Origin of the sequence: Streptosporangium heterodermiicola, assembly GCF_051390675.1 — a bacterium.
Lineage (GTDB): Bacteria > Actinomycetota > Actinomycetes > Streptosporangiales > Streptosporangiaceae > Streptosporangium.
In genome coordinates this window covers 57,082-114,752 of sequence record NZ_JBPJSR010000001.1, presented here as the reverse complement: position 1 = coordinate 114,752, position 57,671 = coordinate 57,082, and the positions used below count along the sequence as shown (strand labels likewise).

Genomic DNA, 57,671 nt, shown 5'->3' with positions numbered 1-57,671 from the left:
GTCGGTGGTGGTGTCCGGTGATGAGGACGCGGTCACGGAGGTGGCGGAGCATTTCAGTGGTCTGGGGAGGAAGAGCCGTCGGCTTCGGGTGAGTCACGCGTTCCATTCGCCGCGGATGGAGGCGATGCTGGCGGACTTCCGGGCGGTGGCCGAGAGGGTGTCCTACGCTCCGGCGCGGGTCGCGGTGGTGTCCAACGTGACGGGTGCGTTGGCGGGGGAGGAGTTGGGGACGGCGGAGTATTGGGTGCGGCATGTGCGTCAGGCGGTGCGGTTCGCCGATGGGATCGCGGTGCTGGAGGCGGCGGGGGTGGGGACGTTCGTGGAGGCGGGTCCGGACGCGGTGTTGTCGGCGATGGGCCAGGAATGCCTCACCGGCGAGGCAGGGGCGGTGTTCGTGCCGATGTTGCGGCGTGACCGCAGTGAGGTGTCGGAGCTGGTCGCGGCGCTGGGCGCCCTGCACGCCCGAGGTGTGGCCGTCGATTGGGAGGCCTTCTTCACCGACGCGGCGGGCGCGGCGGGTGTGGAGGTGCCGCGCAGGGTGGAGCTGCCCACGTACGCCTTCCAGCACCACCACTACTGGCTGCACGTCCCCCGGTCCGGCGACCCGGAGTCCGTCGGCCTCGGCACCCCCGGCCACCCTCTCCTGGGCGCCGCCGTCGAGCTGCCCGACTCCGGCGGTCACCTGTTCACCGCCCGGCTCTCGGCCCGTACGCACCCGTGGCTCGCCGACCACGCGGTGGGCGAGACGGTGCTGTTCCCCGGCACCGGGCTCGTGGAGCTGGCCGTCCGCGCCGGGGACCAGGCGGGCTGCGCCAGGGTCGAGGAGCTCACCCTGGAGGCCCCGCTGGTCCTGACCGGCCAGGGCGGTGTCCAGGTGCAGGTCGTGGTCGGCGCCCCGGACGACTCGGGGGCCCGCGCGGTCAGCGTCTACGGGCGCGCCGAGGACCTCCCGGCCGACGAGCCGTGGACCCGGCACGCCACCGGTCTACTCGCCCTCTCAGAACTCGCGGCGGACTTCGACCTCGCCGAGTGGCCGCCGGCCGGCGCCGAGCCGGTGGAGACGGACGGCCTCTACGACCGGCTCGCCGGCCTCGGCCTCAACTACGGCCCGGCCTTCCGCGGCCTCACGGCGGCCTGGACGCGCGGCGACGAGGTGTTCGCCGAGATCGCGCTGCCCGAGGCCGTCGCCGCCGACGCCTTCCTGTTCGGCATCCACCCGGCGCTGCTGGACGCCGCGCTGCACGCCCTCGCCCTGAGCGACGCCTCGGCGGAGCACGCGGCGCTGCCGTTCACGTGGTCGGAGGTGGAGCTGCACGCCGCCGGGGCGTCCGGCCTGCGGGTGCGGGTGGTCCCGACGAGCGGCGACTCGCTGCGTCTGGAGGCGGCCGACCAGGCCGGGCGTCCGGTGGTGTCGATCGGCTCGCTCGTGCTGCGCCCGATCGGCTCCGGCGACCTCGCCGGTGCCCGCCCGGACGCCGAGCGCTCGCTGCACCGGGTGGAGTGGGTCCCGGCCGAGACCGGGACCGTACCGGCCGGGGAGTGGGCGCTGCTCGGCGGCGACGCCTCCGGCGCCGGGGCGGCGCTGCGCGCGGCCGGGATCTCCCCGGCGTCCTACGCGGGGATCGAGGAGCTGGTCGCGGCCCTCGACTCCGGTACGGCCGTCCCCGACGTCGTCCTCGTGACCCCTGAGACCGGCACCGATGTCGACGGCGACGCCGAGGTCGTGGCCGGGGCCGTACGCTCGGCCGTTCGGCGGGCGCTGGACCTGGCGCGGGCGTGGCTGGCGGACGACCGCCTCGACGGCTCCCGTCTGGTCTTCGTGACCAGGGGAGCGGTCTCCGCCGGGTCCGGCGAGACCGCCCGCGACGTCGCCGGGGCCGCCGTGTGGGGCCTGGTCCGTTCGGCCCAGGCGGAGAACCCCGGCCGGTTCGTCCTCGCCGACCTGGACGGTCACGCCGCGTCGGCCGGACGGCTCCCCGCCGCGCTCGCCACCGGCGAGCCGCAGGTGGCGCTGCGGGAGGGAGGGGCCGTGCTGGCCGCCAGGCTCGTCCGCGCGACCGGAGCCGCGCTGTCGCCGCCCGAGGGCGCCGCCTCCTGGCGGATGGACAGCAGGGACAAGGGCACCCTGGAGAACCTGACGTTCCTGGACGCGCCCGAGGCCGTCGCCCCGCTGGCGCCCGGACAGGTCAGGGTCGCGCTCCGTGCCGCCGGGGTGAACTTCCGGGACGTGCTCAACGCGCTCGGGATGTATCCGGGTGAGGCGGGAGCTATGGGCCTTGAGGGAGCCGGCCGGGTCGTGGAGGTCGGTTCCGGTGTCACCGCGTTCGCCGTGGGCGACCGGGTGATGGGCATGTTCGACGGCGGCGCGTTCGGCCCGCTGGCCGTCACCGACCACCGCCAGCTGGTCGCCGTACCCGGCGGCTGGACCTTCGCCCAGGCCGCGTCGACGCCGGTCGCCTTCCTCACCGCGTACTACGCGCTGGTGGACCTGGCGGGGCTGAAGGCGGGCGAGAAGGTGCTGATCCACGCCGCCGCGGGCGGGGTGGGCATGGCCGCCGCGCAGCTCGCCCGGCACTTCGGCGCCGAGGTCTACGGCACCGCGGGAACCGGCAAGTGGGACGTCCTGCGCTCCCTGGGCCTGGACGAGGCGCACATCTCCTCCTCGCGCACCCTGGACTTCGAGGGCGCCTTCCTCGCCTCGACCGGCGGGGGAGGGGTCGACGTGGTGCTCAACTCGCTGGCGGGCGACTTCGTCGACGCCTCGCTGCGGACGCTGCCGCGCGGCGGCCGGTTCGTGGAGATGGGCAAGACCGACCTCCGCACGCCCGAGGCCGTGGCCGCCGCGCACCCCGGTGTCCGCTACCGCGACTTCGACCTCGTCGAGGCCGGGTACGACCGGATCGGGGAGATGCTGCGCGCCCTCCTCGACCTGTTCGAGCGGGGGGAGATCCGGCCGCTGCCGGTGGCCGCCTGGGACATCCGCCGCGCCCCCGAGGCGTTCCGCTTCCTGTCGCAGGCCAGGCACGTCGGCAAGATCGCGCTGACCCTGCCCGTCCCGCTCGACCCGGACGGCACGGTCCTGGTGACCGGCGGCACCGGCGGCCTCGGCGGGCTCGTCGCCCGCCACCTCGTCACCGCCCACGGCGTCCGCAACCTCCTGCTCGCCGGACGCAGCGGTCCCGCCGCCGAGGGCGCGGAGCGGCTGCGGGCCGAGCTGACGGCCCTGGGCGCCGACGTGGAGATCGCCGCCTGCGACGTGGCCGACCGGACCGCCCTGGCGAAGCTGCTGGCCGGGGTGCCCGCCGAGCGCCCGCTCACCGCGGTGATCCACGCCGCGGGCGTCCTGGACGACGGGACGATCGCCTCCCTCACCCCCGACCGGGTGGACAGGGTGCTGCGCCCCAAGGCGGACGCCGCGTTGAACCTGGACGAGCTGACCCGCGACCTCGACCTGTCGTCCTTCGTGCTGTTCTCGTCGGTGGCCGGCACGCTCGGCAGCACCGGGCAGGGCAACTACGCCGCGGCGAACGCGTTCCTGGACGCGCTGGCCGGGCTGCGGCGCGCGCGGGGGCTGCCCGCGGTGTCGCTGGCCTGGGGCCCCTGGTCCCAGGTGGGCGGCATGCTGGGCACCCTCACCGACGCCGACGTCGGCCGGATGGCCCGCGACGGCATCGTGCCGCTGGTACCGGAGGAGGGCCTGGCGCTGCTCGACGCGGCCACCGGCAGGGCGGAGTCCGCGCTGGTGCCGATCCGCCTCGACGCCAAGGCGCTGGCGGCGCGGGGCGACCGGCTGCCGCCGCTGCTGCGGGGCGTGGTGCGCGCGCCCGCCCGCCGTACCGCGACGGGTGCCTCGGGCGGCCAGGGCGGCGCGGACCTGCTCACCAGGCTGGCCGCGCTCCCCGCCGCCGACCGCCACCGGATGCTGCTCGACCTGGTACGGGCGGAGGTCGCCGCCGTGCTCGGCCATGCCTCCGCCGACCAGGTGGAGGCCGACCGGGCCTTCGACGAGATGGGCTTCGACTCGCTCACCTCGGTCGAGCTGCGCAACCGGCTGAACGCCGCGACCGGCAGGCGGCTGCCCGCCACGCTGGTGTTCGACTACGCGAACCCGGCCGCCCTCGCCGACTACCTGCGCGCGGAGATGGCGCCGGACGAGGCGCCGACCGAGACGCAGGTACTGCAGGAACTCGACCGGCTGGGCCGGGTGCTCACCGAGATCACCCCGGACGAGGAGACGCGGTTCACGATCGCCACCCGTCTGGGAGGTCTGCTGGCCCAGTGGCGCGGCGACCGGCCGGAGCCGGACGCGAACGGCGCGGCCACCGGCGAGGGCGTGGAGTCGGCGAGCGCCGACGAGCTGTTCGCGCTGATCGACAAGGGGCTGTGAGTCCAGTGTTCCCGAATGTTCCCGCCGTGACGGACCCCGTGTTCCCGAGTGTCCTCTCCGTGATTGACAACTGTCTCTCCGACGAACGATCCCTCCGTGGTGTTCCTGCCGCGATGAACGGTCTCTCCGATGAACGGTCTCTCCGTGCCGTACGCCCCAGCGGTGGGCGCCCGGCTCGACGTGTGGGGAAGGTGACGTGACGTGGCGGACGAGCAGAAGCTCCTCGGCTATCTCCGGCGGGTGACCGCGGACCTCCAGCAGGCCCAGCAGCGGCTGCGCGAGGTGGAGGCCAAGGACCGCGAGCCGATCGCGGTCATCGCGGCGGGCTGCCGGTTCCCCGGGGGCGTACGCAGCCCCGAGGACCTGTGGCGGCTCGTCGCGGAGGGCCGCGACGGTGTCTCGGAGTTCCCCGGCGACCGGGGCTGGGACCTGGAGGCCCTGTACGACCCGGAGCTCACCCGGCCAGGGACCAGCTACACCCGCGAGGGCGGTTTCCTCTACGACGCCGGGGACTTCGACGCGGGCTCCTTCGGCATCTCCCCGCGCGAGGCGCTCGCCGCCGACCCCCAGCAGCGGTTGCTTCTTGAGGTGTCGTGGGAGGCCTTCGAACGGGCCGGCGTCGACCTGGCGTCGCTGAAGGGCAGCCAGACCGGCGTCTTCGTCGGCGCCTTCTCCAGCGGGTACGGCACCGGCCTGGACGCGCTGCCCGAGGGCGTGGAGGGCCACCTGCTGACCGGCAACTCCACCGCCGTGATCTCCGGGCGGGTCGCCTACGTGTTCGGGCTCAAGGGCCCGGCGGTCACCGTCGACACCGCGTGCTCGTCGTCCCTGGTGGCGCTGCACTGGGCGTGCGACTCGCTGCGGCGCGGGGAGAGCACGCTCGCCCTGGCCGGAGGGGTGACCGTGATGGCCACGCCCGAGACCTTCGTGGAGTTCAGCCGCCAGCGGGGCCTCGCGCGAGACGGCCGCTGCAAGGCGTTCTCCGACGACGCCGACGGCACCGGCTGGGGCGAGGGCGCGGGCATGCTGCTGCTGGAGCGGCTGTCCGACGCGCGCCGCAACGGCCACCCGATCCTCGGCGTCATCCGCGGCTCCGCGGTCAACCAGGACGGTGCCAGCAACGGCCTGTCCGCCCCGAACGGGGTGTCCCAGCAGCGGGTCATCCGCCGCGCGCTGGCCAACGCCGGTCTCGCCGCGTTCGACGTGGACGCCGTCGAGGCGCACGGCACCGGGACCACCCTCGGCGACCCGATCGAGGCGCAGGCCCTGCTGGCCGCGTACGGCAAGGACCGCCCAGAGGAGCGGCCGCTCTGGCTGGGCTCGATCAAGTCGAACATCGGTCACACCCAGGCCGCCGCCGGGGTCGCGGGCGTGATCAAGATGCTGATGGCGTTGCGCGAGGGCGTCCTGCCCAGCACCCTGCACGTGTCCGAGCCCTCCTCCCACGTGGACTGGTCGGCCGGGAACGTCCGGCTGCTGACCGAGTCCGTCGAGTGGCCGGACGACGCCGACCGGCCCCGCCGCGCGGGTGTCTCCTCCTTCGGCGTCAGCGGCACCAACGCCCACGTGATCGTCGAGCAGGCCCCCGTCCCCGACGCGTCGACCGGGGAGCTCGCGGAGGCCGCGCCGGCGCTCGCGCTGCCGCGGGTCGCGGCGGCGTGGGCCGTCTCCGCCAAGAGCGCGCCCGTCCTCCGCGCCCAGCTCGACCGGCTCCTCACCTACGCCGAGGAGCACCCGGGACGGCCGGTCGCCGACGTCGGCCTCGCCCTGGCCGCCGCGCGCACCGCCTTCCCGCACCGGGCCGTGGTCGTGGGACGCGACCGCGAGGAGCTGCTGGCCGGGGTGCGCGGGCTGGTCGCGGACGACGAGACCGCAGGCGCGGTCACCGGCGTGGCGGCCGGGACGCCGGGCAAGACGGTGTTCGTCTTCCCCGGCCAGGGCTCGCAGTGGGCCGGGATGGCCACCGAGCTGCTCGCCGCGTCCCCCGCCTTCGCCGCGCACGTCGCCGACTGCGAGCGGGCGCTGGCGCCGTTCGTGGACTGGTCGCTGTCCGGCGTGCTGCGCGGGGAGCCCGGCTCGCCCGCGCTGGACAGGGTGGACGTGATCCAGCCGGCGCTGTGGGCGGTCATGGTGTCGCTGGCCCGGCTCTGGAGCGGGTACGGGATCCGCCCCGACGCCGTGATCGGCCACTCCCAGGGCGAGATCGCCGCCGCCACGGTCGCCGGAGCGCTCTCCCTCGACGACGGCGCCCGCGTCGCCGCCCTGCGCAGCCGGGCCATCGGCGACGTGCTCGCGGGGCGCGGAGGCATGGTCTCCGTCGCGCTGCCCGTCGCGGAGCTGGCCCCGCGCCTGGAGTCCTGGCGGGACCGGATCTCCGTCGCGGCGGTCAACGGGGCCCGCTCGGTCGTGGTCTCCGGCACCCCGGACGCCCTCGACGAGCTGATCGACGAGCTGACCGCGGAGGGCGTCCGGGCCAGGAAGGTCCCCGTCGACTACGCCTCCCACTCCGCGCAGGTCGAGGAGCTGCACGAGCGCCTGCTGCGCGACCTCGGGCCGATCGAGCCCCGCGCGGGCGAGGTGCCGATGATCTCCACGGTGACCGGCGACTGGGTCGGCGACACCGCCCTCGACGCCGAGTACTGGTACACCAACCTGCGCCGCACCGTCGGCTTCGACGCCGCCGTCCGCGCGCTCGCCGCGCAGGGGTACGGCGTGTTCGTCGAGACCAGCCCGCACCCGGTGCTCACCATGAGCCTGCAGGAGACCTTCGACGCGCTCGGCCACGACGCCGTCGTCACCGGCACCCTGCGCCGCGACGACGGCGGGCTGCCCAGGCTCCTGGCCTCCGCCGCCGAGCTGCACGTCCGGGGCGCCACCGTCGACTGGTCGGGCCTGTACGCCGGGGCCGCCCCGGTGGACCTGCCGACCTACGCCTTCCAGCGGCGGCGCTACTGGCTGGAGTCCGCGCCGGTCGCGCAGGCCCCGGCCGCCGACCCGGTGGACACCGCCTTCTGGGAGGCGGTCGAGCACGGGAACGCGCTGAGCCTCGCCGGCGACCTGCGGGTCGCCCCCGGCGTCCTGGACGAGGTGCTGCCCGCGCTGTCCTCCTGGCGGCGGCGCACGCGGGAGCGCGCCACGATCGACTCCTGGCGCTACCGGGTGGCCTGGCGGCCGGTCGGCGACCCGGCGGGCGGCACGCTGACCGGCTCGTGGCTGGTCGCCCTGCCCGCCACGGGGGGCCCGGTGGACGCCGTCGTCGCGGGTCTCGCCCGGCACGGCGCCCGGGTGGTGCCCGTCGAGGTGGCCGGGCAGGACCGCGCCGCGCTCACCTCCGCGCTGCGCGACCGGCTCGCCGACGAGCCCGTGACCGGCGTGCTCTCCCTGCTGGCGCTGGACGAACGCCCCCACCCGGCGCACCCGGGACTCTCGTACGGCACGGCGGCGACCGTCACGCTCGTCCAGGCCCTGAACGACGCCGGCGTCACCGCCCCGCTGTGGGCCGTGACCTCCGGCGCGGTGGACACCGGCACCCCCGGGGCCTCCCCGGAAGCGGGACGTCCCGGGGACGCCGCCCCGTTCCAGGCGCAGGTCTGGGGGATCGGCACCGTCCTCGCCCTGGACCACCCGGACACCTGGGGCGGCCTCGTCGACCTGCCCCCCGCCCCGGACGAGCGGGCCGTCGACCGCCTCTGCGGCGTGCTGGCCGGGCCGGGCGGAGAGGAGCAGCTCGCGGTCAGGGAGAACGGCATCCTCGCCCGCCGGATGGTACGGGCGCCCCTCGGCGAGGCTCTTACCGGGAACCCCCCGGCTTCTCAGAACGCCACGGAGTCCGCAGAACCCACAGAACCCACAGAGGCCATGGAGTCCACGGGCTCCGACGCGGCTCCCGGCACGGTGGGTAAGAGCCGCGGCGCCGGTCCCGGCGGTGTCCGGCGGCTGGGCGGCACCGCGCTCGTCACCGGCGGCACCGGCGGGGTCGGCGCGCACGTGGCCCGCTGGCTGGCGGGCCGGGGCGTCGAGCACCTGCTCCTGACCAGCCGGCGCGGTCGCGCCGCCGCGGGCGCGGCCGAGCTGGAGGCCGAGCTCACGGCCCTGGGCGTCACGGTCACGATCGCCGCGTGCGACGTCGCCGACCGCGAGGACCTGCGCCGCCTGCTGGACTCGCTGCCCGAGCGGTACCCGCTCCGCGCGGTGGTCCACGCGGCCGGCGTCGTCCAGGACGGCGCGCCGCTGGCCGGCACCACGGTCGAGGAGTTCGCCGAGGTCGGGCTGGCCAAGGTCGCGGGCGCCCGGCACCTGGACGAGCTGCTGGGCGACCGCCCGCTGGACCTGTTCGCGCTGTTCTCCTCGGGGGCCGCCGTCTGGGGCCAGGGGGGACAGGCGGCGTACGCCGCGGCGAACGCGTTCCTGGACGCGCTGGCCGCGCGGCGCCGCGCGCGAGGACTGGCGGCCACCTGCGTCGCCTGGGGCGCCTGGGGCGGCGGCGGCATGGTGGACGACGAGGTCGGCTCCCGGCTGCGCCGCCTCGGCGTGCGGGCCATGGACCCCTCCGCCGCCACGGCCGCGCTCGGCCAGGCCCTCGACCACGACGAGTCCCACCTGGTGGTGGCCGACATCGACTGGAGCCGGTTCGCCCCCGCGTACACCCTCTCCAGGTCCCGCCCGCTGCTGCGCGCCCTTCCCGAGGTCACCGCGATCCTCGACGGCGGCGGCCGCGACGACGACGAGGAGGAGGGCGGCGGGGCGCCGCTGGTGGCCAGGCTCGCCGGGCTTCCCGAGGAGGAGAGGCTGGACGTGCTGCGCGAGGCGGTGCGGGTGCACGCCGCCAGGGCGCTCGGCCACCCCGGCCCCGAGGCGATCGACGCGCACCAGAACTTCCTGGAGGCGGGCTTCGACTCGCTGACCTCCATGGAGCTGCGCAACGGCCTCGTCAAGGCGACCGGGCTGCGGATGCCCGCGACGGTGGTATTCGACTATCCCAACCCCTCCGACCTGGCGAAACACCTCCTGGGCGAGCTGGCGGCCCGCCTGGGCGGCGGCGGTGACGGCGCGCAGGGCGGGGCCGACCCCTCGGAGACGCCCAGCGCGCTGTTCCACGAGGCCGCGAAGGCGGGCAAGATGCACGAGGCCATGGGTCTCCTGCGGGCGATGGCCGACCTGCGTCCCTCCTTCTCCTCTGTCGAGGAACTCGGCGAGGTCCCGCCGCCGGTCAAGCTGGCCTCCGGCCCCGGCGGGCCCTCACTGTTCTGCTTCAGCACCCCGATGGCGCTGGGCGGGGCGACCCAGTTCGCCCGGCTCGCGGCGAACTTCCGCGGCGTACGGGACCTCTTCGCGCTCACCGTGCCCGGCTTCGCGAAGGAGGAGAGACTTCCCGGCACGGTCGACGCCGCGGTACAGGTGTGGGCGGAGTCCGTACGCCGGGCCGCGGGGGACGAGCCGTTCGCGGTCCTCGGCTACTGCGCGGGCGGGATCTTCGCGCACTCCGCCGTCGGCTACCTGGAGAGCGTCGGCGTCAACCCGGTGGGACTGATCCTGCTGGACACCTTCATGCCCGACGACAAGGTCATCGACGACATCGGCATGCAGCTCGTCCGGGGCATGTTCGACAGGGAGGCGTCGTTCGGCCCGTTCACCAGCGCGCGGCTGGCGGCGATGGGCCGCTACTACCGGCTGTTCCGCGAGAGCACGGTGGGGGAGGTGCGGGCGCCCATCCTGTTCCTGCACCCGGACACCCCGCTGACCGGCTTCGACGGCGAGGTGCCGGTCACCGACGACTGGCGCGCCTCCTGGCACACCGAGCACGTCCTCCGCGAGATCGAGGGTGACCACTACACCATGCTGGAGGACAGGTCTCCCTCGATGGCCCGCGCCATCGAGGGCTGGCTGGAGTCGCTGAAGTCACCGGGGTCGCCCGGATCGCCGGGGTCGCCGGGGTCGCCGGGATCGCTGCCCGGCGACCGCTGAGGACCGCCCGCCACCGGTGCCGGACTCATCCCCGGTCCGGCACCGGTGGCGGCGCACTCCCGAGCGGCGCATTCCCGAGCGGCGCATTCCCGAGCGGCGCATTCCCGAGCGGCGCATTCCCGAGCGGCGCACTCCCGAGCGGCGCTCTTCCGAGCGGCTCGCGAACCCCCGGCGCACCGGTCGCCGTCTCCCGCGCGCCGGTCTCCCGGACGCCGTACGTCCGGGGCGATCGGCGGGCGCGAAGGTGTCCTCAGCTCCGGCATGTCACGGAGGCGAACCTGAGGAATCTCGGGTTCCCGCCACCGGGAAGGCCGGCGGAGATCCGCACACAGGCGTTCCTCCCGGCGGCCGACCTGAGCGTCGCGACGAAATCGGCGGCTTCCCTCTCCACCAGTTTCCCGCAGCCGAATCTGGCGATCGCCGCGATCCTGGCCGCGCCGCACACCCGGTACGCGAGCAGGTCGGCGGACACGTTCACGGCACGTTCGGGATTGTTCGCCAGCCATTTCCCCGCCTGACGGGTGGCACCCCGGGGTACGACGAAATGGCAGACGTCGTTCCGGCAGTCCGGCGAGCCCAGGTCCAGCCCGGCGAGAGCGAGGGGCGCGGAGCCGCCGGCCAGCGCCGCCAGGGTCCGCGGACCGGCCGTGCCGTCCGGCCGCAGCCCGGAGGCCCTCTGGAAGGCCACCACGTTCGCCCTGGTACGCGGCCCGAACCTGCCGTCCACCTGCTGGTCCGAGTAGCCCCTGTCGCGCAGTTTCCGCTGGAGCATGCGCACGCAGTCCTTCCCGCCGACCGGGTCGGACTGGCCCGCCCGCAAGGGAGGGCAGGCACCCAGCCCGGCGTCGATCGGCGACCCGGGAGTGAGCCCCGAGCCCATGAGCAGAACGCCCAGAAGTGCGATTCCCACTATCCACCTGGACACTTCGGACCCCGGATCAGCGGGCGATGCCGATGGAGACGGGAATGCTCCAGGGGCCGCAGTCGGACCCGAGCTGGAACACGCCGGTGTTGTCACAGCCCTGGACGGTGAAGGCGAATCTGTCGACCAGGCCGCCGTTGGTGGTGGTGCACGCCTCTTCGCGGCCTTCCCCGACGCAGTTCGACGGCGACATCAGGTACTGGCCGCTCCACGGGGACAGCCGGCCGGTCTTGACCCCGGTGGCCCTGCCGCCGTTCTTGTTCCAGCGGACGTTGAAGAAGTCCCAGTCGCGACCCAGGCCACTCCACTTGAAGACGATCCTGTCTCCCTTCAGGTAGACGCGAACCAGGGTGTTGTTCCCGAGGTTGGGGGACCAGCCGATCCGGCCGTTGCGGAAGCGCTGCCAGGATCCCCGCTTGTCGGGGTAGCCGGACTCCCTGGTGACGGGGCAGCCGTAGACGCTGTTCTCACCGCCGTTGGAGCGCCACAGTCCGCCGATGAGGCTGCCCGGCCCCGCCACCAGGGAGGCGTCACACGCGCCACCGGTGGTGGAGGCCCGCGCGGGACCGGCGAGGGCCCCCGCCGCGACCGCCGCCGTGAGCAGGGCGGCCATGATTCTTCCGGTCCGGGTCTTCCGTACGCCCGGCCTGCCTGGATACGGCATCCGATCTCTCCCGCCTGTCGGTGTCGTCTCGCCTTCCTCATGGTCGGGCGCGGACGGCCGTCGCACATGCGTGCGGGCACGGAGGTGTTGGCACGGTCCAGGGACGGAGGTCAGGGGTGAGGGGCGGGGGCGCGAGTCAGCCGATCTCGCCGCGCAGGTAGGCGAGGACCGCCTGCACCCGCCGGTGGTAGTCCGGCGCGACCGGCAGGTCGAGCGTGCTGAGCAGGTGACTGATGTGCGCCTCCACCGTGCGCGGCATCACCTTCGCCCGTGCGGCGATCGCCCTGTTCGACAGGCCCTCGGCCATCAGGGCGAGGATCTCCCTCTCGCGCTGGGTCAGGTGCGGCAGCCGCGCACCGCCCCTGCGGCGCATCATGTCGGCCACCACGTCCGCGTCGACGATGTACTCGCCCAGGTGGATCCGGCGGACCGCCTCGGCGAGTGCCTCCACCCCCGCGACCTTGTCCTTCAGCAGGTAGCCGACGCCACGGCCGTCCTTGCCCATCAGGGTGAACAGATCGCGGGTCTGGAGCTGGGACGACAGCAGGAGCACGCCCAGGCGCGGGTCGGCGGCGCGCAGCTCCACCGCCGAGCGCAGTCCCTGCGTCTCGCCCAGCGGCGGCATCCGGATGTCGACCACCGCCACGTCCGGCCGATGACGGGCCACGGCGTCCATCAGGCCGGGCCCGTCACCGGCGTCGGCCACGACGTCGATGCCCGACTCACGCAACGCGTCGACGAACAGCTCGCGCAGCAGCGGGGAGTCCTCGGCGACGACGACCCGGGGAGCCGCCGGGTCAGGCGGGGGTGGGTGCGGGAGGTTCACGGGGGATTACCGCCTCAAGGTTGGTCCCGCCGCCCGCGGGACTGGACAACGTCAGTTTGCCGCCCGCCGCCGCGACCCGGTCGGCCAGCCGCGCCAGGCCCGAGCCGGGCGAGACGGTGGCGCCGCCCCGGCCGTCGTCGACGACGCTCAGGGTCACGTCGGCGCCGGTCACCCGCGCCTCGATGCGGGCACGTGTCGCGTGCGCGTGCTTCATCGCGTTCGTCAGCCCTTCCGCGGCGACGAAGTAGACCGACGCCTCGGTCAGCGGATCCAGCCGAGGCAGCGCGTCCAGGTCCAGGGTGACCGGGACGGGACACTGCCGCCCCAGTTCCCGTACGGCCGTCACGAGGCCCGCCGTGGTCAGCAGCTGCGGATAGAGGCCGCTCGCCAGGATCCGGATCTCCTCGATCGACTGCTGCACGTTCTCAAGCGCCTGGACGAGCCGCTCGTCGGCCTTGTCCGGGTCGGTCCTGAGCGCGCCGCGTGCCATGTCGATGCGTAACTTGGCCGCCGTCAGCAACGGCTGCGCCCCGTCGTGCAGGTTGCGCTCGATGCGTTTGCGTTCCTTGTCGGCCGCCGCGAGGATGCGCGCCCGGCTCCGGCGTACCTCCTGGAGCTGGGCCTCCACCGTCGCCGCCAGCGACTGGTTCGTCAGCGCCAGACCGGCCGCGGCCGCCACGATGTCCAGGACCTTCGGGTCCTCCCTCAGCAGCGCGTCGTGGATCAGCACCGCCTCGCGCGGGCCGCCGACCGAGGTCACGGCCTGCCACGGCTCGACCTTCACCAGGGCTCCCCCGGCGTCCAGGAAACCGGCCGGCGCGCGGTAGGCGAGACGCAGCGAATCGTCGCGCAGTGACCTCGCCAGCAGTTTCTCGACGTCGCCGGCCCGGGTCAGGGCGCGCATCTCGTTGAGCAGCCGGTTGACCGCGCCGTTGCCGAGATAGAAGTACAGCGTGCCGGCGAGCAGGGCCAGGGGGACCGAGGCGTACATGACGTCGTAGAACCGCAGGAGCCCGTCGCGAACCGCGCTGTCCCTGGGGAACGGGCCGGCGTTCAGGATCAGCCCGATCACCGCGACGAACCCGGTGGCCAGCACGAGCAGGATCACCGGCGCCAGGAGCCGGCGCATCAGCAGGCGCCCGGTGATCCAGCGGCGGAGGAGCGCGACGATCAGCCCGACGGCCACGACCGTGGCGGCGGCCTGGGAGGTGTCCTCGGCCAGCCCGCCGACCACCGGGTGCTCGCGGACGAACAGCATGCCCGGCGGGGTGTGATCGTCGTCCGACGTCTGGTCCATGAAGAAGGCCACCGCGACGCCCATCTGGGCCGCGAACGCGTAGGCGACGGCCATCAGGGCCTTCTGGACCCGCGTCTCCAGCCGCCCGGTGGGGAACATCAGCAGCAGGTGCGTGACCACGGCGCCGGAGAAGGCGACCAGGAACTGGCCGATCGTGTGCGGCCACGCCTCGTCCGACAGCTGGAGGTCCTCGGCGAACATCGCGATCCCGGCGACCAGCATCATCGGGCCGATGGCGTTCGCGCTGTACCTGTAGTGCGCGACGACACCGGCCGACAGGTACAGGACGCCGGTTACCGCGTGCATGACGACGCGGAAGGGGTGGGACGCCGGATACAGGGCGGCGGCGGTGGTCGTGTAGGTGCCGAGGAGGAGCCCGGCCGCCGCGACACACCAGATCACCGTGTCGGACTCCCACCACCGGGGCCGCCCCTCCGCCGACGCGTCAGCCATCCGGCCCGCTTTCGCCGCTTTCGCCGCTTTCAACGCTTTCACCGAGAACCGCGGAAAGCGCCGCGACGGACAGGTGGTCCTTGAGTACGAAGCCCCGGGCCCCGCTCCGCCCGATGAGCGATCCGTAGGACGAGGCGTCCCTGATCGAGGTCAGTACGACGGCCGCGCCGGATTCCACCATCGCGGGACAGACGTCGAACCCACTGGCGTCGGGCAGCTGAACGTCCAGCAGAACCACGTCCGGGCTCAGCCGCCGGGTCGCGTCGAGCCCGCCGAGGCCGCTCGCCGCCTCGCCGACGACGGCGAATCGTTCGCCGCCGAGCAGATCGCGGGCGACGGCGCGAAAGAGCGGGTCGTCGTCGACGATCAGCAGACGTTCCGGGGGCACAGCGTAACTGTGACGCGTTCCGCCGTTTCGCGCATCCGTGCTGGCCCCGATACGCGACCCGGCGACCCGATGGCCCGGCGGCCTCGGTTGCCGTGGTCCCGCCGGCCACGAGGCCGCGTACACGGCCTGACCACCACGCCGAAGGTGTCCGCAGAAACGGGGCAAGCCCAGCCCGCGGCTTCGGAACGCTGGGCCGCCCGGGACACTCCGGCGGTGTTTGATGACCAGAAGTGGCCAGCTTGCCCGGATCGTCCGTTCGGTTGGCACACATCCGTGACAATCGGCTCATCGGCCCCTGGAACGGTCCCGTCTCAGGAACGGTCCCGTCTCAGGAACGGTCCCGTCTCAGGAACGGTCCCGGCGAGAGCCGTCACCCGGGAGCGGGAGTGATCTCGGAGGGAGAGGCAGGCACATGGGCGTGCGTCCGCTCGGTATAGACGGTGCGTGGGTCTTCGAGCCGGAGGTGTTCGTGGACGAGCGAGGGAGCTTCCACGAGTGGTTCCACGGCGGGACGTTCGGCGGGGCGACGGGGCAGGGGCTGGCCCTGTCACAGGCGAACCTCTCGGTGTCGCGTCGCGGGACGGTGCGGGGGGTGCACTTCGCGGACGTCCCGCCGGGGCAGGCCAAGTACGTGAAGTGTGTGCGCGGATCGGTCTTCGACGTGGTGGTCGACCTGAGGGTGGGGTCGCCGACGTTCGGGCGGTGGGAGTCGGTGGTGCTGGACGACGCCGACCACCGCTCGGTGTACGTGTCGGAGGGGCTGGGGCACGGGTTCATGGCGCTGAGCGACGAGGCGATGGTGGTCTACCTGTGCTCCGAGGGCTACGCGCCGGGACGCGAGCACGGGGTCGACCCCTTCGACGGCGAGCTGGCGATCGGCTGGCCGGGCGGGACGACGCCGCTGCTGTCGGCCAAGGACGCGACGGCGCCCTCCCTCGCCGAGGCCGGGCGGCGCGGCCTGCTCCCGGCGTACGAGGAGTGCCGCCGTTTCTACGCCGGGCTCCGCGCCTGAGGCGGCGCCGCACCGCCACTCCCCGAGCGCGGAGCGGTGCCCCCACCGCGACGAGGGCCGTGACGGGAGTCACGTATCGGAAGGCGTTCGCCGTCCGCCGTCTTTCCCCTCGTGGGTGGTCGGGACATCGCCGCCCGGATCAGGGTGATCCTCGCGCGACCGTCCGGGCCCTGCCGGTGCCGGTTCGCACCGGTACCGGTTCCGGCCCCGGCTTCGGTTCCGGTGGCCCGGTCCGCGGCCTCCGGCGGGTGACCGGACCGCTGAGCCGGCGGCGTCGACCGGCCCGGTGAACCGATGTCGCCGGCCGGTCCGGTGCGTCGATGGTCGCCGATCCGCCCGTTCCCGGGCGTCGCATCGGCGGATGCTCCGGACCCGGCCCCGGGTATGTGGCGCCCCCGGGGCCACTCCCGGTGGAGTAGCCCCGGACCCCTCTCCGCGGAGGAGGCGGGGAACGCGGCGCCCGGTCTACTGTTCGGGCATGAGTCGCATGCGCGGACGGCGCGGTCGCGTGCGCGGATCGCGGTGGCGCCCGGGCCGTGGAGTCTGTCCATCGCCTCCAGCTCGGCCCAGAGGTCACGCAGGGCGCGGAGGCGATGAACGTGATCTCCGAGGCCAAGGAGAAGCCTGCCCAGGGGGGTTCTCGAACCAGCACCCCGCGACTTTCCAGGATCGAAAAAGGCCCGGAGAATCCTCGGAACCCTTGTTCACGCTGTCCCTCTCGGGAGCGCGGCGAGAATCAGGTCCACCACCGCGTGCGGCTGGTCGGCGTTCACCATCCGGGTCGTGACCCCCGCCGAGGGCGGCGAGACCACGAAGCAGCCGGACCGCGACCCCACGGTCACGCTCGCCACCTCCCAGCCGTCGCGACTGTGCGCGATCAGCTCGAAGCGGTCCTCTCGCGGAACGGAAGCGGCCGATGGCCGCGAAGGTGCAGCTCCACGTAGTGAATGATCGACGTTCGAACACCGTGCACACTGACCAGCCGCGCGAGATCAATCGACCCCTCGGGGGGTTCTCGCCCGGCAGGGCTCGGCTGCGTCCACGGAGGTGGTGTACGAGTTTTCGCAGGTAGTGGGCGTGGCACCGGGACAGGAGGCAACACTGATCAACGGCAGCCACCCAGAGAAGCAAGAAGGCCGCCAAGGCCCCCGGGCTGGGGCTTTGGCGGCCGTTTCGTTCGATCCTTGATGGATGGTGGACGATACAGGGATTGAACCTGTGACCTCTTCCGTGTCAGGGAAGCGCTCTCCCGCTGAGCTAATCGTCCTCGCTGAAAACCAGAGGTGGAGACGGGATTTGAACCCGTGTAGACGGCTTTGCAGGCCGTTGCCTCGCCTCTCGGCCACTCCACCGAGTGGGGGGCGGATGCCCCTTTTCCGAGCGGAAGACGGGATTCGAACCCGCGACCCTCACCTTGGCAAGGTGATGCTCTACCACTGAGCCACTTCCGCGTGTCTCCGGGACCGGCCCGGACTCACGCTGAGAACTCTAGCGAATACCCGGCGACTCCCCAAACCGAATACGACCGGTATCTTGAGATGTAAGGAGCCAGCAAGGGTTTCACCAGTTACCACGGCTTCACCCTACGCGAGAGAGTTGACAGCATGCGCGACGACGAGGTCGTGAACATCGGGCCCGAGCCGCTGAGCTTCGAGGAGGTCGTCAGGGTCGCCAGGCACGGCGCCCCCGTACGCCTCGGCGACGACGCCGTGGCCGCCATGGCGGCGGCCCGCACCCGCGTGGACGAGCTGGCCGAGAGCCCCACCCCCGCCTACGGCGTCTCCACCGGGTTCGGCGCCCTCGCCACCCGGCACATCGACCCCTCGCTCCGCGCCCAGCTGCAGCGATCCCTCGTACGCTCGCACGCCGCCGGTTCGGGACCCGAGGTCGAGATCGAGGTCACCCGGGCGATGATGTTGCTGCGCCTGCACACCCTGGCCACCGGCCACACCGGCGTGCGCCCGAAGACGGCCAGGGTGCTGGAGAGCCTGCTCAACGCGCGGATCACCCCCGTCGTGCACGAGTACGGGAGCCTCGGCTGCTCCGGCGACCTCGCGCCGCTCTCCCACGTGGCCCTGACGATCATGGGCGAGGGTGTCGTCCGCGACGCCGCGGGGGAGCGGGCCGACGCCGCGGAGGCGCTCAAGCGGGCGGGCATCGAGCCCGTGGAGCTGGTGGCCAAGGAGGGGCTCGCGCTCGTCAACGGCACCGACGGCATGCTCGGCATGCTGATCCTCGCCATGGACGACCTCGCCCGCCTGTTCAGGACCGCCGACGTGAGCGCGGCCATGAGCGTGGAGGCGCTCCTCGGCACCGACCGCGTCTTCGCCGCCGACCTGCAGGCCCTGCGCCCGCACCCCGGGCAGGCGGCCAGCGCCGCCAACCTGAGGGCCCTGCTCGGCGGCTCGCAGATCATGGACTCCCACCGGGACGGCACCTGCACCCGCGTCCAGGACGCGTACTCCCTCAGATGCGCCCCGCAGGTCGCCGGGGCGGCCCGCGACACCCTGGCGCACGCCGCCCTGGTCGCCGGGCGGGAGCTGGCCTCCGCGATCGACAACCCGGTGGTCCTCGCCGACGGCCGGGTGGAGTCCAACGGCAACTTCCACGGGGCCCCCGTCGGCTACGTGCTCGACTTCCTGGCCATCGCGGTCGCCGACATGGCGAGCATCTCCGAGCGTCGCACCGACCGCATGCTGGACGTGGCCCGCAGCCACGGCCTGCCCGCCTTCCTCGCGGACGACCCCGGCGTGGACTCCGGCCACATGATCGCCCAGTACACCCAGGCGGCGGTGGTCTCCGAGCTCAAGCGCCTGGCCGCGCCCGCGAGCGTCGACTCCATCCCGAGTTCCGCCATGCAGGAGGACCACGTCTCCATGGGCTGGTCGGCCGCGCGCAAGCTGCGCCGCTCGGTGGACGGCCTCACCCGGGTGCTCGCGGTGGAGGTCCTCACCGCCGCGCGGGCCCTGGACCTGCGCGCCCCGCTGCGGCCCGCCCCGGCCACCGGGGCCGTGGTGGACGTGCTGCGTCAGTCCGTACCCGGCCCCGGCCCCGACCGCTTCCTCGCCCCGGAGATCGAGACGGTGGTCCAGCTCGTCGCGGCCAACACGGTCGTCGCCGCCGCCGAGACGGTCACCGGCCCCCTGTCGTAAAGCCCGTCACCGGCCCGAAGGGAGGGCGGCGATCACCTCCACCTCGATGAGCAGCCCCGGCCGGAACAGCGCCGAGACCTCCACGGTCGTGCTGGCCGGGGGTTCGCCGGTGATGAAACGCTTGCGCACGGCCCCGTACTCTCCCAGCAGCGACATGTCGGTGACGTGGCTCCGGATGTGGGTCACGTCGTCGAACGTGCAGCCCTGGTCGGCGAGGACGCGTGACAGCAGGTCCATCACGTACTCGGACTGGCGCGTCATGTCCCCCTCGCCGACCACCTTCCCCTCCTCGTCCAGCGCCACCTGCCCCGAGACGAACAGCAGGCCCGCGGCCCTGGTGGCGTGGGAGTAGAACCCGTTGGTGGCGGGAACCGTGGCGGGGTTCAGCCTCTCCACGCCGGTACGGCCCTCCGGCACGCCCTGACCCACCCGCTCCGGCCGGTCCGCCCCCGTGGGACCGGCCGCGGCGACGTGCGCGAAGATCGCTGTCAGGTCCGCCCCGCCGAGCCCGGCCGCCACCGCGCCCGCCAGCCTGGTCCCGGCCGCGGCGGCGAGGGTCTGGGTCCCGTGCGCGGCCAGCCCCACGTCCTTGGCCGCGAGGCCGAGGGCGTAGCGCGTCTCGTACGGGCCGCTCTCGACGGCCGGGCGGACCCGTTCGACGAGCGGTCCCAGCGGGGTGCCGCCGAGCACGTCCAGCAGGGTCGCGGTGTCCACCCCGGTGGCCCTCGCGTACGCGACGGTCTCGGCGAGCAGCACCTGGGCGGGCACCAGCGCGCCCATGACGGCGAGCTTCATCGCCGCGCCCGCGCCGGGGCCGCCGACCTCCAGCACCCGGCCGAACACCTCCAGGACCTTCCGGCAGCGGGCCAGGTCCTCCGGCAGGCCCCCGGCCAGCACCGTCAGGGTGCCGTCCCCGGCCGGTCCCACGCTGCCCAGGACCGGCGCGTCGACCAGCCCCGCCCCCGTGGGAAGCAGGTCGCGCAGCCAGGCCACGGCCTCGGGCCCGATCGTCGACATCTCCACGACCACCGTCCCCGGCCGCAGCCCCGGTGCCGCGTCCGCGAGCACCCGCCGTACCGTCGCGGGGTCGCTGAGCATCGTGACGACCAGGTCCGCGCCCGTCACGGCCTCGGCGGGCGACGCCGCCGGGGCGGCACCCTCGACCGCGCGAGGGGTGCGGTTCCACGTCTTCACCGCGTACCCGGCCGTCACGAGCCGCCGGGCCATCGGGGCGCCCATGCGCCCCAGACCGAGAAAGGAGATCATGCGCTCCACGCTACGAACCCGGCAGGCATTCCACCAGCGACTAGATTGCATGTGAGCCATGCGAGGAGGGAATGTGTTCGACGTCGAAGGACTGCGCCTGCTGGACACCGTGGCCCGCACCGGGTCGTTCACCGCGGCCGCCGCCGGGCTCAACTACACCCAGTCCGCCGTGTCCCGCCGCATCGCCGCGCTCGAACACCGCGCGGGCGGCCCGCTGTTCGAGCGGCTGCCGCGCGGGGTGCGGCTCACGCCCGCCGGTGAGGCGCTGCACCACCACGCCCAGGTCGTCCTGAACCGGCTGACCAGGGCGGAGGAGGAGCTGGCCGGGATCCACGGCGGCTACCGGGGGCGGCTGCGGGTGGGGGCTTTCGCGACCGCCAACGTCGCGCTCGTGCCCGGCGCCCTGCGCGCGTTCCGCGAGGACTTCCCCGAGGTCGAGCTCGTCCCGGTCGAGGGGCCGAGCGGGAGCCTGCTGCGCCGCATGCGCGAGGGCGGCCTGGACGTCGCGGTGGTCAGCGACTACCCGGCCGAGCTGCCCCGCGAGGAGGAGATCGAGATGGTCGAGCTGGCCGACGACGAGCTGCTCGTCGCGCTGCCCCGCGATCACCGGCTGGCGGCGGAGGAGATCGTCGACCTGCGCGAGCTGCGGGAGGAGACCTGGATCGAGGCGCCCCCGCCGGGCCGGGCCACCGCGCTCGCCGCGGCCTGCGCCCGCGCCGGGTTCGCGCCCCGCGCCACGGTCAGGATCGCCGAGTGGACGGGCAAGTTCGGGTTCGTCGCGGCCGGGCACGGCGTCACGCTCGTCCCCGCCATCGCCGCGTACGCCGTACCGGCCGACCTGGTGCTCCGCTCCCTCGGGGACCTCGCCCCGCGCAGGACCGTCTACGCGGCCCTGCCGCCCACCCCGCTGCCCGCCGCCCGCACCCTCGTGCGGCTGCTGGCAGGACGGGCGGGAGAATAGGGCGGTGCATGACTCTTTTGCGCATATATCCGGATATCTGGCCACCGGCCTCCGGGATCTCACCACCGATCTCGCCGCGCTGGACGGCGAGGGCTGGTGGGCCGTCGTGGTCGACTACGAGGGCAAGGTGACGTGCGCCAGGTTCGGGGACGTCCGCCGGGCGCCGCTGCCCGTGCCGCGCGGCCCCTGGCGCGGGCCGCACCCGTCGTCGTGGCGCAGTTCCCTCGACCGGGCCGCGTACGAGGAGGGGGTGCGGCGCGTCCGCGCCCGCATCGAGCGGGGCGACGTCTACCAGGCCAACCTGTGCCGGGTGCTGAGCGCGCCGCTCCCCGCCGGGGAGGCGCCGGACCCGACGGCCCTGGCCGTACGGCTGGCGGAGGGCAACCCCGCCCCCTACGCGGCCACGGTGAGCCTGCCGGGGCTGAGCGTCGTGTCGGCCTCCCCGGAGCTCTACCTGTCCAGGGACGGCGACGTGATCGAGTCCAGGCCGATCAAGGGGACCGGGGTCACCGCCGGGGACCTGCTGGAGAAGGACTACGCGGAGAACGTGATGATCGTCGACCTCGTCCGCAACGACCTGGGCAGGGTCGCCGCGGTGGGCTCGGTGAGCGTGCCGGCCCTGTGCGAGGTGGAGGAGCACCCCGGTCTCGTGCACCTGGTCTCCACGGTCCGGGCGAGGCTCGCGCCGGAGTACGGGTGGCCCGAGCTGTTCTCCGCGACCTTCCCGCCCGGGTCGGTGACCGGGGCCCCGAAATCCTCGGCCCTGCGAATCATCGATGAGCTCGAACCCGAGCCGCGCGGGCCCTACTGTGGAACCGTGGGCTGGGTCGACGCCGACCGGCGCCGGGCGTCGCTGGCCGTGGGGATCCGCACGTTCTGGTTGTCGTCCGACGAGATCCGCTTCGGCACGGGCGCGGGCATAACCTGGGGTAGCGATCCGCGACGCGAGTGGGACGAGACCGAGCTGAAGGCCTCCCGGCTCATCGCGCTGGCATCAACATCAGGTTCAGAAGGAGTCGTATGAACGTACCTATATGGCTTAACGGGGCACTCATCGCCCCGGATCGGGCCGTCGTCTCGGTGTTCGATCACGGCCTGATGGTCGGTGACGGCGTGTTCGAGACGATCAAGTGCATGGACGGCGCCACGTTCGCGCTCACCCGCCACCTCGACCGGCTCACGCTCTCGGCGCGGCGGATGGACCTGCCCGACCCCGACGTGGACGCGATCGCCGACGGGATCCGCGCCTGCCTGGCCGAGGCCCCGCCGTGGCGGCTCGGCCGCGTCCGGGTCACCTACACCAGCGGCCCGGGGCCGCTCGGCTCCGACCGGGGCGACCAGGGCTGCACGACCGTGGTGATCGTCGACGAGCAGAAGGCGTTCCCGGCCACCGCCGACGTCACCGTCGTGCCCTGGCCGCGCAACGAGCGCGGCGCGCTCGCCGGGGTGAAGAGCACCTCCTACGGCGACAACGCCAAGGCCCTCTTCTTCGCCAAGGCCAGGGGCGGCGGCGAGGCGATCTTCGAGAACCTCGCGGGAGACCTCTGCGAGGGCACCGGCAGCAACATCTTCGTCGTACGCGACGGGCGGCTGCTCACCCCCACGCTCGCCTCGGGCTGCCTGGCCGGGGTCACCCGCGCGCTCGCCCTGGAGTGGTGCGGGGGCATCGAGGAGGACGTCCCGCTCTCGGCCCTGTACGAGGCCGAGGAGGCGTTCCTGACCTCCACCACCCGCGACATCCAGCCGATCCGCGCGGTCGACCGGACCGTGCTGCCCGCCGCGCCCGGCCCGATCACCGCCAAGGCGATGCAGATCTTCGCCGAGCGCTCCGCCGCCGACCTCAACCCCTGAGCCCGGTCCGGTTCCCGGGGTTCCCGGTTCCGGTGAGGGCGCGCCCTCACCGGAACCGGCCGATCGTCCGGCGGGCCAGATCGTCCGGCGGGCTAGTAGGACACCTGGGTCTGCGCGTTCAGCTCCTTGAGCCTCACCTTGGCGGCCGGATCGGTCAGCGGGTCGTCGATGCGGAGCACGTCCAGGCCCTTGGTGATGTCGCTTGAGTAGATGTGGCCGTTGTAGTAATACGCCGACCACGAGCCGCCGACCCCGGGCACCGGGCCCCGCTCGAAGAAGCCGATCTCCCGGGGCTCGGCCGCGTCGGTGAAGTCCCAGACGGACACCCCGCCCTGATACCACGACTGGACCATGATGTCCTTGCCCGGCACCGGCAGCAGCGACCCGTTGTGCGCGACGCAGTTCTCCTCGGGCGACTGCTCCCTCGGGATCTTGAAATAGCCGCGGAGCGTGAGCTCGCGGTCCTCGCTCAGGTCGTACACGGCGTTGGCGCCCTTGGTCTTCGGGGTGTTGGCGTCGCAGGTCGCGCTCACGCCGCCGCCCAGCTCGTCCCCGAAGACGACCTTGGTGGCGTCGTTGTTGAACGTCGCCGAGTGCCAGATGGCGAAGTTCTCCTTGTCGCTCACGTGCTGGAGCACCTTGGGGTTGACCCGGTCGGCGATGTCCAGCAGGATCCCGTCGCCGAAGCAGGCGGCGGCGGCGAGGTTCTTCTCCGGATAGACCGTGAGGTCGTGGCAGCCGCCGATGGCCCCCTCGACGGCCTTCTCGGAGAGCGCCGGCTGCGAGACCACCTTGGCGTTCTTCGGGGCCTTGACGGGCACCTCGACCACGGAGATCTTGTTGTGCGGGGGCGGGCAGGTCGTCGTACCGGGCTCGGGGCCGGGGGAGGAGATGTAGAGATAGACCGTGTCCGGGCTCTTGCCGGGGACGAGGGTGTGGGTGTGCGAGCCGCAGTCGGTCCGGACCGCCGAGACGAAGGTGGGACGGGTCTTGTCCGTGATGTCGAAGATCCGGATGCCCTCCCAGCCGTCCGCCTCCGGCTCACCGCGCTGGGCGTCGCACTCCGGGCCGCCCCGGGCGGAGTCGATCGACAGGAACAGCAGGTTCCCGCTCACCGAGATGTCGTTCTGCTCGCCGGGGCAGAGGACCTGGCTCGCGACCGAGGGGCTCGACGGGTCGGAGATGTCGAAGACGCTGAAGCCGTCGAAGTTGCCGACGAACGCGTAGTTGTCCTGGAAGGCCAGGTCGGTGCCCCACGACTGGGGCCCGTTGAGCGGGGCGCCGGGGGGCACGTTGGCCAGGTGCGTGATGTTGTCGCTGTGCGTACCGTCCCCCGAGATCCCGGAGGCGGGGCTCTCCGGGACGCCAGGGGACCCCTCCGGGGTGGCCGGGGCCGTGGTGGGCGCGGCCGCTTCGGACGGTGGCGAGGCGGAGGGGGTCGGATCCGCCCCGCACCCCGCCACGAGAAGTAGCGCGGCCAGGACGAATGCCACGGTCGGTCGCACGGTGCCCCCATTACGTCGGTCCACTTGCCCCATTATTGAAGCTATGCGGAGGATGCGTGTGCCGAGTCAGGGTATCGCGGTGATCATGATGGCAGCGGTTCTCGGGGGATGCGCGGGGGCCGGACCGGAGCGTTCCACCCCGCTCGTCGCCGAGTCCGGCGCGCCCGTGATCATCCCGGGCGGCCCGGGGGAGGCCGGTCGCGTGGCGCGGCCCGGCGAGAGCCTCGGCGAGTCCGAGGCGCGCGTCACCGCGGCCGACGTGCGGTTCGCCGAGGGCATGATCCCGCACCACCGGCAGGCACTGGAGATGGCGGCGCTGGTACCGGCCCGGACGTCCTCGCCGGTGCTGCGCAGGCTCGCCGAGCGGATCACCGCGGCGCAGCGGCCGGAGATCGCGGCCATGACCTCGTGGCTGGAGGCGGCCGGGCGTCCCCCGGGCGAGCACGGCGGTCACGACGACCACGCCCTGTCACTGGAGGAGATGAACCGGCTCAGGGCGGCCAGGGGAGCGGCCTTCGACACCCTCTTCCTGAACCTCATGATCACCCATCACGAGGCGGCGGTGACGATGGCGGGGCTCCAGCTGCGCGAGGGCACCGACCGGATCATGCTGGCCACCGCGAAGGACGTCGTCTCCGGGCAGGGCATCGAGATCGCCCGGATGCGGGACCTGCTCGGGCCGGGGGCGTAGCCCGGCACGCGGTCCCGGTACGCGGTCCCGGCACGCGGGATCCGCTCAGGCCGGGGCCCGGCGGCCCCGATCGGGCGGCCGCCGTGGCCACGGGGGCCGAGGGCCCGTCAAGAACTCCAGAGCATGTTGCTGAGCTCGGCGTCCAGGTCCATGAAGTCGGTCTCGCGACCGGCGGGGACCAGCTCGTACGTCCGGTGCAGGAACTCCGTGAGCGGGGCCAGGGGCACCTCGAACAGGGCCTGCCCGAACGGCGACGTGAGGCTTATGTGCAGCGTGCGCTCGCCGTCGGCGCGTGCCGGCCACACCTGCACGTCCCCGTCGCCGACCCGCCGCACGATACCGACCGTGAGCAGCTCGCGAGCGAAGATCCACTCGACCGGCTCGTCGTTCCCCACGTGGAAGGCCATCCTGATCGCGTACGGATCACCGGCGGTGTAGCTGAGCCCGGCGAGCAGGGGGACGGTGGTACGGTCGGGGACCACAAGCCGAAGGCCTAGCTCGGCAGAGACGGTGGCGCTGTTCATCGTCAGCCAAACCTTTTTCGTCGTCGGTCCCCTCTGCGGGGCTTTCACTGCTCTCACTGCTCCGAAACGGCGTCGTTCCTCGCGGGCTATCACGCGGAACAAAGAAACCTGTAGGAAAGATTCCGCCTCCACGCCCTTCTGTAACACACATCACAGCGCGACATTTGGGCATCTACCTGGCTAAACATCACCAACAGGGCCGTATTTGCAAGGGTTTTGCGTCTCGTTTTGGTCACCGTCGACTCCCCGGCGGGGCGTCTCGGGTGATTCGGGTCGAGCGAGGGTCGTTCGGTGCTTCTACGGATCAGGACGATGCTATGACACCGTAGCCCCCCGCCGGATGCATCCTCAGACCTTTGCCTCCCGACCGTGTCGTCTTTCAAGATCATTTGGTTGGCGGATACCGCTTCGCGAGCACTCTCGGATTGCTGTATGGTTTTCCACGTCGGCACCGTGAGGGGCCGCACAGGGCGGGCGATTAGCTCAGCGGGAGAGCGCTTCGTTCACACCGAAGAGGTCACTGGTTCGATCCCAGTATCGCCCACACTAGCAAGTCGCAGGTCAGAGCCTCCTGGTTGACGTCAATCGGGGGGCTTTTTCCATGTTCGGACATCTCGTACGGCCGAGGCCCGACGGGCCGTGCCCAAGGCGTGTTCGGGGCGTGCTCAAGTTCGGGGCGTGCTCAAGGCGGGCTCGGGGCGGGCACGTCCTGTCCGCGCGAGGTCCCGCAGGCTGTCCGCGCGAGGCCCTCAAGGCGCGGGTGGCGGCGCCGTGACGCCCGCAGGGCGCTGAACGGCGCCGCGCCCCTCCCCTTCCTCTCCGGGGGCGGGTCCGCGCCGCTGTGGCGCCCTCAGAGCCGAAGGGGCGACTGGGCCCGGAGAGGTGGAGGGTGCGGCGGGCCCTGGCTGTCGGTGGCCGGTGGCATCCTGGGGGCGTGAGAGCCCACACGGTAAGCCCCCTGTTCGTCGGCCGAGCCGACGAGCTCGCCGTCCTGGGAGACGCGCTCGCCAGGGCGCGCTCCGGGTCGGCCTCGACCGTGTTCGTGGGAGGCGAGGCCGGGGTCGGCAAGACCCGCCTCGTCCGCGAGTTCACCGAGCGCTCGGACGGCGCCCTGGTGCTGGTCGGCGGGTGCCTGGAGCTGGGCACCGACGGCCTCCCCTTCGCCCCCTTCACCGCGGTGCTGCGCAAGCTCGCCCGCGACCTGGGCCACGACGGCGTCGCCGCGCTGCTGCCCGGCGGGGCGACGCGGGGGCTCGCCCGGCTGCTGCCGGAGTTCGGCGAGCCGGAGAGGGAGGGCGCCGAGGCCAGGGCCAGGCTCTTCGAGCAGGTCCTGGGCCTGCTGGAGCGGCTCGCCGAGACCCGGCCGACGATCCTGGTCATCGAGGACGCCCACTGGGCCGACCGCTCCACCCGCGACCTGCTGTCGTTCCTCGTCCGCTACCAGCGCTCCGACGTGCCCCTGCTGACCCTGGTCACCTACCGGGCCGACGAGCTGCACCGCACCCACCCCCTGCGCCCGCTGCTGGCCGAGCTGAGCCGGGTCGACTGGGTCACCCGGCTCGACCTGCGCAGGCTGAGCCGCCGGGAGGTGGACCAGCAGGCCGCGAGCATCCTCGACGGCGAGCCGGTCGCCGATCTCGACCTGGTCTACGCGCGCAGCGAGGGAAACCCGCTGTTCGTCGAGGCGCTGCTCAGCGGGGGCGAGGGCGAGACGCTGCCCGACTCGCTGCGCGACCTGCTGCTGGCCAGTGTCGAGCGCCTGCCCGAGGAGACCCAGGAGCTGATGCGGCTCGCCGCCGCCGGCGGGGCGCGGATCGAGCACACGATGCTCTCGGCCGTCGCGGGGGCCGACGACGGCGAGCTCTCCCGCCTGCTGCGCCCGGCGGTGGCGGGCAACGTGCTCCTGGTCGACGGCGAGACGTACGCCTTCAGGCACGCCCTGATCCGCGAGGCCGTCCACGACGACCTGCTGCCCGGTGAGCGCACCCGCCTGCACACCCGTTTCGCCGAGGCCCTGGAGGGAAACCCCGGCATCCTGCCCGCTCCCCGGTCGGCCATCGAGCTCGCCCACCACTGGCACGCCGCGCACAACCCCCTCTGGGCGCTGATCAGCGCCTGGCACGCGGCCGCGGCCGCGAGGAAGACGGCGGCCTACGACGAGCAGCTGCGCATGCTGACCCGGGTCCTGGAGCTGTGGGAGGCGGTCCCCGACGCCGCGGAGCGGATCGAGGCCGACCACGTCGACGTGCTCCGGCAGGCCGTCACCGTGGCGCACCTGGCCGGGGAGTTCGAGCGGGGCATCTCCCTCGCCAAGGCGGCCCTGCGGGAGATCGACACCGCCACCGACCCGATCCGCGCCGCCCGGCTGCTGCGGCAGCGCGGGCTCGTCAGGTACGACCTCGGCAGGGCCGGGTTCCTGGAGGATCTCCGCACCGCCGTCTCGCTCGTTCCCGCCGAACCGCCGACCTCCCTGCGCGCCCAGGTCCTGGAGAACCTGTCGCGCATGCTCAGCGACCCCGCCGACTGGGCCGAGAAGGAGTCGCTCGCCGAGGAGGCCATGCGCATCGCCCGCGAGGCCGGCAACGCCGACATCGAGGCCCACGCGCTCGTCACGCTCACCTGGGCCAGGTGCCGATACTCCCGGATGGAGGAGCAGGTCGTCGCGTTCGCCGAGGCGCGGAAGATCGCGAGCAGGGCCAGCACCTACCACGCGCTGATGCGGGCCGTCATCTCCGAGTCCGACGCCCTGGAGGGGGCCGGGTGGCACGAGCGGGCCGCCGAGGTCGCCCGCGGCGGCATCGCCGACGCCGAGGCGTACGGCCTGGCCCGCACGTCCGGCGCCTTCCTGGCGATCAACCTGGTCGAGCCCCTGGTCTCCCTCGGCCGCTGGGACGAGGCGTCGGAGGTGGTCGAGCGCGGCCTGGAGGTCACCCCGCCGGCCCCCTACCGGGCGAGCCTGGAGGCCCTGGCCGCCGACATCGCGCTGGCCCGCGGGGAGCTCGGCCGGGCCGACGCGCTCTTCCGGTCCTCGCGGGCCGTGTTCGCCAGGGGCACCTACCGGGACCAGACGATCCTGCCCCAGCTGCGCAGGGAGATCGAGCTGCTGGTGGCGCGGGGCAGGGACGACGAGGCGTCCGCGCTCGTCGAGCGGACCCTGGACGAGCAGGACCTGGAGGGCAGCCCCCGCTACGTCTGGCCGCTCCTCCTCACCTGCCTGCGTGTGGTCGCGCCCTCGCCGTCCCCGCTGCCCCGGCTGCGCGCCGTGGCGGAGCGGCTCGGTCCGGTGGAGGGGGAGCTCCAGAGGGCGCACAGTCTCACCTTCACGGCCGAGGCCGCCCAGGCGGAAGGGGTGCCCGACCGGGGGGCGTGGGAGGCGGCGGCCGCCGCCTGGGCCGCGCTCCGCCAGCCCTACGCCGAGGCCCGCGCCCTGCTCGGCGCGGCACGGGCCGCCGTCGCGGCGGGGGAGCGCGACGAGGCCGCGCCTGGCCTGTCCCGGGCGGCGGAGCTCGCGGCGCGGGTCGGGGCCCCGCCGCTGGCCGCCGAGATCGGCTCCCTGGCCAGGCGGGCCAGGATCCCGCTCTCCGGGGAGCCCGTCCCCGCCGAGCCGGCCGCCGAGCGGGCCGGGCTCGGGCTCACCGCTCGCGAGCACGAGGTGCTGGGCCTGGTGGCGACCGGCCGCAGCAACCGCGAGATAGCGGGGGAGCTGTTCATCTCGGCGAAGACCGTGAGCGTGCACGTCTCCAACATCCTCGCCAAGCTGGGCGCCTCCTCGCGCGGCGAGGCCGCGGCGACGGCACACCGGCTGCGCCTGTTCGAACGGTGAAACGTCACCACGTTTCACCTTGCTATCCGTTGAGCCACATATTTCCAGCTGAATAGTTCAAAACAGCTCTTTATCTCGCATCCTTTGGGTCTCGTGCCGAGAGGTGCCCGGCTCCTGAGCCTTGGAACGGCACCCTCCGGGCCGGTCGGCGACCGCGAGGACCGCGCCGCGCGGGCCGTGTCGTGCGGGCCGTGTCGTGCGGGCGGCGTCATGTGGGCGCCCCCATATATGGATGTGCGGGGCCGCGTCGCACAGGTGACGTCCTGGAGACGTACGGACCGAATCCTGCGGGCGGTGTCATGGACACGCGGACCGCGTCATACAGGCCGGGACGGGCGGGCTCGCGGGTTCCGGCCGCCCGCCTCCGTCGCGCAAGCCGTTCCGTCCCGGTGGTGTTTCGGGCATGTGTCCCCGGGCCTCGCCGTGCCGCCGGTGCCCCCTCCGCCCCACCCCGCGGGGGCCTTCCCGAGCTCCCCCGAGCCCCTCGCGCGCCGGTCGGACGAGGGGCCGGAAGGCCCCCGTAGCAGGCAGATCGGCCGGATCGCACGCGGGGCCGTACCCGGAAGTAAGCCACCCTTCTCGACCCGTTGACGCGGCCGTAGCACGTATGTAACATTTGGCCAGCGCAATGCAAAAATATTGCAAAGTCCTGTTAAATTCTCTCTGTTCTCCGCAACTTACGGCAGTGATGTGCTGCGCCGGCACATCCCTCCCACCCCTCCGGAGAGGCCCCAGGTGATGTCGTTCTCGGCATTGCGCGGTCGGTCGCCGCCATGGCGGCCCCGGTTGCGACACTCATCGCCCCCGCGCCGACGCTGACCGGTACGGCCGTCACGGCCCGCGCCCGGCAGAACGTCCCGCGCCGCCGCCGCAGCCGGTAAGGGGCCCGGGGTTCCGGACGTCCCCCGTCCGGTACCCATCGACAGAGCTCACCGAATCCGACGTTCACCCATCGCTCGTCCCGCCGGTCGTCTCCACGAGAGGAACGCCGGCGTACACGGCGAACAGCACCCCCCAGCGACGAACGAGGCACGGCTCGCGGATCGGCCCGCACAGATCACCCGGCCGGCCCGTACGCCGGATTCCGACGACCCGGAGGAAAAGGGTCAGAGATCCGCGTCTCGTGGGCGAGGCACCCCCCGGTGCCGAGCGCGTCGCCCGGCGGAGGCCACGGCCTCCCTCCCGACCCTGTCGTTCCAGACGAGAGATAGAGGAACGCAATGAGAAAGCAGTACCTGGCGTTACGGCTGATGGCGGCGATGGCCGCGACCAGCCTGCTCGCTCTGGCCGGGGCGGTCGTCGCACCGGCCTCGGCGGCGGCCGGCCCCAACCTCGCGGCGGGCAAGCCGGCCTCGTCCAGCAGTGCCAACGCCCCCTACGGGGCGGGCAACGTCACCGACGGCAACGCCACCACCTACTGGGAGAGCAACAACAACGCCTTCCCGCAGTGGGTCCAGGTGGACCTCGGGGCCGCGGCCAGCGTCGACCAGGTCGTCCTGAAGCTGCCGCCCGCGACGGCCTGGGAGACCAGGACGCAGACCCTGTCGGTGCTGGCGGGCACGAGCGCCACGCCCACCACGACGGTCGTGGGTTCGGCCGGCTACACCTTCAACCCGGCGACCGGCAACACGGTGACGATCAACTTCGCCGCGACCAGCGCCCGCTACCTGCGGCTGAACCTCACCGGCAACACCGGCTGGCCGGCCGGCCAGATCTCCGAGTTCGAGATCTACGGCCCCGTCAGCGGCGGTGACACGACGCCGCCGAGCACGCCGTCGAACCTGGCCTACACCGAGCCCGGCTCGGGCCAGATCAGGCTGACCTGGAACGCCTCGACCGACAACGTCGGCGTGACCGGTTACGACGTCTACGCCAACAACGCCCTGCGCGGCAGCGTGGCGGGCAACGTCTTGACCTACACCGACACCCAGCCGGCCACCGCGACGGTGTCCTACTACGTCAAGGCCAAGGACGCCGCGGGCAACCAGTCGGGCAACAGCAACACCGTCACCCGCCAGGGCAGCACCCCGACCGGGACGAACCTGGCCATCGGCAAGGCGATCACCGCCTCCTCCTCGGTCTTCACGTTCGTGGCCACCAACGCCAACGACAACAACACGGCGACCTACTGGGAGGGCAACGGCGGCAGCTACCCGAACACGCTGACCGTCAGCCTCGGGGCGAACGCCAGCCTCAGCTCCGTCGTGCTGAAGCTGAACCCCGACAGCGCCTGGGGAACGCGCACGCAGAACATCCAGGTCCTCGGCCGCACGCAGAGCTCGACCACCTTCACCAACCTGGTGTCGGCGGCGAACTACGTCTTCAACCCCGCCACCGGCAACACGGTGACGATCCCGGTCGGCGGCGCCTACGCCGACATCCAGCTCAGGATCACCTCCAACACCGGCGCCCCCGCCGGGCAGATCGCCGAGTTCCAGGTCATCGGCACCCCGGCGCCGAACCCGGACCTGACGATCACCGCCCTGACCGCGTCCCCCGCCTCTCCGGTCGAGACCGCCTCCGTCACGCTCTCGGCCACGGTGCGCAACGCCGGCACGGCGGCCTCCGGCGCGACGAACGTCGACTTCTACCTCGGCACCACCAAGGTCGGCACCGCCGCGGTCGGCGCGCTCGCCGCCGGGGCGTCCGCCACGGTGTCGGCCGTCGCCGCCCCGCGTGACGCGGGCAGCTACGCGCTGAGCGCCAAGGTCGACGAGGCCAACAGCGTCGTCGAGCAGAACGAGTCGAACAACACCTTCGCGGCCTCCTCCCCGCTCGTGATCACGCCGGTCAGCACCTCCGACCTGGTCGCCACGACCAGCTGGACCCCCAGCAACCCGTCCAACGGCGCCGTCGTCACCTTCTCCGTGGCGATCAAGAACCAGGGCACCCTGGCCTCCGCGAGCGGCGCCCACGGCATCACGCTGAACGTCCTCAACGAGGCGGGCACGGTCGTCCGTACCCTGACCGGCTCCTACTCCGGCGTGATCGCGCCGGGCGCCACCACCAGCCCGGTGAACCTGGGCACCTGGACGGCGGCCAACGGCAAGTTCACCGTCAGGACGGTCCTCGCCGACGACGCCAACGAGCTCGCGGTCAAGCGGGCCAACAACACCAGCACCCAGCCGTTCTTCGTCGGCCGCGGCGCCAACATGCCGTACGACTTCTACGAGGCCGAGGACGCCGTCGTCGGCGGCGGGGCGGCCGTGGTCGGCCCCAACCGCGAGATCGGCGACGTGGCCGGTGAGGCGTCCGGCCGCAGGGCCGTCACGCTGAACAACACGGGCAACTACGTCGAGTTCACCACCAAGGCCAGCACCAACACGCTGGTCACCCGCTTCTCCATCCCCGACTCCGCGGGCGGCGGCGGCATCAACTCGACGCTGAACGTCTACGTCAACGGCACCTTCCTCAAGCCCATCAACCTGACGTCCAAGTACGCCTGGCTGTACGGCCCCGAGGCCGGTCCCAACAACTCGCCCGGCTCCGGCGGCCCGCGTCACATCTACGACGAGGCCAACGTCATGCTCGGGACCACCGTCCCGGCCGGCAGCAAGATCAGGCTGCAGAAGGACGCCGCCAACACCACCACGTACGCGATCGACTTCATCAACACCGAGCAGGTCTCGCCGGTCGCGAACCCCGACCCCGCCAAGTACACGACCCCCACCGGCTTCACCCACCAGGACGTGCAGAACGCCCTCGACCGGGTGCGGATGGACACCACCGGCAACCTGGTCGGCGTCTACCTGCCGGCGGGCACTTACCAGACGGCCAGCAAGTTCCAGGTCTACGGCAAGGCCGTCAAGGTCGTCGGCGCGGGTCCCTGGTACACCCAGTTCCGGGCGCCCGACACCCAGGACAACACCGACGTCGGCTTCCGCGCCGAGGCCAGCGCCAACGGCTCGTCCTTCGCGAACTTCGCCTACTTCGGCAACTACACCTCGCGCATCGACGGCCCGGGCAAGGTGTTCGACTTCTCCAACGTCGCCGACGTGGTGATCGACAACATCTGGAACGAGCACATGGTCTGCCTCTACTGGGGCGCCAACACCGACCGGGTGACGATCAAGAACTCCCGCATCCGCAACATGTTCGCCGACGGCATCAACATGACCAACGGCAGCACGGACAACCTCGTCAGCAACAACGAGGCCCGCGCCACCGGTGACGACAGCTTCGCGCTGTTCTCGGCCATCGACGCCGGCGGCGCCGACATGAAGGGCAACGTCTACGAGAACCTGACGTCCATCCTGACCTGGCGGGCCGCGGGCGTCGCGGTCTACGGCGGGTACGACAACGTCTTCAGGAACATCTACATCGCCGACACGCTGGTCTACTCCGGCATCACGATCAGCTCGCTGGACTTCGGTTACCCGATGAACGGCTTCGGCGCCAGCCCGCCCACCAGGTTCGAGAACATCTCGATCGTCCGCGCCGGCGGTCACTTCTGGGGCCAGCAGGTCTTCCCGGCGATCTGGGTCTTCTCCGCCTCCAAGGTCTTCCAGGGCATCCGCGTCAACAACGTGGACATCGTGGACCCGACCTACGGCGGCATCATGTTCCAGACCAACTACGTCGGCAGCCAGCCGCAGAACCCGGTCACCGACACGATCTTCACGAACGTCTCGATCACCGGTGCCAGGAAGAGCGGCGACGCCTTCGACGCCAAGTCCGGCTGGGCCATCTGGGCCAACGAGATGCCCGAGCCCGGTCAGGGCCCGGCGGTCGGCTCGGCCACGTTCAACAACCTGCAGCTGAGCAACAACTTCCAGAACATCCGGAACACGACGTCGACCTTCACGATCAACGTCAACCCGTGATCCGGCAGGAAGCCGGTGATCCCGTAGGAAGATCTCGGGAGAACCCGTAGTACCGGTGCCGCCGGGAGGTCCGACCCTCCCGGCGGCACTTTCCCGTTCTCCCGGGCTTCCTCCCGCCGGAACCCGGCCGGACGGTCCAGGCGGGCCCCGGACGGCGCCGGACGGCCCCGGACGGTCTCGCGCCGTTCCGGGGGACGTCCGGGGCTGATCTCCCCTGTTCGCCGCCGACCAGCGGGAAGATCCTCGTACAATGTCCCGATGGTTTCCCCCGAGAACGGCCCCGAGGTGAGCGACGCGTCGCGGGTCCTGCAGCGCGTCTTCGGCTACGACTCGTTCCGGGCGGGCCAGCAGGAGATCATCGAGCACGTCGTGTCCGGCGGCGACGCCCTCGTGCTCATGCCGACCGGCGGCGGCAAGTCGCTGTGCTACCAGATCCCCGCCCTCGTGCGTAAGGGCACCGGAGTGGTGATCTCGCCGCTCATCGCGCTCATGCAGGACCAGGTCGACGCCCTCACCGCGCTCGGCGTACGGGCCGGGTTCCTCAACTCCACCCAGGACTTCGAGGAGCGCCGCGCCGTCGAGTCGGCCTTCCTCTCCGGCGAGCTGGACCTGCTCTACCTGGCGCCGGAGCGCCTGCGGGTCGACGCCACGCTGCGGCTGCTCGACAGCGGGGTGATCTCGCTGTTCGCCATCGACGAGGCGCACTGCGTGGCCCAGTGGGGGCACGACTTCCGGCCCGACTACCTCGCCCTGTCCGCGCTGCACGAGCGCTGGCCGGACGTGCCGCGCATCGCGCTGACCGCGACGGCCACCGAGGCCACCCACGCCGAGATCGCCTCCCGCCTGAACCTGGAGAGGGCCCGCCACTTCGTGGCGAGCTTCGACCGCCCCAACATCCAGTACCGCATCGCCCCCAAGAACGAGCCCAAGCGGCAGCTGCTGGAGCTGCTGCGCACCGAGCACGCCGGGGACGCGGGCATCGTCTACTGCCTGTCGCGAAACTCGGTCGAGAAGATCGCCGAGTTCCTGGTGCAGAACGGCGTCGAGGCGCTGCCCTACCACGCGGGGCTCGACGCCCGCGTCCGCGCCGCCAACCAGGCGCGCTTCCTGCGCGAGGACGGCCTCGTCATGGTCGCCACCATCGCGTTCGGCATGGGGATCGACAAGCCCGACGTGCGCTTCGTCGCCCACCTCGACCTGCCCAAGTCCGTCGAGGGCTACTACCAGGAGACCGGCAGGGCCGGGCGCGACGGCCTGCCCTCCACCGCGTGGCTCGCCTACGGCCTCCAGGACGTCGTGCAGCAGCGCAAGATGATCGACACCTCCGAGGGCGACGACGCCCACCGCCGCCGCCTCGCGGCCCACCTGGACGCCATGCTCGCCCTGTGCGAGGCGGTCGAGTGCCGCCGCGCGCGGCTGCTCGCCTACTTCGGCCAGCAGGGCACCGCCTGCGGCAACTGCGACACCTGCCTGTCGCCGCCGGAGTCGTGGGACGGCACGGTCGCCGCGCAGAAGGTCCTGTCGACCGTGTTCCGGCTCATGCGCGAGCGCCGCCAGAAGTTCGGCGCCGGGCAGATCATCGACATCCTCCTCGGCAGGAAGACGGCCAAGGTCATCCAGCACGACCACGACGGCCTCACGGTGTTCGGCATCGGCACGGAGCTGGGCGAGGCCGAGTGGCGTGGCGTGGTGCGCCAGCTGCTCGCCCAGGGGCTGCTCGCCGTCGAGGGCGACTACGGCACGCTGGTGCTGACCGAGGCGAGCGCCGAGGTCCTGGGCCGCAAGCGCCAGGTCCCGCTGCGGCGCGAGCCGGAGAGGGCGCCGAAGGCCGCGAGGCCTTCCAAGAGCTCCACCTCGCGCCGGGCCGAGCCCGTCGAGATGCCGGAGGAGGCGGCGCCGGTGTTCGAGCTGCTCCGCGCCTGGCGCGGCGCCACCGCGAAGGAGCAGGGCGTGCCCGCTTACGTGATCTTCCACGACGCGACCCTGCGCGAGATCGCGACCAGGTCCCCCTCGTCCCTGGCCGAGCTGGGCACGATCAGCGGGATCGGCGAGAACAAGCTGGCCAAGTACGGCCAGCAGGTCCTCGACACCCTCGCGGGATCCGGTGAGGGATCCGGGGGCGGCTCCGGCCGGGAATCCGGGGTCGGCGAGGAAGCCCTTCTGGAGTTCCCCTGAGGTAGAATCGGGCGAATTCGGGCCTGATGGCTCGCGCAGTGAGACGCATGTAGGAGCCTGGAGGCTGTCGTCCGCCTCCGGGCTTCTCGCGTTGGCGGATCCCCCCGTGGCTGCGAACCCCCGAAAGAGGACGATCGTTGGCTGACAGAAGGAACGATCCGGTGGTGGTCGTCGGGCTCGGCCGCTTCGGCAGCTCCCTCGCGGTCGAGCTGTTCCGCAGGGGCACCGAGGTGCTCGCCATCGACAGCCGCCCCAAGGTGGTGCAGAGCCTGGCGGGGAAGCTCACCCACGTCGTCGTCGCCGACTCCACCGACATCGAGGCGCTGCGGCAGATGGGGGTGCCCGACTTCTACCGGGCGGTGGTCGCCATCGGCACCGACCTGGAGTCCAGCATCCTCACCACGTCCCTGCTCGTCGAGCTGGAGATCGAGGACGTCTGGGCCAAGGCGATCAGCCGCGAGCACGGCCGCATCCTGGAGCGGGTCGGCGCCCACCACGTGATCCTCCCCGAGCACGACATGGGGGAGCGGCTCGCCCACCTGCTCAACGGGCGGATGCTCGACTACATGGAGGTCGACGGCGACTACGCGGTGGTCAAGACCCGCCCGCCCCGCGAGTACGTCGGCGTGCCCCTCGGCGAGTCCAACCTGCGGCGCAAGTACGGCGTGACCGTGGTCTGCGTGAAGGGCGAGCACGACGAGTTCACCTACGCCGACGCCGGGACCGTGCTGGGGTACGGGGACGTGATCGTCATCGCGGGCAAGATCGAGCAGGTGGAGCGGTTCACCGAGCTGCCCTGAGCCCTACCGGGGTTTCCCGCCGCCTCGGACCTCCCTCACCGCTCGTGATCGTCCTAGACTGGGCCGAACTTACTAGAATGGAGTTCGGTAGCGATGCGATTCGGACTGTTCCTCAATGAATCCCAGAAACCGGACGCGCTCGGCCGGCTGCGGGAGCGCATCGCCCGCGGGGCAGACGACGGCTTCTCCTCGGTGTGGATGTCCCACACGTTCGGCCTCGACACGCTGACCGCGCTCGCCGTGATCGGAAGCCAGGTGCCCGGGATCGAGCTCGGCACCGGCGTCGTCCCGACCTACCCGCGCCACCCGGCGGCCCTCGCCCAGCAGGCGCTCACCGTCAACGCCGTCCTCGACGGGCGGCTCGCCCTCGGCATCGGGCTCTCCCACCAGATCGTGATCGAGGGCATGTACGGCCTCGGCTTCGACCGGCCCGCCCGCCACATGCGCGAGTACCTGTCGATCCTGATGCCGCTCGTACGCGGGGAGAACGCGGCCTTCGAGGGGGAGACCCTCACGGGACGGCTGGGGCTGAACACGCCGGGGCCGAGGGACATGCCCGTGCTCATCGCCGCGCTGGCCCCGAGGATGCTCAAGCTGGCCGGGGAGGTGGCCGACGGCACCGTGCTGTGGATGACCGGCGCCAGGACGGTGGCCGAGCACGTGGTGCCCGCCGTCACCGAGGCCGCGCGGGCCGCCGGGCGCCCCGAGCCGAGGATCGTGTGCGCGCTGCCCGTCTGCGTCACCGGCGACCCCGAGGCGGCCAGGGCGCTCGCCGCCGAGCGGTTCGCGATCTACGGCCAGCTGCCGTCGTACCGGGCGGTGCTCGACAGGGAGGGCGCCGAGGGCCCGGCGGACGTGGCGATCATCGGCGACGAGGACGAGGTGGGGGCGCGGATCGAGGCGCTCGCCAAGGCCGGGGTCACCGACTTCGTCGCCGCCGAGTACTCGCCGGACCCCCGGACGCGGGAGTTCCTCAAGAGCCTCCTCTGAGGGCTCCCGAGGGCTCCCGAGGACCCTTGAGGGCTCCGCCGCTCGCCCGCCCGTCCCGGCTCAGACGCCGAAGGCGCTCAGGGCCGCCCAGGCCGTCCCCGCGCCGGTGACGGTCCCGGCGGCGACCTGGGCGGGCGTGTGGTGGGTGAGCCTGACCCGCGCCCAGCACACCATCGCCACGACCAGCGCGCCGGCGACCAGCGTGGGCACGGCGGGCAGCACGTGGGCCAGCACCACCACGGTGCCCGCCGACACGGCCGCGTGGAAGGAGATCTTCCACCAGAGGGTGATCGGGACCGTGACCGCGAGCGCGGCCAGCATCGCGGTCACCGTGGCCACCAGGAGCCGGGGCGCGCCCAGGAGGATCAGCAGCGTCAGCGCGACGACCACCGCCGCGACCGCCACCAGCAGCGGAACCGTCCGGCTCGCCCGGTCGACCAGGTGGTGGGAGTCGAGGCGCCCGGAACGGACCCCGTTCAGGATCACCAGGGCCGGGATCCCGCCGCACAGGGCCGAGGCCACCAGGCCCCAGGCCGCGCCCGGCCAGCCGTCGGCCATCAGCCCGACGAGCGGAGGCAGCCCGATGACCAGCACCTGTGGCGCGAACAGCCCGGTCACCCACCGGGCCGCCGCTCCCGCGGCGTTCTCGCCGTCGCCCGCCATCTCCTGACCGGTCATCTGAATCCTTCCAGCGCGGAGACCCCGCTCCCGGGCTTTCCGGTGAGGGGGTCGCCCGCCCGCGTCGACATGAGGGTTGCGGGGCCCGTGGGCCCCGTGGAGCCACCCTGTCAGCTGAGGGGCCCGGGGACGAACATCCACGGGCCGTACGGCCTCAGGTCGTCCGGAGCGGCCGGAGCGGCCGGAGCGGCCGGGGAGGTGGCTCGGCGGTGACCCCCGGCAGCGATCCGGACGACAACCCCGTACGGGGGCCCGGAGGGTGACACGGCGCCCCGTGAGGGCGGCGGGCCGCGCTCACGGGTGCGGGTGTGCCCCGGGCTTGAGGCGGTGGTCAGTCGTTGGCGTGCAGGGTGCTGTTGAGCTCCACGCCCGTCCCCTTGCGGGGTACCGCCTCGACCGCGCCCGAGGTGGAGTTGCGGCGGAACAGCAGGCCGGAGGCGCCGGAGAGCTCGGACGCCCTGACCACCCGCCCCTCGGGCAGGACCACCTTGGTCCCGGCGGTGACGTACAGGCCCGCCTCCACGACGCAGTCGTCGCCCAGGGAGATGCCGACGCCGCTGTTGGCGCCCAGCAGGCAGCGCCGCCCGATGGAGATGACCTGCCTGCCGCCGCCGGACAGGGTGCCCATGATCGAGGCGCCGCCGCCGACGTCCGAGCCGTCGCCCACGACGACGCCCGCCGAGACGCGGCCCTCGACCATGGAGGTGCCGAGCGTCCCGGCGTTGAAGTTGACGAAGCCCTCGTGCATCACGGTCGTGCCGCTCGCCAGGTGCGCGCCGAGGCGGACCCGGTCGGCCTCGGCGATCCGGACGCCGCCGGGCACCACGTAGTCGACCATCCGGGGGAACTTGTCCACGCCGTAGACGGTCACCTGCCCCCGGGCGCGCAGGCGCAGGCGCACCTCCTCGAAGCCCTCGACGGCGCACGGGCCGTGGTTGGTCCACACCACGTTGCTGAGCAGGCCGAACAGCCCGTCCAGGTTCTGGCCGTGCGGCTGGACGAGACGCGCCGACAGCAGGTGCAGGCGCAGGTAGGCGTCGTGGGCGTCGGCCGGGGCCTCCGACAGCTTGGCGATGCCGGTGCGTACCGCGACCACCTCCACGCCGCGGTCCTCGTCGGGGCCGAGCAGCGCGGCGACCCCGGAACCTAGCTCCTCGACCGCCTCCTGTTCGGTCAGCCGCGTGGTGCCGGGCGAGGAGGGCTCGCCGAGCCGCGGGGACGGGAACCACGTGTCGAGCACGGTTCCGCCGGAGGTGATGGTCGCGATGCCGGCCGCGTACGCGCCGGTGATCTGGGCTGCTGCGTTCACGCCGACCAAGCCTAGCCAAAGTGGCCGCAATGGCAGTACGCCGAGGGAGCGTCGTCCGTGTGCCCGCCGTGCCCGGTGGTTAGCGTGGCCGCCATGTTGCAGGGGATCGACGTGTCGAACTGGCAGGGCGCCGTCAACTGGGGCGCGCACGCGAAGGGCGGGGTCTCCTTCGCCTTCGCCAAGGCGAGTGAGGGGAGTACCTTCACCGACAAGTGGTTCGGCGCCAACTGGAACGGCATGCGCGAGAGCTGGATCGTCTGCGGCGCCTACCATTTCGCCCGTCCCGCCGGAGATCCCGAGGCGCAGGCGGTGCACTTCCTGCGGATCGTGCAGCGGGCCGGGGGGCTGCGCCGGGGGGACCTGCTCGCGCTCGACCTGGAGACCAACGACCACCTCCCGGCGCACCGGGTGGCGCGGTTCGCCCGCAGCTGGTGCCAGGCGATCGTCGCGCTGTCGGGGGTCAGGCCGGTGATCTACACGTTCCTGTCGTTCGCGCGCGGCGGCAACTGCGCCGGGCTGGAGCCCTACCCGCTGTGGATCGCCGCGCCCGACCACCCCCGGGGCAGGCCGGAGGTGCCGAGGCCGTGGGACAGGTGGACGATCCACCAGCACTCGAACAAGCCCGTCGATCGCAACGTCTTCCGCGGCACCCGGGCCGAGCTGACCTCGCTGGGCTACCGCAGGAGCCGCGACGCCTGAGAAATCGCGTTGCCGACACCGGTAGCATCGATTCCCAGACCATCCGTCTACGTCTCCCAGGGAGCAACCGTGTCCGCCGTGCCAGAACTTCGTATCACCCTCGCCGGAGCCGCGCGTGTGGTGGCGGGAGGCACGACGTACGGGGAGGCGCTGGAGGCCGACGGCCGCTCGGTGGTCGCCGCCCGCGTCGACGGCGAGCTGAGGGACCTCGCGGCCCGGGTGGCCGAGGGCGACGTGATCGAGCCGGTCCCGGTGGGCAGCGCCGACGGGCGCGCCATCGTCCGCCACTCCACCGCGCACGTCATGGCCCAGGCCGTCCAGGAGATCTTCCCCGAGGCCAGGCTGGGCATCGGCCCGCCGGTCGAGAACGGCTTCTACTACGACTTCGACGTCAAGGACCCGTTCACCCCCGAGGACCTCAAGCGCGTCGAGAAGCGCATGCGCGAGATCGTCAAGCAGGGGCAGCTCTTCTCCCGCAGGCCCGTCTCCGACGAGCAGGCCGCCGAGGAGCTCGCCTCGGAGCCGTACAAGCTGGAGCTGATCGGCCTCAAGGGCGGCGCGGCCGACGAGGAGAGCGTCGAGGTGGGCGGCGGAGAGCTGACCATCTACGACAACCTCGACGCCAAGACCGGCGAGCTGTGCTGGAAGGACCTGTGCCGAGGCCCCCACGTGCCGACCACCCGGTCCATCCCGGCGTTCAAGCTGATGCGCTCGGGCGGCGCCTACTGGCGGGGCAGCGAGAAGAACCCGCAGCTCCAGCGGATCTACGGCACCGCGTGGGAGTCGCGCGAGAAGCAGGACGAATACCTCCACATGCTGGAGGAGGCCGAGAAGCGCGACCACCGCAAGCTGGGCGCCGAGCTCGACCTGTTCTCCTTCCCCGACGAGCTGGGCTCGGGCCTGCCGGTCTTCCATCCCAAGGGCGGGGTGATCCGCCGCGTGATGGAGGACTACTCGCGCAGGCGGCACGAGGAGGCGGGATACTCCTTCGTCAACACCCCGCACATCACCAAGGAGGGGCTCTACAAGATCTCCGGCCACCTCGACTGGTACGCCGACGGGATGTTCCCCCCCATGGAGCTTGAGGGGGCCAAGTACTACCTCAAGCCGATGAACTGCCCGATGCACAACCTGATCTTCAGGTCCCGCGGGCGGTCCTACCGGGAGCTGCCGCTGCGGCTGTTCGAATTCGGGGCGGTCTACCGCTACGAGAAGTCCGGGGTCATCCACGGCCTCACCCGGGTGCGCGGCATGACGCAGGACGACGCGCACATCTACTGCACCCGCGACCAGATGCGCGACGAGCTCAAGTCGCTGCTGCGCTTCGTGCTCGACCTGCTCCGCGACTACGGGCTTGACGACTTCTACCTGGAGCTGTCGACCAAGGACCCGGTCAAGTTCGTCGGCAACGACGAGGACTGGGAGGAGGCGACCGAGACCCTGCGCGAGGTCGCCGAGTCGGAGAAGCTGGAGCTCGTCCTCGACCCGGGCGGCGCGGCGTTCTACGGGCCGAAGATCTCCGTCCAGGCCCGTGACGCGATCGGCAGGACCTGGCAGATGTCGACGATCCAGCTCGACTTCAACCTGCCGCACCTCTTCGAGCTGGGCTACCAGTCGACCGACGGCTCCCGGCAGCAGCCCGTCATGATCCACCGGGCGCTGTTCGGCTCGATCGAGCGCTTCTTCGGTGTCCTGGTCGAGCACTACGCGGGCGCGTTCCCCCCCTGGCTCGCGCCGGTCCAGGTGGTCGGCATCCCGATCGCCGAGGCCCACGCGCCCTACCTCCAGGACCTCGCCAAGAAGGCCCGCGAGCGGGGCATCAGGATCGAGGTCGACGCCTCCGACGACCGCATGCAGAAGAAGATCCGCAACGCGCAGAAGTCCAAGGTGCCCTTCATGCTCCTGGCGGGCGACGACGACATCGCCAACGGCGCGGTCTCCTTCCGCTTCCGCGACGGCGAGCAGAAGAACGGGGTGCCGGTCGACGAGGCGATCGCCGAGATCGTCGACGCGATCGAGCGCCGGGTCCAGGTCTGACCTCCCCCGTCCACGGGGTGTACGGGGGGCTTCACGGCCCCCCGTACGTCGTTCCCGGGCCCTCGTCCCGGGGTTCTCCGGGGTGTCCTTGAACGTCCTGCGGCCTGAGCCGGGACCCTCCGGCGTCCCGCTACCGGCCCTTCGCCCGGGGCCCTCGGCGCTTTTTCGGCGTCCTACGCGTCGTCGCCGGGCTCCGTGGGAGCCTTCGAGCCGGTCTCGCCCGGCATCCGGACGTCCTCGACGTCGACGTTGACCTCCACGACCCGCATGCCCAGCATCCGGCTGATGGTCCGGGCCACGTTGGTCTTGACCTCGTTGGCCACGTCCATCACCACGTGCCCGTACTCCGCCACGATCGACACGTCCACGGCCGCCGTACGGTCCTGCACGTGGGCGTTGACGCCCCGGGGGCCGCGCCTGGCGATGCCCGCGCGCTCGCGCATCGGCTCCACCGCGTGGGCGGCGTCGCCTCCCAGCTCGGCGACGCCCGTGACCTCAAGCGTGGCGAGGGCCGCGACCTTCTCCACCACCTCGTCGGCGACCTTGATCCGGCCCTTCACCACGGCCGAGGACACCGCGGAGACGGGAGACACCTGAGACACCGGCGACACAGCGGACACGGGGGACGGCGCCGTCCTGGCGGGAACGGGAACGGGAACAGGGGAGGGGACGGGCACGTCGTCCGGCGTCTCGGACACGGGTGACGGCTCGGGGAGCGCCTCGACGACGGCGAGGAAGGGCTCGCCCGTGGGGAAGGCCGGCTCGTCGGAGGACGGAACCGGTGAGGGGGACGGCGAGGGCGGCTCCGTGGCGGCGGACAGGGACAGGCTGAGGGAGAACGGGCGAGTGGGCCGCCCGCCCGTCTCCGCGGAGGACACGGGGGACGCAGAGGGCACAGGGGACACGGAGGACGTGGAAGGCGTGGGAGATGTGGAGAACGTCGGAGACGCTGGGGACCCGGGGGACGCGGTCTCCTCGGTCGGCTCCTCGACGGAGACGTCGGTCATAAGGGTGCTCCTCGGCAGTCGATGATCGTGCTGGGGGGATTCTGCCGGAAATCTGCCGCATTCGTCCGTCAATACCGTGTGACATCCGCCGCCCGTTCCGTACCGGTCCAGCATCTTGGCCGGTCCAGCCCCCAAGCGAGGGCACGAGCGGCGGGCCCGGCAAGGGCGCCGGCAGGGCCCCGAGCGACGGCATGGGCAAAGGCACGAGCCGGCACCCGGACGAGGGCGCGGGCAGGGACCCGAACCACGGCGCGGTGGGGCACGGGTGAAGACCCGAACGAGGGCGCGGGCGGAGGTACGAACGGGGGCACAGACGGGGGGATCGGCGGGGCTCCGGGCGGGAGGACAGGCGGGCGGAGGCGCCGGGGGAGGCGCAAGACGGCGGGGATCGGCGTGGCAATATGCTGGCGACCATGAGCAACGAGCCGGAGGCGCAGCACGGAGCGGGGACACCGGACGCGTTCCAGAGACTCTGGACCCCTCACCGGATGGCCTACATCAAGGGCGCCAGCAAACCCACCGGTTCCGGCCCCGAGGACGGCTGCCCGTTCTGCGAGATCCCCCACATGAGCGACGAGGACGGCCTGGTCGTCGCCCGGGGGGAGACGGTCTTCGCCCTGCTCAACCTCTACCCGTACAACTCCGGCCACCTGATGGTCTGCCCTTACCGGCACGTGCCGGACTACACGGACCTGGACGAGACCGAGACCTTCGAGCTCGCCGACTTCACCCGGCGGGCGCTGGTCGCCCTGCGCAAGGCGAGCGGCGCGCAGGGCTTCAACGTGGGCATGAACCTGGGCGGTGTGGCGGGCGCCGGGATCGCCGCCCACCTGCACCAGCACGTGGTGCCCCGGTGGGGCGGCGACACCAACTTCATGCCCGTCGTCGGCCAGACCAGGGTGCTCCCTCAGCTGCTGCGCGACACCAGGGAGCTGCTCGCCGGCTCCTGGCCCGGGTCGTCGTAGCGCGAGTCGACCTCGTCCAGGGCCCTGATGCCCGCCGACAGCGTCAGCGGCACGGCGAGCGCCAGCGCCATCGACAGCACCGCGGCGCCCGAGTCGTTGACCAGCATGCCGACCACCCCGCTGACCAGGGTGCCGATCAGCCCGGCCCGCAGCGCGGGGGAGTGCGCGAACGCGGCGGGCAGCACCCCCGCGGTCGCCTGCTCGGGACGCAGCAGCGCGTAGACGAGGAACGCCACCGCGGCGATCACGACCGGCATCAGGTTGGGGCTGAGCAGCGTGCCCAGCATCGCGCCGAACTTGCGGCCGATCACGTCCATGGCCTCGCCGGTGAACACCTGGCCGACGAAGCGGCCCAGGTGTGTCTGCGAGCCCGGCGGGCGCAGATAGTCGAGGTAGGCGATGGACATCACGATGACGCCGCCCGCCACGCAGAACGCGCCCAGCTTGACGATCGAGACCCGCCTGCCCGCGATCAGCAGCGCGGTCACCGCGATGCCCGGCACGAACGCGATCACCCCGCCGAAGTCGCTGCCCACGCCCGGCCAGCCGCCCAGGATCATCGCGAAGCCGCCGAGCACCGCCACGACGACGGCCGCCACCATGCTCGCGCGGCCGCCGGGTGAGGTCCGATCGGCCGCGACGCCGCCCGCCGCCGAGCCCGCGCGGTCGCGGTGCTCCGGCAGATCCGCCGCGACGTCGTCTGCTCGAACGCGGTGCTCCGCCCGATCCGCCACGGCGCCGACCGGCCGGCCGTCGCCGACCGGCCGATCCGCCGCGACGTCGCCCGCCTGACCGCTCCCGGCCGGCACAGGCGGCGCGGTCGGCGCGGCCGGCGCGGTCGGGCGGTTCCCGCGCGCCAGCCGGTGCGCGATCGTGGCGGCCAGCAGCAGCACCGAGGTGGCGAAGAGCGCGAACGGGATGTTGCCCAGGCCGTAGTAGCGGGCCCCGACCACGGCGCTGTAGCCCATCACGCTGTTGAGCTGCAGCGTCGTCCCGGTCAGCAGGTCGCCCGCGAGCACCGTCGCGGTCACCCCGGCCACCACCCCCAGCGGCCCGAGCGGCGCCCGGCGCCAGGGCCCCGCCAGCGCCGCCGTGGCCAGCAGCAGCGCGCCTCCGGCGATCCCGCCGACCAGCGCGAGCACCGGCGATCCCGCGTGGTGCCAGGGGGTGAGGTTCACCAGGTACGTCGACACCGGCACCGAGGCCAGCGCCACCGCGGCCACCCGGACACCGGTCAGCCCCCGCCTGCGGCGCAGCAGCAGGAACGCGGTCAGGTAGAAGGCGACCTGCAGCACCGCGACCGCGGTGAAGAAGAGCCCGCCCACGTTCCTGATCGTCTCCCCGGCCACGTCGGCCCGCTCCAGCTCGACGCTCGCCGCCTCGGTGCCGCCGGTGCGCCGCTCGCTCGCCTGCCAGGGGATCCCGATCACGCCCGGCGGCGCCGCGATCCCCGTCAGGGTCAGCATCGTCGCGGTGATGTCCGGCAGGATCGTGGTGTCGTCGCGGTGGGTGGAGGCCGCCCCCAGGAAGCGGCCGGAGACGTCTCCGTCGCGCATCATGGCCACCCGCAGGTGCGGGTTGCCGCCGTGGTCGGACAGGCCCGCCAGCAGCACGCTGACATCCTTTGGCAGCACGGTCAGCACCGCCCCCGCCTTGGCGTCGGCCAGGCGCAGCGCCGCGGCCCGCTCCTGCGCGGTGAGCCGGTCCTCCTCCGGCGCCAGCCGCTCGCCGGTCACGTACGGCCGGATCAGGTCGTCGACGTCGACGGCCATCACCCGGCACCGGGTGAGCACGTCGGCGCGGATCTGCGCGGGGGAGGGGGCGTACACGTCGACCTCGCCCGAGCGGTCGGCCAGTGCCAGCGCGGCCCCGGGGCCGATCGCCAGCGTGCAGTCACCGGCGGCGCGGACCGCCTCGCCGAGGGCGCCCGCGTTGCGCTGGCCGGCGACCCGGTGCAGGTACTCGTACTCGGGGATGACCGCGCCCGCCCCGTCGGGCTCGGGCTGCGGGGGCAGCCCGCAGCCGTAGCCGACCGCCGACCTCACCCCGGCCGACACCGTGAGCCATCCGTCGTAGGGGCAGGTCACCCTGCCCACCGCGCGGACCGACAAAGAACCGACCGCGCTCAGCCCGGCCAGCCGCCACAGGTTCGGGGTGCCGGTGGGGCTGAGATCGCTCCACCGCAGACCGGGAACGCCGATCAGCATCACCCGTCCGTCGGCCTGCGTGGCGGAGTGCGCGGCCCCGGGCCACAGCAGTCCCAGCACCATCGCAAGCGCGACAAGCGTCCGCTTCACGAACGACCTCCCCTTCAGCTCCAGCCAGGTGCTGGCACCGTAGGGGAAGATCGTGCCACGGGTCCAGCCGCGCCGGGGACCGGCGGGCCGCCGCCGCGCCCGGGGCTCAGGTCCCGGAGGGCGCGCTCTCGTTCTGCAGGCGGTCGAGGGCGGTGACCAGGTAGGTGCCGCCGCCCGTCGCGGTGAAGGCCTGGCGGTCGCCGGGCGCCGCGGGCACGATCGCGACCAGGTTGCGGGCGTCGGCGGTGGCGCACTCTCCGGGCTTGCCCGAGGCGATCCGGTACACCGCGTACGAGCGGGCGTCAGGGGAGCTCCTCCAGCTGAGCGAGGTGCCCTGGAGCCGCAGGTCGGCGGGCCTGGCCGGGGCCTGGCCGCCGCGGTCCCTCATCAGGGGCAGCAGTGCCGGGCGACCGTAATGGTCCTTGACGACGCGGTCGAGCGCGCCCAGCGGGTTGGTGGAGAGCTGCTTGGCGCTGAAGTAGACGTCGCCGGAGACCTGCCCGTACCTGCGGTTGCGCGTGAGGTGGGAGGACATCTCGCCGGGCCTGGTCCAGGCGGCGGTGTCGGTGGCGCCGACCCGGTACAGGCCCTGGCCGATGTAGAGCTGCACCCCGGTGCCCTTGACCTCGTTCGCCCACCAGGGCGTCAGCACGTCGTAGTCGGCGATCTTGAACCCGCGCGGCCAGTAGAGCTGGGGGATGACGTAGTCGACCGTGCCCTTCTTGATCCAGTGGCGGGCGTCGGCGTAGATGGAGTCGTACGCGGACATGCCGCCGGTGGCCGAGCCGGTGGGGTCCTCCGCCTTGTTGCGCCAGATCCCGAACGGGCTGATGCCGAACTTCACGCTGTTCCTGACCTCGTGGACGGTCTTGTCGACCTGCGCGACCAGCTTGTCGACGTTGGAGCGGCGCCAGTCGGCGAGCTTGGCGCCCTTGCCGTACTTGGCGAACGCGGCGCCGTCGGCGAACTTCGCGCCCGGGACGGGGTAGGGGTAGAAGTAGTCGTCGAAGTGGACACCGTCGACGTCGTAGCGGGTCACCACGTCCTTGACGACCTTGGTGACGTAGTCGCGGACCGCGGGAAGGCCGGGGTTGTAGTAGGCCAGGTCCCCGTACTTCACGATCCACTCGGGGTGCAGCCGGGCGGGGTGCCTCGCGGGCAGCCTGGACAGGTCGCCGTCGGCGGCCGCGCGGTACGGGTTGAACCACGCGTGGAACTCCAGGCCGCGCCGGTGGGCCTCGGCGACGAGGAAGGGCAGCGGGTCCCAGCCGGGGTCCTTGCCCGCCGTGCCGGTCAGATACTGCGACCACGGCTCCAGGTCGGACTTGTACAGCGCGTCGGACGCGGGGCGGACCTGGACGAACACCGCGTTGAACCGCCGCTTGACCGCGTTGTCGAGGATCTTGACGTACTCGGCCTGCTGGCGGGCCGGGGACAGGCCGGTCCGCGAGGGCCAGTCGATGTTCTTGACCGTGGCGATCCACACCCCGCGCAGCTGCCGCTTGGGGTATCTCGCGTCCACCTCGCACCGCGCCGAGGTCGTCGAGCCGACCGTCTCGGCCGGGACCGCCGGGCTCTTCGCGGCCTTGGGCCGGGCGGGCGCGGCTTCGGGGCCGAAGGTGTAGGCGGCTCCCGTGGTCAGGACGGCGAGCGCGGCAGCGGCCAGGAGAGGGCGTCCGTATCGCATGGTTCCCCAGTGTGGCACCAGCGCCGGTGTGCTTTGACCGGAAAAACGAAATCCTTTCGTGATGACTCTGTTACATGTGTGCATGCTGGGGGAGGTGCGCCGGACGGTGCGCTTTCCCCGGGGGGCGGGCTCCGTCCGGCGCGCGTCTCACCGCCCTGTCAGCCGGTGACTTTGTCCATCAGGTGCGAGGGCAGCGGCTCGTAGCGCAGGAAGACCCGCCGGAACGTCCCCGTCCCGTGTGACATGGATCTCAGATCGATCGAGTACCGCGTGATCTCCAGCGCGGGCACCTCGGCCCTGACCAGGGTACGGCCGGTGCCCACCGGCTCCGTGCCGAGCACGCGGCCCCTGCGCGAGGACAGGTCGGACATCACCGCGCCGACGTGGTCGTCGGCGATCAGGATGGACACCTCGTCGACCGGTTCGAGCAGCAGCGTGGGCACCTTGGCCGCGGCCTCCTTCAGCGCGAGCGCCCCGGCGATCTGGAACGCCATGTCGGAGGAGTCGACCGAGTGGGCCTTGCCGTCGTACAGCGTCACCCGTACGTCCACCATGGGGTACCCGGCGAGCACCCCGCGCTGCATCTGGGTGCGCACCCCCTTCTCCACCGAGGGGATGAACTGGCGCGGCACCACGCCGCCGACGATCTTGTCCACGAACTCGAAGCCGCCGCCGGACGGCAGGGGCTCGACCTCCAGGTGGCAGACGGCGAACTGGCCGTGGCCACCGGTCTGCTTGACGTTGCGGCCCAGGGCCTGGCAGCTGCCGCCGAAGGTCTCCCTGAGCGGCACCCGCAGCTCGGTCTTCTCCACCTCCACGCCGTGCCGCCTGCTGAGGCGGTCGAGCAGCACGTCGGTGTGGGCCTCGCCCATGCACCACAGCACCAGCTGTCGGGTCTCGGGGTTGTTCTCCAGCCGGAGCGTCGGGTCCTCGGCGACCAGCCGCTGCAGCGCCTGGCCCAGCTTGTCGTCGTCGGCCTTGGACCGGGGCTGGATCGCCACGGGCAGCAGCGGCTCCGGCATGCTCCAGGCCGTCATCAGCAGCGGGTTCTCCCGGTCGGACAGGGTGTCGCCGGTCTCCGCGCGCGACAGCTTGGCCACCGCCGCGATGTCCCCGGCCACGCACTTGGCGGTCGTCCGCTGGTGCTTGCCCAGCGGCGAGGAGAGCGCGCCGATGCGCTCGTCCACGTCGTGGTCCTCGTGCCCCCGGTCGGACAGGCCGTGCCCCGAGACGTGCACCGTCATGTCCGGGCGCAGCGTGCCGGAGAAGACGCGTACCAGGCTGATCCTGCCCACGTACGGGTCGCTGGTGGTCTTGATCACCTCGGCGACCAGCGGGCCCTCGGGGTCGCAGGTGACGCCGGGGACGGACCGGCCGTCGATCGACATGATCTCCGGCAGGGGGTGCTCGGGCGGGGCGGGGAACCCCTGGGTGATGAGCTCCAGGATCTCCAGCGCGCCCACGCCGGCCCCCGCGGCCAGCACCGGGTAGAAGCCGCCGCGCGCGACGGCCTTCTCCAGGTCCTCGATGAGGGCCTTGGTGTCGGTCTCCTCGCCGGAGAGGTAGCGGTCCATCAGGGACTCGTCCTCGCTCTCCTGGATGACGCCCTCGATCAGGGCGCCCCGGTAGAGCTCGATCTGGTCCGCGTAGGCGGGGCCGGGGGCGTTCTCCGTCCGGGTGCCGGTCGCGTAGTTGTAGAACTTCTGGCTGAGCAGGCCGATCAGGCCGTTCACCTTGCCGTTGGTCACCACCGGCAGGTACAGCGGCGAGACGCCGTCGCCGAAGGCGTCCTGGCAGGCGGCGAGGACGTCCTCGAAGTTCGCCCGCTGGTGGTCGATCTTGGTGATCACGACCGCGCGGGGCATCCCGACCGCCGCGCACTCGTCCCAGAGCATCCTGGTCAGGCCGTCCACGCCCTCGACGGCCGAGACGACGAACAGCGCCGCGTCGGCCCCGCGCAGCCCGGCGCGCAGGTCGCCGACGAAGTCGGCGTAGCCGGGGGTGTCCAGCAGGTTGATCTTGATGTCGTTGTGGACCACGGGGGCCACGGTCAGGTTCACCGAGCGCTGCTGGCGCACCTCGACCTCGTCGAAGTCGCTGACGGTCGTGCCGTCCTCGACCCGGCCGGACCGCTGGACGGTCCGCGTCGCGGCCAGCAACGCCTCCACAAGTGTCGTCTTCCCGGCACCGGAATGGCCGACCAGCACGACGTTTCGTATCATGCCGGGCCGGTCGGCCGCGGGTGCCCTCCCCGCGGCTCCCGCTGTTCCGCCGGTCGCTCTCTCCGCCACATCGCCTCCCGCGTCGTTGCCGAAGGGGCGCGGCCTGGTGGGGCCACACCCCCGGGGTCCGCCGCCGAGCCCGCGCGCCGCGCGCACTCGGTCTGTTCACCAAATACCCATGTGGCGAATATCACAAGAGGGATGTGGCGATCCTCTTGCGAGAGGCGGACCGGATCGCTACGTATTCAGTCGTCCCGGCGGCTCCGCACGGCCCCCGTGAACGCCGTTCGCCCATGGCTCGCCGCTCCCCGTCGCCGATGCGCGCCCGGGGGCCAGGTGGCCTACGATCGGAGCGCCATGCTGAAACTTCTGCGTCCCGCCGTCACCAGGCTCTTGACCCCGCTGGGCAGGGCGCTGACCCGCCGCGGGATCAGCCCCGACGCGGTCACCGCCGCCGGCACCCTCGGCACCGTCGCCGCGGCCCTGTTCTTCTACCCGCGGGGCCAGCTGTTCCTGGGCACGGTGGTGATCACCTTCTTCGTGCTGGCCGACCTCCTCGACGGGGTGATGGCCAGGATGACGGGCCAGGGGAGCACCTGGGGCGCCTTCCTCGACTCGACCCTCGACCGGGTCGGCGACGCGGGCATCTTCTCCGGGCTGGTGTTCTGGTTCGTCGTGAGCGGGCAGCGGGTGCTGGCGGGGGTCGCGCTGTTCTGCCTCGTCGCGGGGGCGGTGGTCTCGTACGTCAAGGCCAGGGCCGAGGCGCTGGGCATGACGTGCGACGTCGGCCTCGCCGAGCGGCCCGAGCGCCTGGTCGTCGGCCTGGTCTCCGCCGGTCTCGGCGGCCTCGGCGTGCCGTACGTCCTGGCCGCGGGGCTCTGGCTGCTCGCCGCCGCCAGCGCGGTCACGGTCGGCCAGCGCCTGCTGCACGTGCGCCGGCAGGCCGTTTCCATCCCGCCCCGGACCCTCCGCTGATCGGAAAGATCGATGACCGACAAGCCCTCCCCCCAGGACCGTCTCGTCGCCGCGGCGTTCGGCGCCGGCTGGACGGTCGTGCCCCGCCTGCCCGAGAGGCTCACCGCCTGGGCCTTCCGCGCCGCCGCCGACCGGCTGTGGAGGCGCCGCGGGAAGTCGGTGCTCAGGCTGGAGGCCAACCTCGCCAGGGTGAGGGGCACCTCGCCAGGCGACCCGGCGATCCGGGCGCTCAGCCGCGACGGCATGCGCTCCTACTTCCGCTACTTCCACGAGGTGTTCCGGCTGCCCTCGATCCCCATCGAGAAGATCGTCTCCCGCATGCGGGTGGTCGGGGCCGAGCCCGTCTACGACAACCTCGCCAAGGGGCGCGGCGTGGTCATGGCCCTGCCGCACATGGGCAACTGGGACCAGGCGGGCGCCTGGTTCGCCGGGACGGGCCACCCGTTCACCACGGTCGCCGAGCGGCTCAAGCCCGAGTCGCTGTTCCACCGCTACACCGCCTTCCGCGAGGGGCTCGGCATGGAGGTGCTGCCGCTCACCGGCGGTGACGGGCACACCTTCGGCACCCTGGCGCAGCGCCTGCGCGCCGGCCTGCCGGTCGCCCTGCCCGCCGAGCGCGACCTGACCGCGAACGGGGTCGAGGTGCAGTTCTTCGGCGCGGCCACCCGGATGCCCGCCGGTCCCGGCCTGCTGGCCGTGCACACCGGGGCCGCCCTCATCCCGGCGATCCCCTACTTCGAGAAGGACGGCTGGGGGCTGCAGTTCCACGAGGAGATCGCGATCCCGGCCGAGGGCACCAGGAAGGAGAAGGTGGCCGTCGTCATGCAGAGCCTCGCCACCGTCTTCGAGAAGGGCATCGCCGAGCACCCCGAGGACTGGCACATGCTCCAGCGCCTCTGGCTGGAGGACCTGGAGCCCCGGGAGTCCCGGGAGCCCGGGGAGACAAGGCCATGAGGATCGGCATCGTCTGCCCCTACACGTGGGACGTGCCGGGCGGCGTCCAGGTGCACATCCAGGACCTGGCCGAGGCGCTCATGGCCGACGGCCACCACGTCTCGGTGATCTCCCCGGCGGCCGAGAACGCCGTGCTGCCCCCGTACGTGACCTCGGCCGGCCGCGCCGTCCCGGTGCCGTTCAACGGGTCGGTGGCCAGGATGTCGTTCGGGTTCCTGTCGGCGAACCGGGTGCGCCGCTGGGTGCGCGAGGGCCGCTTCGACGTGCTGCACGTGCACGAGCCGGCCATCCCCTCGCTCGGGCTGCTCGCCTGCTGGGTGGCGAGGGGGCCGATCGTGGCCACCTTCCACGCCTCGTACGGCAACTCCCGCTCCTTCTCGGTCGGGGTGCCGGTGATCATGAGCGCGCTGGAGAAGATCGGCGGCAGGATCGCGGTGTCCGACGCCGCGAGGAAGACCCTGGTGGAGTTCATGGGCGGCGACGCCGTGCTCATCCCCAACGGGGTGACCGTGAGCCGCTACGCCGAGGGCGAGCCGCTGCCCGGCTGGGACGAGGGCGAGGTGATCGGCTTCCTGGGCCGGATGGACGAGCCGCGCAAGGGCCTGCCGGTGCTGCTGGAGGCGTTCGCCCTGCTGGCCGCCGAGCGGCCCGCGCTGCGGCTGCTCCTGGCGGGGCCCGGCGACGCCGACGAGGTGCTGGAGCGGGTCCCGCCCGCCTTCCACGACCGGATCGGACTGCTCGGCATGGTCAGCGAGGAGGACAAGGTGCGGGCGTACCACACGGTCGACGTCTTCTGCGCGCCCAACCTGGGCGGTGAGAGCTTCGGCATCGTGCTGACCGAGGCGATGTCGGCCGGGGCCGCGATCCTGGCGAGCGACATCCCGGCCTTCCGCAAGGTGCTCGACGAGGGCGGGGCGGGGGCGCTGTTCGAGACGGGCGACGCCCGGTCGCTCGCCCGCGAGGCCGCCGCGCTGCTCGACGATCCCGGGCGCCGGGCCAGGCTGTCGGAGGAGGCCCGCCTCGCCGTGCGCAAGTACGACTGGTCGACGGTCGCCCGTGACGTCCTGCGGGTCTACGAGACCGTGGCGAGCACGGCCGGGGTCGAGGAGGTCGAGGAGGACGCCGCGGTGGGCCCGGTGACGGGCCCTGTGACGAGCGCGGCCGGCGCGGAAGGCACAGCCGGCGCGGCCGGGATCGGGGCCGGGAGGGGCGACGCGCCGTGACGACCACGCTGATCCTGGTGGTGGGCGCGATCGTGGTGCTCCTCGCCGTCTACGTCTCCTGGCGGGCCGGGCGGCTCGACCGGATGCACATCCGGCTGGAGCTGGCCCGCGAGTCCCTGGACGCCGCCCTGGTGCGGCGCACCGCCGTCAGCCTGGAGCTGGCGGCCTCCCGGCTGCTGGACCCGGCGACGAGCCTGGTGCTGGCCGCGGCCGCCCACGAGGCCCGTACGGCGGGTCCCGAGGAGCGCGAGCACGCCGAGAGCGACCTGTCGCGCGCCCTGCGCGCCGTCGTCGACCAGGAGCGCTTCCGCGACCGGCTGGCCGACACCCCGGCGGGCTCCGACCTGCTGGAGGAGCTGGACGCGGCGGTGGCCAAGGTCCTCTACTCCCGCAGGTTCTACAACAACTCGGTGGGCGTCACCCGGACGGCGCAGCGCCGCTGGCTGGCCCGCACGCTGCGGCTCGCCGGGCACACCGAGTATCCGGCCTTCTTCGAGATCGACGACGCGCCCCCGAAGGCCCTGGCCGCCGAATAAGGATGATTAAGGCCTATAAACCGGACTATCTGACAAGTCGGGCACCGGTAAGCTCTTGGCGATTCGTGGCTGATTGGCCGAGTAGCTGATTGGCCGACTGGCCGATTGTCCGACTTGAGGAGACGAACCGTGCGGGTGCCCCGGATGATCGCCGTCGCGCTGGCGGGAGTCGCGATCCTGGCGCCCGCCGCCTGTTCCTCCGACGATCCGGCCGCGCCGGGCAGCCCCGCGGGGGCGGCCGACGAGCCGAGCGCGGTCCCGGCCCCCACGCCCGAGCCGACGCACCCCTTCACCGGCCTGCCCGGCGCGGCCCGCAAGCCGGTGCTCGCGGTGAAGATCGAGAACACCTCGGCGGGCAAGCCGCAGCTCGGCCTGAAGAGCGCCGACGTCGTCTACGTCGAGCAGGTCGAGGCGGGCCTGACCCGCCTGATGGCGATCTTCTCCTCGAAGATCCCGGCGAAGATCGGCCCGGTCCGCAGCGCCCGCATCTCCGACCTGCACATCGTCCCGCAGTTCGGCAGGCCCGCCTTCGCCTACTCGGGCGCGCAGACCAAGATGCTCCCCTTCATCGCCGAGGCGCCCCTCTTCGACGTCTCCGACAGCAGGGAGCCGGGCGCGTACTTCCGCCAGCCGGGGCGCTTCGCCCCCTACAACCTGTTCGCCAACACCAGGCGGCTGCTGGCCGGGGCGCCCAAGGCGACCAAGGCCAGGGACATCGGGTTCACCTTCGGCGACCCGCCCGAGGGCGGCGTGCCGCGCAAGACGTACAGCGTGAGATATCCGGCGGCGCGCTTCACCTTCGGCTGGTCGGAGACGGCGGGCAAGTGGCTGATCTGGCAGGACGGCAAGAAGGACATGGCGGCCGAGGGCGGCCAGCTCGGCGCGCCCACGATCGTCGTGCAGTACACCAAGACGGAGCGCTCGCAGTTCCACGACAAGAACCAGAGCTACACCCCGCTGGTGCACAGCACCGGCAAGGGCAGGGCGATCGTGCTCCGCGACGGCCAGGCGTTCAAGGCCCGCTGGTCGCGGCCCAAGGAGAAGGACGGCACCGTCTTCACCACCGAGGCGGGCGAGGCGATGAACTTCGCCCCGGGACAGGTCTGGGTCGTGCTCGCCTCCGCCAAACCCGTCATTCCCTGACGCGCAACCCCTCCATCCTGTCCAAGAAGATCGTCCAAGAGTGACAAGGCGTCGTGTAAGGGGGCAGGCCGCCAGCGCCTACGATGGAAGCGTAGTGGCCGTCCCCCGAGGACGGCCCGTGATCCGCAGCCAGCCGTCGTGAGGTAGAGACCGTGTCCAGCAGCACGCCCGAAGTCAGCGAGACCACCGTCACCGGAACCGCCCGGGTCAAGCGCGGCATGGCAGAGATGCTCAAGGGCGGCGTCATCATGGACGTCGTCAACGCCGAGCAGGCCAAGATCGCCGAGGACGCCGGCGCCGTCGCCGTCATGGCTCTTGAGCGGGTGCCCGCCGACATCCGCGCCCAGGGCGGCGTCTCCCGGATGAGCGACCCCGACATGATCGACGGCATCATCGCCGCCGTCTCGATCCCGGTCATGGCCAAGGCCCGCATCGGCCACTTCGTCGAGGCCCAGGTGCTCCAGTCGCTCGGCGTCGACTACATCGACGAGTCCGAGGTGCTCACCCCGGCCGACTACGCCAACCACATCGACAAGTGGCAGTTCACGGTGCCCTTCGTCTGCGGCGCGACCAACCTGGGCGAGGCGCTGCGCCGCCTCACCGAGGGCGCGGCGATGATCCGCTCCAAGGGCGAGGCCGGCACCGGTGACGTCTCCAACGCCACCACCCACATGCGCAAGATCAGGGGCGAGATCAAGCGCCTGGGCTCGCTGCCCGAGGACGAGCTCTACGTCGCGGCCAAGGAGCTCCAGGCGCCGTACGAGCTGGTCGCCGAGGTCGCCAGGACCGGCAAGCTGCCGGTCGTGCTGTTCACCGCGGGCGGCATCGCCACCCCGGCCGACGCGGCGATGATGATGCAGCTCGGCGCCGAGGGCGTGTTCGTCGGCTCGGGCATCTTCAAGTCCGGCAACCCGGCCGAGCGCGCCTCCGCGATCGTCAAGGCCACCACCTTCTACGATGACCCCGACGTCATCGCGAAGGTCTCCCGCGGTCTGGGTGAGGCCATGGTCGGCATCAACGTCGACGACATCCCGGCCCCGCACCGGCTCGCCGAGCGCGGCTGGTAGAGCGGGCGGGGGCGCCGAGAGCCCCCTGGAAACCTCCGGAAAACCGGGCAAAAGGCGATCTCCGTGACGGAGATCGCCTTTTCCCTGACAGGAGGAGTTAACTCCTCGGTCATGGTGCTCCGCGAGGCTGACGGGCGTTCGAGCCCGATCACCCGGGAGGTTTCCCTTGTCGAAGTTCACCCGCCGGTCCTTCCTCGTCACCGGCATCGCGGCCGGCGCGGCGGCGGGCATCCCGGCCGCCGCCGCGCACGCCGATCCAGGGCCCGTCCAGGAGAGCGCCGAGTCCCAGGCGTCCCTGGCCTCCCGCGGCCTGCGTTCGGACCCCTTCACGCTCGGCGTCGCCTGCGGCGACCCCGACTCCGGCGGCTTCGTGATCTGGACCCGCCTGGCGCCCCAGC

At 72.5% G+C, this 57,671-nt stretch carries 38 protein-coding genes and 4 tRNA genes (2 of these 42 only partly in view); 24 read left to right on the top strand and 18 right to left on the bottom strand.

Going from position 1 to position 57,671, the window contains the following annotated elements; genetic code table 11:
• Together ACSC1Q_RS00460 and ACSC1Q_RS00455 are read left to right on the top strand one after the other, a co-directional pair.
• On the top strand, positions 1-4,387 hold the 3' portion of the coding sequence (locus tag ACSC1Q_RS00460) for a type I polyketide synthase (RefSeq protein ID WP_436756621.1). The gene continues 2,213 nt to the left of window position 1, outside the view; the window shows 4,387 of its 6,600 coding nt (coding positions 2,214-6,600); its start codon lies beyond the left edge, outside the window; its stop codon occupies positions 4,385-4,387.
• Positions 4,388-4,588: 201 nt separating this feature from the next.
• Entirely contained in the window at positions 4,589-10,351 is a 5,763-nt protein-coding gene (locus ACSC1Q_RS00455) for an SDR family NAD(P)-dependent oxidoreductase (protein WP_436756620.1), read from the top strand.
• 250 nt (positions 10,352-10,601) lie between these two features.
• Here the strand turns inward: ACSC1Q_RS00455 and ACSC1Q_RS00450 are convergent, their stop codons facing one another.
• From ACSC1Q_RS00450 to ACSC1Q_RS00430, 5 genes are all read right to left on the bottom strand, one after another.
• Positions 10,602-11,261 (bottom strand): peptidoglycan-binding domain-containing protein, encoded by a 660-nt coding sequence (locus ACSC1Q_RS00450; RefSeq protein ID WP_436756619.1) that lies wholly within the window; start codon positions 11,259-11,261, stop codon positions 10,602-10,604.
• Positions 11,262-11,289: 28 nt separating this feature from the next.
• On the bottom strand, positions 11,290-11,886 hold the full coding sequence (locus ACSC1Q_RS00445) for an LGFP repeat-containing protein (RefSeq protein ID WP_436756618.1): 597 nt from the start codon (positions 11,884-11,886) through the stop codon (positions 11,290-11,292).
• Between the two features lie 187 nt (positions 11,887-12,073).
• Positions 12,074-12,763 (bottom strand): response regulator transcription factor, encoded by a 690-nt coding sequence (locus ACSC1Q_RS00440; RefSeq protein WP_436756617.1) that lies wholly within the window; start codon positions 12,761-12,763, stop codon positions 12,074-12,076.
• Complete coding sequence (locus ACSC1Q_RS00435; protein WP_436756616.1) at positions 12,735-14,513, bottom strand: sensor histidine kinase; 1,779 nt, start codon at positions 14,511-14,513, stop codon at positions 12,735-12,737. Before ACSC1Q_RS00435 ends, ACSC1Q_RS00440 begins: the two co-directional genes overlap by 29 nt.
• On the bottom strand, positions 14,506-14,901 hold the full coding sequence (locus tag ACSC1Q_RS00430; protein ID WP_436756615.1) for a response regulator: 396 nt from the start codon (positions 14,899-14,901) through the stop codon (positions 14,506-14,508). The genes ACSC1Q_RS00435 and ACSC1Q_RS00430 overlap by 8 nt, the downstream gene beginning before the upstream one ends.
• A 412-nt stretch (positions 14,902-15,313) precedes the next feature.
• On the opposite strand from ACSC1Q_RS00430, the gene rfbC reads away from it, so the two are divergent.
• Positions 15,314-15,913, top strand: a complete 600-nt coding sequence (gene rfbC, locus ACSC1Q_RS00425; RefSeq protein WP_436756614.1) for a dTDP-4-dehydrorhamnose 3,5-epimerase — start codon at positions 15,314-15,316, stop codon at positions 15,911-15,913.
• A gap of 704 nt (positions 15,914-16,617) precedes the next feature.
• Here rfbC and ACSC1Q_RS00420 read toward each other — a convergent pair.
• The 4 genes from ACSC1Q_RS00420 to ACSC1Q_RS00405 all read right to left on the bottom strand — a co-directional run bounded on the left by ACSC1Q_RS00420 (position 16,618) and on the right by ACSC1Q_RS00405 (position 17,364).
• Positions 16,618-16,755: a hypothetical protein gene (locus tag ACSC1Q_RS00420; RefSeq protein WP_436756613.1), complete on the bottom strand. Its 138-nt coding sequence runs from the start codon at positions 16,753-16,755 to the stop codon at positions 16,618-16,620.
• Between the two features lie 350 nt (positions 16,756-17,105).
• Positions 17,106-17,180: transfer RNA gene (locus ACSC1Q_RS00415), tRNA-Val, on the bottom strand.
• Between the two features lie 14 nt (positions 17,181-17,194).
• Positions 17,195-17,265 (bottom strand) — tRNA-Cys (locus tag ACSC1Q_RS00410).
• A 27-nt stretch (positions 17,266-17,292) separates the two neighbouring features.
• A tRNA-Gly gene (locus ACSC1Q_RS00405) sits at positions 17,293-17,364 on the bottom strand.
• A gap of 153 nt (positions 17,365-17,517) precedes the next feature.
• Between ACSC1Q_RS00405 and hutH the strand changes: the two genes are divergently transcribed.
• Complete coding sequence (gene hutH / locus ACSC1Q_RS00400) at positions 17,518-19,065, top strand: histidine ammonia-lyase (RefSeq protein WP_436756612.1); 1,548 nt, start codon at positions 17,518-17,520, stop codon at positions 19,063-19,065.
• Between the two features lie 6 nt (positions 19,066-19,071).
• Here hutH and ACSC1Q_RS00395 read toward each other — a convergent pair whose 3' ends face one another.
• A complete protein-coding gene (locus ACSC1Q_RS00395) occupies positions 19,072-20,331 on the bottom strand; it encodes an NAD(P)-binding domain-containing protein (protein WP_436756611.1) in 1,260 nt (419 codons plus the stop codon).
• 73 nt (positions 20,332-20,404) lie between these two features.
• Here ACSC1Q_RS00395 and ACSC1Q_RS00390 point away from each other — a divergent pair, with 73 nt between their 5' ends.
• Genes ACSC1Q_RS00390 through ACSC1Q_RS00380 form a run of 3 tightly spaced genes read left to right on the top strand, consistent with a single transcriptional unit; the run spans position 20,405 to position 23,143 of the window.
• Positions 20,405-21,292, top strand: coding sequence for a LysR family transcriptional regulator (locus ACSC1Q_RS00390; RefSeq protein ID WP_436756610.1), 888 nt, complete (start codon positions 20,405-20,407; stop codon positions 21,290-21,292).
• Between the two features lie 4 nt (positions 21,293-21,296).
• The gene (locus ACSC1Q_RS00385; RefSeq protein WP_436756609.1) at positions 21,297-22,316 is read left to right on the top strand and encodes a chorismate-binding protein; all 1,020 of its coding nucleotides are present in this window, start codon (positions 21,297-21,299) and stop codon (positions 22,314-22,316) included.
• A complete protein-coding gene (locus ACSC1Q_RS00380) occupies positions 22,313-23,143 on the top strand; it encodes an aminotransferase class IV (protein ID WP_436756608.1) in 831 nt (276 codons plus the stop codon). The genes ACSC1Q_RS00385 and ACSC1Q_RS00380 overlap by 4 nt, the downstream gene beginning before the upstream one ends.
• 92 nt (positions 23,144-23,235) lie before the next feature.
• Here ACSC1Q_RS00380 and ACSC1Q_RS00375 read toward each other — a convergent pair whose 3' ends face one another.
• On the bottom strand, positions 23,236-24,681 hold the full coding sequence (locus tag ACSC1Q_RS00375) for an LVIVD repeat-containing protein (protein ID WP_436756607.1): 1,446 nt from the start codon (positions 24,679-24,681) through the stop codon (positions 23,236-23,238).
• Positions 24,682-24,733: 52 nt separating this feature from the next.
• On the opposite strand from ACSC1Q_RS00375, the gene ACSC1Q_RS00370 reads away from it, so the two are divergent.
• Complete coding sequence (locus tag ACSC1Q_RS00370) at positions 24,734-25,339, top strand: DUF305 domain-containing protein (protein WP_436756606.1); 606 nt, start codon at positions 24,734-24,736, stop codon at positions 25,337-25,339.
• Positions 25,340-25,446: 107 nt separating this feature from the next.
• Here ACSC1Q_RS00370 and ACSC1Q_RS00365 read toward each other — a convergent pair whose 3' ends face one another.
• Complete coding sequence (locus ACSC1Q_RS00365) at positions 25,447-25,863, bottom strand: SsgA family sporulation/cell division regulator (RefSeq protein WP_184547867.1); 417 nt, start codon at positions 25,861-25,863, stop codon at positions 25,447-25,449.
• Positions 25,864-26,335: 472 nt separating this feature from the next.
• Between ACSC1Q_RS00365 and ACSC1Q_RS00360 the strand changes: the two genes are divergently transcribed.
• The 6 genes from ACSC1Q_RS00360 (at position 26,336) to ACSC1Q_RS00335 (ending at position 38,474) form a co-directional block, all read left to right on the top strand.
• Positions 26,336-26,407, top strand: a tRNA-Val gene (locus ACSC1Q_RS00360).
• A gap of 390 nt (positions 26,408-26,797) precedes the next feature.
• The gene (locus tag ACSC1Q_RS00355; RefSeq protein WP_436756605.1) at positions 26,798-29,686 is read left to right on the top strand and encodes a helix-turn-helix transcriptional regulator; all 2,889 of its coding nucleotides are present in this window, start codon (positions 26,798-26,800) and stop codon (positions 29,684-29,686) included.
• Between the two features lie 1,220 nt (positions 29,687-30,906).
• Positions 30,907-34,509 carry a galactose-binding domain-containing protein gene (locus ACSC1Q_RS00350; protein WP_436756604.1) on the top strand — a complete coding sequence of 1,201 codons (3,603 nt, stop codon included), beginning with the start codon at positions 30,907-30,909 and terminating at the stop codon, positions 34,507-34,509.
• Positions 34,510-34,767: 258 nt separating this feature from the next.
• Positions 34,768-36,684: a DNA helicase RecQ gene (gene recQ / locus ACSC1Q_RS00345; protein WP_436756603.1), complete on the top strand. Its 1,917-nt coding sequence runs from the start codon at positions 34,768-34,770 to the stop codon at positions 36,682-36,684.
• A 137-nt stretch (positions 36,685-36,821) separates the two neighbouring features.
• The gene (locus ACSC1Q_RS00340; protein WP_350967452.1) at positions 36,822-37,484 is read left to right on the top strand and encodes a potassium channel family protein; all 663 of its coding nucleotides are present in this window, start codon (positions 36,822-36,824) and stop codon (positions 37,482-37,484) included.
• A 93-nt stretch (positions 37,485-37,577) separates the two neighbouring features.
• Complete coding sequence (locus tag ACSC1Q_RS00335) at positions 37,578-38,474, top strand: LLM class F420-dependent oxidoreductase (protein ID WP_436756602.1); 897 nt, start codon at positions 37,578-37,580, stop codon at positions 38,472-38,474.
• 60 nt (positions 38,475-38,534) lie between these two features.
• Here the strand turns inward: ACSC1Q_RS00335 and ACSC1Q_RS00330 are convergent, their stop codons facing one another.
• Together ACSC1Q_RS00330 and dapD are read right to left on the bottom strand one after the other, a co-directional pair.
• Complete coding sequence (locus ACSC1Q_RS00330) at positions 38,535-39,152, bottom strand: phosphatase PAP2 family protein (RefSeq protein WP_436756601.1); 618 nt, start codon at positions 39,150-39,152, stop codon at positions 38,535-38,537.
• Between the two features lie 331 nt (positions 39,153-39,483).
• Complete coding sequence (gene dapD / locus ACSC1Q_RS00325) at positions 39,484-40,461, bottom strand: 2,3,4,5-tetrahydropyridine-2,6-dicarboxylate N-succinyltransferase (protein WP_436756600.1); 978 nt, start codon at positions 40,459-40,461, stop codon at positions 39,484-39,486.
• A gap of 93 nt (positions 40,462-40,554) precedes the next feature.
• Between dapD and ACSC1Q_RS00320 the strand changes: the two genes are divergently transcribed.
• Together ACSC1Q_RS00320 and thrS are read left to right on the top strand one after the other, a co-directional pair.
• On the top strand, positions 40,555-41,160 hold the full coding sequence (locus tag ACSC1Q_RS00320) for a glycoside hydrolase family 25 protein (RefSeq protein WP_436756599.1): 606 nt from the start codon (positions 40,555-40,557) through the stop codon (positions 41,158-41,160).
• Positions 41,161-41,229: 69 nt separating this feature from the next.
• Positions 41,230-43,197, top strand: a complete 1,968-nt coding sequence (gene thrS / locus ACSC1Q_RS00315; protein WP_436756598.1) for a threonine--tRNA ligase — start codon at positions 41,230-41,232, stop codon at positions 43,195-43,197.
• A gap of 173 nt (positions 43,198-43,370) precedes the next feature.
• Here the strand turns inward: thrS and ACSC1Q_RS00310 are convergent, their stop codons facing one another.
• Complete coding sequence (locus tag ACSC1Q_RS00310) at positions 43,371-44,093, bottom strand: Asp23/Gls24 family envelope stress response protein (protein WP_436756597.1); 723 nt, start codon at positions 44,091-44,093, stop codon at positions 43,371-43,373.
• Positions 44,094-44,617: 524 nt separating this feature from the next.
• Here ACSC1Q_RS00310 and ACSC1Q_RS00305 point away from each other — a divergent pair.
• A complete protein-coding gene (locus tag ACSC1Q_RS00305; protein ID WP_436756596.1) occupies positions 44,618-45,169 on the top strand; it encodes an HIT family protein in 552 nt (183 codons plus the stop codon).
• Here ACSC1Q_RS00305 and ACSC1Q_RS00300 read toward each other — a convergent pair.
• From ACSC1Q_RS00300 to ACSC1Q_RS00290, 3 genes are all read right to left on the bottom strand, one after another.
• On the bottom strand, positions 45,112-47,466 hold the full coding sequence (locus tag ACSC1Q_RS00300; RefSeq protein ID WP_436756595.1) for a hypothetical protein: 2,355 nt from the start codon (positions 47,464-47,466) through the stop codon (positions 45,112-45,114). The two genes, ACSC1Q_RS00305 and ACSC1Q_RS00300, sit on opposite strands and share 58 nt — an antisense overlap.
• Positions 47,467-47,572: 106 nt before the next feature.
• Positions 47,573-49,153 (bottom strand): glycoside hydrolase family 10-like protein, encoded by a 1,581-nt coding sequence (locus ACSC1Q_RS00295; protein ID WP_436756594.1) that lies wholly within the window; start codon positions 49,151-49,153, stop codon positions 47,573-47,575.
• A 158-nt stretch (positions 49,154-49,311) separates the two neighbouring features.
• Positions 49,312-51,444 (bottom strand): elongation factor G-like protein EF-G2, encoded by a 2,133-nt coding sequence (locus ACSC1Q_RS00290; protein ID WP_436756593.1) that lies wholly within the window; start codon positions 51,442-51,444, stop codon positions 49,312-49,314.
• A gap of 288 nt (positions 51,445-51,732) precedes the next feature.
• Between ACSC1Q_RS00290 and pgsA the strand changes: the two genes are divergently transcribed.
• The 7 genes from pgsA to ACSC1Q_RS00255 form a co-directional block, all read left to right on the top strand.
• Positions 51,733-52,350 (top strand): phosphatidylinositol phosphate synthase, encoded by a 618-nt coding sequence (pgsA, locus tag ACSC1Q_RS00285; protein ID WP_436756592.1) that lies wholly within the window; start codon positions 51,733-51,735, stop codon positions 52,348-52,350.
• Between the two features lie 12 nt (positions 52,351-52,362).
• On the top strand, positions 52,363-53,304 hold the full coding sequence (locus tag ACSC1Q_RS00280; protein WP_436756591.1) for a phosphatidylinositol mannoside acyltransferase: 942 nt from the start codon (positions 52,363-52,365) through the stop codon (positions 53,302-53,304).
• Positions 53,301-54,527 (top strand): glycosyltransferase family 4 protein, encoded by a 1,227-nt coding sequence (locus ACSC1Q_RS00275; protein WP_436756590.1) that lies wholly within the window; start codon positions 53,301-53,303, stop codon positions 54,525-54,527. Before ACSC1Q_RS00280 ends, ACSC1Q_RS00275 begins: the two co-directional genes overlap by 4 nt.
• Positions 54,524-55,063, top strand: coding sequence for a LemA family protein (locus ACSC1Q_RS00270; RefSeq protein WP_436756589.1), 540 nt, complete (start codon positions 54,524-54,526; stop codon positions 55,061-55,063). Before ACSC1Q_RS00275 ends, ACSC1Q_RS00270 begins: the two co-directional genes overlap by 4 nt.
• 129 nt (positions 55,064-55,192) lie before the next feature.
• Positions 55,193-56,206, top strand: coding sequence for a DUF3048 domain-containing protein (locus ACSC1Q_RS00265; protein ID WP_436756588.1), 1,014 nt, complete (start codon positions 55,193-55,195; stop codon positions 56,204-56,206).
• A gap of 152 nt (positions 56,207-56,358) precedes the next feature.
• Entirely contained in the window at positions 56,359-57,273 is a 915-nt protein-coding gene (gene pdxS / locus ACSC1Q_RS00260) for a pyridoxal 5'-phosphate synthase lyase subunit PdxS (RefSeq protein WP_344749964.1), read from the top strand.
• 166 nt (positions 57,274-57,439) lie between these two features.
• On the top strand, positions 57,440-57,671 hold the beginning of the coding sequence (locus tag ACSC1Q_RS00255; RefSeq protein ID WP_436756587.1) for an alkaline phosphatase D family protein. It continues 1,463 nt past the right edge of the window; 232 of the gene's 1,695 nt are visible here — the first part of the coding sequence; it begins with the start codon at positions 57,440-57,442; the stop codon falls past the right edge of the window.

Bases quoted from the DNA above. Each gene is read 5' to 3' on its own strand.
- rfbC (WP_436756614.1), top strand. From the start codon at position 15,314: ATGGGCGTGCGTCCGCTCGGTATAGACGGTGCGTGGGTCTTCGAGCCG.
- ACSC1Q_RS00380 (WP_436756608.1), top strand. From the start codon at position 22,313: ATGAACGTACCTATATGGCTTAACGGGGCACTCATCGCCCCGGATCGG.
- recQ (WP_436756603.1), top strand. From the start codon at position 34,768: ATGGTTTCCCCCGAGAACGGCCCCGAGGTGAGCGACGCGTCGCGGGTC.
- ACSC1Q_RS00305 (WP_436756596.1), top strand. From the start codon at position 44,618: ATGAGCAACGAGCCGGAGGCGCAGCACGGAGCGGGGACACCGGACGCG.
- ACSC1Q_RS00275 (WP_436756590.1), top strand. From the start codon at position 53,301: ATGAGGATCGGCATCGTCTGCCCCTACACGTGGGACGTGCCGGGCGGC.
- ACSC1Q_RS00350 (WP_436756604.1), top strand. From the start codon at position 30,907: ATGAGAAAGCAGTACCTGGCGTTACGGCTGATGGCGGCGATGGCCGCG.
- pgsA (WP_436756592.1), top strand. From the start codon at position 51,733: ATGCTGAAACTTCTGCGTCCCGCCGTCACCAGGCTCTTGACCCCGCTG.
- ACSC1Q_RS00365 (WP_184547867.1), bottom strand. From the start codon at position 25,863: ATGAACAGCGCCACCGTCTCTGCCGAGCTAGGCCTTCGGCTTGTGGTC.
- ACSC1Q_RS00445 (WP_436756618.1), bottom strand. From the start codon at position 11,886: ATGGCCGCCCTGCTCACGGCGGCGGTCGCGGCGGGGGCCCTCGCCGGT.
- ACSC1Q_RS00320 (WP_436756599.1), top strand. From the start codon at position 40,555: ATGTTGCAGGGGATCGACGTGTCGAACTGGCAGGGCGCCGTCAACTGG.
- ACSC1Q_RS00295 (WP_436756594.1), bottom strand. From the start codon at position 49,153: ATGCGATACGGACGCCCTCTCCTGGCCGCTGCCGCGCTCGCCGTCCTG.
- ACSC1Q_RS00395 (WP_436756611.1), bottom strand. From the start codon at position 20,331: ATGATCTCCTTTCTCGGTCTGGGGCGCATGGGCGCCCCGATGGCCCGG.
- ACSC1Q_RS00280 (WP_436756591.1), top strand. From the start codon at position 52,363: ATGACCGACAAGCCCTCCCCCCAGGACCGTCTCGTCGCCGCGGCGTTC.
- ACSC1Q_RS00370 (WP_436756606.1), top strand. From the start codon at position 24,734: ATGATGGCAGCGGTTCTCGGGGGATGCGCGGGGGCCGGACCGGAGCGT.
- ACSC1Q_RS00335 (WP_436756602.1), top strand. From the start codon at position 37,578: ATGCGATTCGGACTGTTCCTCAATGAATCCCAGAAACCGGACGCGCTC.
- ACSC1Q_RS00435 (WP_436756616.1), bottom strand. From the start codon at position 14,513: ATGGCTGACGCGTCGGCGGAGGGGCGGCCCCGGTGGTGGGAGTCCGAC.
- hutH (WP_436756612.1), top strand. From the start codon at position 17,518: ATGCGCGACGACGAGGTCGTGAACATCGGGCCCGAGCCGCTGAGCTTC.
- ACSC1Q_RS00375 (WP_436756607.1), bottom strand. From the start codon at position 24,681: ATGGGGCAAGTGGACCGACGTAATGGGGGCACCGTGCGACCGACCGTG.
- ACSC1Q_RS00330 (WP_436756601.1), bottom strand. From the start codon at position 39,152: ATGACCGGTCAGGAGATGGCGGGCGACGGCGAGAACGCCGCGGGAGCG.